We start from the raw sequence: 57,149 nt of genomic DNA, 5'->3' as shown, positions 1-57,149 counted from the left end.
CCGGGTCCGGGTCGTGGACGGGCCCGTCGACGGCCCCGAAGACGTCCATCCGGTCGTCCTCGGCGGCGACCAGCGCGTCCACCGCGACGTCCCGCTGGCGCAGCAGGGCGGCGGCCTGGACGAAGCGCAGCGGCAGGCCCTCGGACTCGAACCAGAGGTCCACCGCCCAGGCCTTCTCGTCGACGTCCAGCGGCCGCCCGGCCAGCCGGGCGGTGAGGGCGAGGCAGGCGGAGCGGGAGAGCCCGGCCACCAGGTGGTCCTGGAGCCGGGAGCCGGCCGGCAGCGGCGGGCCGTCCGGAGCGGCGGAGATCAGGAAGGCGCAGCCGGGGGCGGCGGCGAGCAGCTCCTCCAGCTCGGCGCCCGCGGGCTCGGCGGAGTCGATCACCACGATCGCGCCGACCTCGGCGAGGTGGGCGGCCAACTGCCCGGGGTCGGGGCGGTAGCCGGGGGCGTGGTGGGTGGCCGCGAAGAGGTCCTGGAGCAGGTCGGGAAGGGTCCGGCGGTGGCCGCAGAGCTGCACCACTCCACCGGGGGCGAGGTCGGCGGCGGCCTCGGCGACGGCCGACAGCAGCGCGCTGCGGCCCGAGCCGGCCTGGCCGACCAGGCGTATCGAGCGGCCCTCGGAGAGCAGGCCGAGCAGTTCGACGACGTCGACCTCGCGGTCCAGCATCGGCAGGTCGGCGGGCCCGGCGCCGAGCGCGAGCGGGCCGACCGCACGGCCGACGCCGCCGACCGGACCGCGGGCGGGCTCGCTGCGTCCGGTCCGGCGCGGACGCGGACGCCACTCCTCGGGACAGGTCCTGGCCTCGGAGCCGTCCGGTGCGCCGACGCCCACCAGCAGGCCGCCGGAGACCAGTTCACCGCCACGGGTGCGGACGGCCTCCTGCCGGAACTCACCGGATGGCTGTGACACGTTCTGCTCCGCATCGTGCTCGGCCGTCGGCGCCCCGCGCCACCCGGCTGACGTCCCGCTCGCGGCCGCGGCCGGGCTGGAGGCAGCCCCGGCGGCCGTCTTCTGACGGGCAGACTCTTGCACATCCGGCCCCGACCGTGCAGAGCGGTCCGTGGCCGACGACCGGTCGGCGGCGCTGACCAGGGGCGTTGCGCGGGCGGGGTCGGACGTACGCGGGCGTGCGGTCCGGCGCGCGGAGCGACCGTCTTTAGAGCGCGACCCCGTGCGCCTCGGCGACGCCCGCGGCGCCGTCGACGGCCAGGATGCGGTGCAGCTTGGTGGCCACCAGCAGCCGCTGGAGCTGGGCCGGGACGGAGCGCAGCACCAGGCGGCGGCCGATCCGGCCGGCCCGCCGGTGGGTGCCCATGATCACGCCGAGTCCGGTGGCGTCCCAGAACTCCAGCCGGGCGAGGTCGAGCACGAGGTCGCCGAGGCCGCCGTCCACGGCCTGGTGCAACCGGACCCGCGCGTCGGCGGCGGTGCGCACGTCGAGGCGGCCTTCGATGGCCAGCGCCGTGTGGTCGCCGGTGATGCGCATGCTCTCCTCCTTCGCCTGGACGGCCTGGTGCGGGGCGGGTCCGCCCCGGCCGTGCCGGGTACGGGAGCGGGGGGTTCGTCCGGGCGGGCCGCAGCCCCTCACCCGGCCCCGGGCGGAATGCCGGGTTCCCTCATCTGACGGTGAACCGGCTCCGCAGGTTGCTGGTTCCGGCCAGATCTGAAGCAACTTCACCCGTCCGAGGGAATATACGCAGGTCGGCCCCACACCTACGCTCGATTACCGCCCAAATCACCCGTCTGCGGCACGCTGCGTGAGGAAACTCACCCGGCCCGGCGGAGCGGGCCGTACGATGCTCCGATCGCACGGCCCGCCGGTCGTTCAGCCCCGCCGGCTCACTTGCCCTCGTACGGGTAGAAGCCGCGGCCGCTCTTGCGTCCCAGGTCACCGGCGGTGACCATGCGGGCCATGATCTCCGGCGCGGCGAACTTCTCGTCCTGGGTCTCGTCGTAGATGTTGCGGGCGGCGTGCAGCAGGATGTCCACGCCGGTCAGGTCGGCGGTCTGGAGCGGGCCCATCGCGTGGCCGAAACCGAGCCGGCAGGCGGTGTCGATGTCCTCGGCGGTGGCCACGCCCGACTCGTACAGGCTGGCGGCCTCGACGACCAGCGCGGTGATCAGGCGGGTGGTCACGAAGCCGGCCACGTCGCGGTTGACCACCACGACCTCCTTGCCGACGCCCTCGGCGTAGGCGCGGGCGGTGGCCAGCGTCTCGTCGCTGGTCTTGTAGCCGCGGACCAGCTCGACCAGCTTCATCATCGGGACCGGCGAGAAGAAGTGGACGCCGACGACCGACTCCGGGCGCTCCGTGGCGGCGGCGATCCGGGTGATCGGGATGGCGGAGGTGTTGGAGGCCAGCACGGCGCCGTCCTTGGCGAGCTTGTCGAGCTCGTGGAAGACGCCCTCCTTGACCTCCAGCTTCTCGAACACGGCCTCGACCACGATGTCGGCCTCGGCGACGGCGCCCAGGTCGGTGGTGGTGGTGATCCGGCCCAGCGCGGCCTCGGCGTCCTCGGCGCTCAGCCTGCCCTTGGCGACGAACTTCCCGTACGAGGCGCGGATGCCCGCCAGGCCCCGCTGGAGCGCCTCCTCGGTGACGTCCCGCAGCACCACCGGGTGGCCGGCCTGCGCGGACACCTGGGCGATGCCGGCGCCCATCAGGCCGGCACCGATCACGGCGATCTGCTTGCTGGACGCATTGCTCATGGCTGGGTCTCCCGATGCCGTCGCCGCCCTGCGGGCGGGCCCTGAAGGCGGCTCAGGACAGGGGTCACCCGCCGTAGGAGCCGCATCGCTCTGGCCGGACTCTAATGCCCAAATCCCCCGTGCAATAGCAATCGGGAGTGTGATCTGCAACCGACCTGGTCGGTCGCCCAAGAAGGCGACCGGAGGGCGACAAGAGGGTGATCAGATGGTCAGCCCGAGGTCCTGGGCCAGGATCGCCGCCTGCACCCGGCTGCGCAGCCGCAGCTTCGCCAGGATGCGGCTGACGTGCGTCTTGGTGGTCGCCTCCGCCATCTCCAGCCGGGCCGCGATCTCCCCGTTGGACATCCCGGAGCCGATGCAGGCCAGCACCTCCCGCTCGCGGCCGGTCAGCGCCCCCACCGCCGCCCGGGCCTCCGGTCCGACCGTCCGCTCGGGGCGGGCGAAGGCCCCGATCAGACGCTTGGTCACCGAGGGCGCCAGCATGCCGTCCCCGCGCGCCACCGTGCGGATGCCCTCGACCAGGGTGTCCGCCTCCAGGTCCTTGAGCAGGAAGCCGGACGCGCCGGCCCGCAGCGCGCCGTAGACGTACTCGTCCAGGTCGAAGGTGGTCAGCACGAGCACCTGCCCGGCCCCGGCGGCGACCACCTCGCGGGTCGCCGAGACGCCGTCCAGCCGGGGCATCTGCACGTCCATCAGCACCACGTCCGGCCGCAGCTCCAGCGCCAGCCGGACGGCCTCCTCGCCGTCGGCGGCCTGCCCGACCACCTCGAAGCCCGGCTCGGCGCGCAGGATCATCACCAGCGCCGCCCGCACCGCCGCCTGGTCCTCGGCCACCAGTACCCGGATCGTCATGCCCGCCCCTCGTTCCCCTGGGCGCGCGGCAGCACCGCGCGCACCCTCCAGTACCCGTCCCGCGGCCCGGCCTCGAAGCTGCCGCCGAGCAGCCCGGCCCGTTCCGCCATGCCCACCAGCCCCGCCCGGGCGCCGGGCAGCCCGCGGCCCGGCCCGCCCCGGTACGGGCTGTCGACGGCGATCCGCAGCTCCTCGGGCGCGAACTCCAGCCGCAGGCTGACCAGTCCGGGCCCGGCGTGCTTGAGCGCGTTGGTCAGCGACTCCTGGACGATCCGGTACGCGGCCAGCCCGACCGGCACCGGCAGGTCGCCGCGCTCGCCGGACTCGGACAGCTCGAAGTCCAGCCCGACGTCCTGGCCGGCCGCCCGGGCCTTGGCCAGCAGGGCGTCCACCGCGGCCAGGTCGGGCGCCGCGTAGGACTCGTCCACCTCTCCCCCGCCGCTGTCCCGGAGCAGCCCGATCATGCGTCGCATTTCGGCCAATCCCTGGACGCTGTTCTCCCGGATCACCGCCAGCACCTCCACCAGCGGATCGTCCTCGGGCAGGCTCCGGCGCCGGGCCACCGACTGGGCGCCGGTGGCGTGGATCGCGATCGCCGACAGGTGGTTGGCCACCACGTCGTGCAACTCCCGTGCCATCCGGGCCCGTTCGGCGCCGATCGCCTCGCGCCGGTCCATCTCCGAGAGCAGCGCGGTCTGTTCCGCCCGCAGCCGCTCGGTCTCCGCCTCCTCCCGGTGCTTGCGCACCACGTCCCCGGTCCACACCGGGGCCAGGAAGACCAGCGAACTGACCACCACCACCAGCAGCGCGCCGGACGTCCCGCCGTAGATCGCCGCGAGGGTGGAGAGCGCCAGCACGGTGGCCCCGCCACTCAGGTGCAGCACCCGGGACATCCGCGGGGTCCCGTAGATCACCGCCGCGTACAGCAGGTCGGTGTACATGATCAGCGTCGCCAGCAGGCTGCCCGCGAACAGGCTGCCCGCGAAGGCCAGCCCGCCCAGCGACACCGCGAGCACCGGCCTGGTCCGGCGCACCAGCTCCAGCCCCGCCAGCACCACCAGCGGCAGCACCACCGCCCACAGCGGCACCCGGTCGGCCCGGTCGTACACCTTGAAGACGATCAGCACCGAACCGCCGAGCAGCCCGCAGAGGGCGATCAGCTGGTCCTGCCGGCGCGGGGAGAGGGCGGGGAACGGGAGGGGCACGTTCCCATCTCACCACCCCCGGCGGCCGACCCGGCTCCGGTCCACGGAGGAGCCCGCTACATCGAAAGGTGCAGGCCGCTACGGCACCGCGCGACGACGACAGCGGCACGCCCGCGCACCAGGCTGGAAGCACCGCCGAAACACCCGGGAGCAGAACGTGATCGTCACCCTCATCGTCGCGGCCGAGATCTCCTTCTGGATCCTGCTCGGCCTCGGCCTCGCCACCCGCTACCTGCTCCGGTGGCGCCGCACCAGCACCGCGCTGCTGGTCGGTCTGCCACTGGTGGACCTCACCCTCTACGCCCTCACCGTCCTCGACCTGCGCGGCGGCTCCACCGCGAGCTGGACGCACGCCCTGGCCGCGAGCTACGCGGGCTTCTCGATCGGCTACGGCCCCTCGCTGGTCCGCTGGGCCGACCGGCACTTCCTGCACCGCTTCGCCGGCGGCCCCAAGCCGCTGCCCTCGCCCAAGTACGGGCCCGAGCGGACCAGGTACGAGTGGCAGATCGCCGGCCGGACCGTCGTGTCCGCCGCCGTCACGCTGAGCCTGATCACCCTGCTCGTCCCGCTCTCCGCGGGCTCCGCCCACTTCGGCACCTTCCTCCAGTGGTACCTCAAGCTGGGCATCGCCGCCGTGGTCAACGTGATCGTGGCCGGCTGCTACTCGCTCTGGCCCAAGCAGCCGCCGGCCGGCGTGCTGGTCGAGGACGGCCGGGTGGTCACCGGGAAGACCCTCGCCGGGACCACCCCCGGCGGCACGCCCGCCGACCGGCCCTGAACCGTCGAGGGCCCGTCCCCGGACCCCCACGGGGGAGGAGTCCGGGGACGGGCCCTCGTCGCGTTCTAGCGGTTCTCGCCCGGGACCCAGAGCACGTCGCCGCGCTCCTTGTTGGCCACCCGGGCCAGGATGAACAGCAGGTCGGACAGCCGGTTGAGGTACTTCGCGGTCAGCGGGTTGACGCTGTCGCCGTGCTCCGCGATCGCCGACCAGGTGGAGCGCTCGGCCCGCCGGACCACCGTGCAGGCCAGGTGCAGGTGGGCCGCCCCGGCCGTGCCGCCGGGCAGGATGAAGCTGCGCAGCTTCTCCACCCGCGCCAGGTAGTCGTCGCAGTCCGCCTCCAGCCGGTCGATGTAGGACTGCAGCACCCGCAGCGGCGGGTACTTCGGGTCCTCCACCACCGGGGTGGACAGGTCGGCGCCGACGTCGAACAGGTCGTTCTGGACCCGGACGAGCACCGCCGTCATGTCCTCGGGCAGCTCCCCGACGGCGAGGGCCACCCCGATCGCCGCGTTCGCCTCGTTGGCGTCCGCGTACGCGATCAGTCTCGGATCGGTCTTGCTGGTCCGGCTCATGTCGCCGAGCGCGGTGGTGCCGTCATCGCCGGTACGGGTGTAGATGCGCGTCAGATTGACCATGCGGCCAGCGTAGCCGCCGGGTTAGGCGGCGTTAACCCCGCCTGGAGAGGCCGCTACGCGACATTCACCCTCTGCCCGGGCGGGGCCGCCTCCAGCCAGGCCAGGAAGCCGGTCAGCGCGTCCTCGCTCATCGCCAGTTCCAGCGGCGCCCCGTTGTGCAGGCAGCGCAGCACCACCGAGCCGGACAGCAGCGCCAGTTCCTCCTGGCCCTCCGGGTAGCGCCGGCCGAGCACCTCGATCTCCCGGCGCGGAAGCATCTTGCGCGGGCGCGGGGCGTACGAGAAGACCCGGAACCACTCGATCGAGTCACCGCTGTAGCGGCCGATACCAAAAACCCACCCCTTGCCGTCGGTCGGGGGGACCGGGGCTGAGGTGGGTTTGCCGTTCTCGTCGAGGTCGGGCTGCGTCGAGGCGTCGGCGGGCATTTTGAGCCGGTAACTGCAGTCGAAGGTGCCGCCGACCCGCTGGATCAGGCGGCGTCGGACGGCGAAGGCCATCAGCCCGATCACTCCCAGGGCCACGACCGCCGCACACACCACAAGCGCGAGGACCATGCTCACCTACCTCCTCGCTACCCGCGTTCCCCGTAACGGTCGTATCAAGCGACCGCGCTGACCTACCAACTACGACGACAGTCCCGGGGTCACGCTCGCGCGTCCCCGGGACCGTCGGTCGACCCCGCTAAACCGGGGTCCGGCGCACTCAGGCGTGGGCCTTGAGGCCGCGCGCCGCAAACAGACGGACCTCGGCGCGCCGCTCGGCGTGCTCGTCCAGGCCCGACTTGGCCTTCTCCAGTGCGCGCTCGGCACGCGCGACGTCGATCTCGTCCGCCAGCTCGGCGATCTCCGCGAGCAGAGACAGCTTGTTGTCGGCGAAGGAGATGAAGCCGCCGTGCACCGCGGCGATCACGGTGCCGCCGTCCACCGTGCGGATGGTGACGGGACCGGTCTCCAGCACGCTCAGCACCGGGGTGTGGCCCGGCATGATGCCGGTGTCACCGGAGGCCGTACGGGCGACGACGATGGTGGCCGCACCGGACCACACCTTGCGGTCGGCTGCGACCAGCTCGACGTGCAGCTCAGCCAACGTGGGCTCCTAGGCTCATGCAACGCCCGATTACTCGGGAGTTTCGGTAAGAATAACGGCCCCGCGCCTCCGGCATGAAACCGGCGGCACGGATTTGACCGGAATCACAGCCGATGCGACGCGAGGGGTGGGTCCCAGGGCTGGGGCCCACCCCTCACGGTCACGCTCAGCTGCTACCGGCCGCGATTACTTCTTCGCCAGCTCGGCGGCGTTCTTCTCGAGGTCCTCGATGCCACCGCACATGAAGAAGGCCTGCTCCGGGACGGAGTCGTACTTGCCGTCCGCGATCGCGTTGAAGGCCTCGATGGTCTCCGACAGCGGCACGGTCGAACCCTCGACACCGGTGAACTGCTTCGCCACGTAGGTGTTCTGCGAGAGGAAGCGCTCGATGCGACGGGCACGGTGCACCGTGATCTTGTCCTCTTCGGACAGCTCGTCGATACCGAGGATCGCGATGATGTCCTGGAGGTCCTTGTACTTCTGCAGGATCCCCTTGATACGGATGGCCGTGTCGTAGTGGGTCTGCGCGATGTACCGCGGGTCGAGGATGCGGGACGTGGAGTCCAGCGGGTCGACGGCCGGGTAGATGCCCTTCTCCGAGATCGGGCGCGACAGAACGGTCGTCGCGTCCAGGTGGGCGAAGGTGGTGGCCGGCGCCGGGTCGGTCAGGTCGTCCGCGGGGACGTAGATCGCCTGCATCGAGGTGATCGAGTGACCGCGGGTCGAGGTGATGCGCTCCTGGAGGAGGCCCATCTCGTCGGCCAGGTTCGGCTGGTAGCCCACCGCGGAGGGCATGCGGCCGAGCAGGGTCGACACCTCGGAACCGGCCTGGGTGAACCGGAAGATGTTGTCGATGAAGAGGAGCACGTCCTGCTTCTCGACGTCACGGAAGTACTCCGCCATGGTCAGCGCGGACAGCGCGACCCGCAGACGGGTGCCCGGCGGCTCGTCCATCTGGCCGAAGACCAGCGCGGTCTTGTCCAGAACGCCCGAGTCGACCATCTCGTCGATGAGGTCGTTGCCCTCACGGGTGCGCTCGCCGACACCGGCGAACACCGACACACCACCGAAGTTCTCGGCGACGCGGTAGATCATCTCCTGGATCAGAACGGTCTTGCCGACACCGGCACCACCGAACAGACCGATCTTGCCACCCGTGACGTACGGGGTGAGCAGGTCGATGACCTTGATACCGGTCTCGAACATCTCGGTCTTGGACTCGAGGTCCTTGAACTCGGGAGCCTTGCGGTGGATCGGCCAGCGGACCTCGACCTGCTTGTCGAACTCCGCCTTGTCGACGTTCAGCACGTCACCGAGGGCGTTGAACACCTTGCCCTTGGTGATCTGGCCGACCGGGACGGAGATCGCCGCACCGGTGTCGGAGACCTGCGAACCGCGGACCAGGCCGTCGGTCGGCTGCATCGAGATGCCGCGGACCATGCCGTCGCCGAGGTGCTGGGCGACCTCGAGGGTCAGGATCTTCTTGCCCGTGCCGTCGGGGTTGTCCACCTCGACGTGCAGGGCGTTGTACATGTCCGGAATCGCGTCGACGGGGAACTCCACGTCGACGACCGGGCCGATGACCCGCGCGACGCGGCCCGTCGCCGTGGTCGGCTCAACAGTGGTGGTCATACTCATTCGCTCCCGCGGCTAGCGTCGGCGAGGGCGTTGGCGCCGCCGACGATCTCGCTGATTTCCTGGGTGATCTCGGCCTGACGGGCCGAGTTGGCAAGCCGCGTGAGCGACTTGATGAGCTCGCCGGCGTTGTCCGTCGCGCTCTTCATCGCGCGGCGGCGGGCGGCGTGCTCGGAAGCGGCCGACTGCAGCAGCGCGTTGTAGATCCGGCTCTCGACGTACCGCGGCAGGAGCGCGTCCAGGACGCCCTCCGCCGACGGCTCGAAGTCGTACAGCGGGAAGATCTCCGACTTGGCCGGCGACTGGTCGCTGAGCTGGACCTCGTCCAGCTTCAGCGGCAGCAGCCGCGCCTCGACCGCGTTCTGCGTCAGCATCGACACGAACTCGGTGGAGACCAGGTGCAGCTCGTCCACGCCGCCGGTCTCGGCCGTGAAGGCCTCGATCAGGTCGGCCGCCACGGTCTTCGCGTCACCGTAGGTCGGCTTGTCCGAGAACCCCGTCCACGAGTCCGCCACCGTCAGGCCGCGGAACGTGTAGTACGAGACGCCCTTGCGGCCGATGATGTACGTCACCACGTCCTTGCCCTCGGACCGCAGGCGCTCGCTGAGCACCTGGGCGGCCTTGATGGCGTTGGTCGAGTAGCCGCCCGCCAGGCCGCGGTCCGCCGTGATCAGCAGGACCGCGGCACGCTTGGCGGCCGGGTTCTCGGTGGTGAGCGGGTGCTTGGCGTTGGACCGGGTGGCCACCGCCGTCACCGCCCGGGTGAGCTCATCGGCGTACGGAGTGGAGGCGGCCACCGCGCGCTGCGCCTTGACGATGCGCGACGCGGAGATCATCTCCATCGCCTTGGTGATCTTCTTCGTCGCGGTGACAGAGCGGATCCGGCGCTTGTAGACCCGAAGCTGTGCTCCCATGGGTCGTTACGTCCTTTCCCTCGCTACCGGACTCAGGCCTGCTCGGAGAGCAGCTTGCCGTCAGCGGTCTGGTACCCCTGCTTGAAGGCCTCGACGGCGCTGGTCAGAGCGTCGACGGTGCCGTCGGCCAGCAGGCCGGTCTCCACGATGCCGGCCAGCAGGTCCTTGTGCTGGAGGCGGACGTGGTCCAGGAACTCGCGCTCGAAGCGGCGGATCTCGGCGACCGGGACGTCGTCCAGCTTGCCGGTGGTGCCGGCCCAGATGGAGACGACCTGCTCCTCGACCGGGAACGGCTGGTACTGGCCCTGCTTCAGCAGCTCGACCATGCGCGCACCGCGCTCCAGCTGGGCCTTGGAGGCCGCGTCCAGGTCGGAACCGAAGGCGGCGAAGGCCTCCAGCTCACGGTACTGGGCGAGGTCCAGACGCAGGCGGCCGGCGACCGAGCGCATGGCCTTGATCTGGGCGGAGCCACCGACGCGGGAGACCGAGATACCGACGTTCACGGCCGGGCGGATGCCGGCGTTGAACAGGTCGGACTCCAGGAAGCACTGGCCGTCGGTGATGGAGATGACGTTGGTCGGGATGTACGCCGAGACGTCGTTGGCCTTGGTCTCGATGATCGGCAGACCGGTCATCGAGCCGCCGCCCAGGGCGTCGTTCAGCTTCGCGCAGCGCTCCAGCAGGCGGGAGTGCAGGTAGAAGACGTCACCCGGGTAGGCCTCGCGGCCCGGCGGGCGGCGCAGCAGCAGGGAGACGGAACGGTAGGCCTCGGCCTGCTTCGACAGGTCGTCGAAGATGATCAGGACGTGCTTGCCGTCGTACATCCACTCCTGGCCGATGGCCGAACCGGTGTACGGGGCGAGGTACTTGAAGCCGGCCGGGTCGGAGGCGGGAGCGGCCACGATGGTGGTGTACTCCAGCGCGCCGGCCTCCTCCAGGGCGCCGCGGACGGACGCGATGGTGGAGCCCTTCTGGCCCACGGCGACGTAGATGCAGCGGACCTGCTTCTCCGGGTCGCCCGAGCGCCAGTTGTCACGCTGGTTGATGATCGTGTCGACGGCCACCGCGGTCTTGCCGGTCTGGCGGTCGCCGATGATCAGCTGGCGCTGGCCGCGGCCGATCGGGGTCATCGCGTCGATGGCCTTGATACCGGTCTGCAGCGGCTGCTTGACCGACTTGCGGGCCATGACGCCGGGGGCCTGCAGCTCCAGGGCACGGCGACCGGTGGCGGCGATGTCGCCCAGGCCGTCGATCGGGTTGCCCAGCGGGTCCACGACGCGGCCGAGGTAGCCGTCGCCGACCGGAACCGAGAGGACCTCGCCGGTGCGGCGCACGGTCTGGCCCTCTTCGATGCCGCCGAACTCACCGAGGACGACGACACCGATCTCGCGGGTGTCGAGGTTCAGCGCGAGGCCGAGCGTGCCGTCCTCGAACTTCAGCAGCTCGTTCGCCATGACCGAGGGCAGGCCCTCGACATGCGCGATGCCGTCCGCCGCGTCAGTGACCTTGCCGACCTCTTCCACAGAAGCGGCGTCCGGCTGGTACGACTGGACAAAGTCGGCCAGCGCGTCCCGGATCTCCTCCGGACGGATCGTAAGCTCCGCCATCAGGCTTCCCTGCTCTCCTAGTTTGCGATCCTCGGCCCGCCATTGAGGGCCGCAAGTATTCGACTCTCGGCCGGGTCTTCCGAACCGGCCGTACGATGTGCCGGCTCCTTGGGGAGCCGGTTTCCCGACCGAGGGTCGGATGTGCTGCTTGGGTGCTCAGCCTTCGAGCGACTGGCGAGCGCCCTCGAGGCGGCTCGACACGGTGCCGTTGATGATCTCGTCGCCGATCTGCACCCGGACGCCGCCGACGACCTCGGGGTCGACGTCGATGTTCAGGTGGACCTGGCGGCCGTACATCCGGGCCAGAGCACCGGACAGGCGCTCCTTCTGGGTGTCCGACAGCGGCACCGCGGTGGTGACCAGGGCCACCACGCGGCCGCGGCGCGCGGCGGCGAGCTTCGAGTAGGACTCCAGGCCCTGCTCCAGGCTACGGCCACGCGGCACGTTGACGAGGGCGGTGACCAGCCGGACGGTACCGGCGTTGGCGCGGCCGCCGAGCAGCTTGCCGATCAGCCCGGCCTTCGCGACGGCACCGGCCTTCGGCTCGGTCAGCGCGGCGCGCAGCTCGTGCGAGCCGCTCACCACCCGGCCGAAGCGGAAGAGCTCGTCCTCGACGTCGTCCAGGGCGCCGGCCTTGTCCGCGGCGATGATCTCCGCGTAGGCGGCGAGCTCCTCGGTCGCGTCCACCAGGTCGCGCGAGCCCGACCAGCGGGAGCGGACCAGGCCGGAGACCAGGTCGACGGCCTCGCCGGAGACCTGGCCGGTCAGCAGCGAGGTGACCAGCTGGGCCTTGTCCTGGCCCGACCGCGAGGGGTCGGTCAGGACGCGGCGCAGCGACACCTCGCGGTCCAGCACGGCCGTGACGGCGGTGAGCTCCTCGGCGAGCTTGGCCGCGTCCACCGAGGTGGAGTCGGTCAGGCTCTCCAGGTTCTGCCGGCCGGCGACGAGGGCCTCACGGCTGGCGCCGATCACTTGGCCGCACCCTGAGCAACGGCGGCCTTGGCCTCCAGCTCGTCCAGGAAGCGGTCGATGACGCCGCTCTGCCGGGTGTGGTCCTCGAGGGACTCACCCACGATGCGGGACGCCAGCTGGGTGGCCAGCGAGCCCACGTCCTGACGCAGGGCGGCAGTGGCCTGCTTCTTGTCCGCCTCGATCTGGGCGTGACCGGCGGCGACGATGGCCTCGCGCTGGCGCTGGCCCTCCTCGCGCATCTCGGCGAGCTGGGCGGCACCCTGCTCGCGAGCCTGCTCGACGATGCGGGCAGCCTCGTGGCGCGCCTCGGCGAGCTCGGCGCGGTACTGCTCAAGCAGGGCCTGGGCCTCCACCTGGGCGGCCTCGGCGCGCTCCATCCCGCCCTCGATCGCGTCCCGGCGCTCCGACAGCACCTTCTCGATGCTGGGGAGGAGCTTCTTGCCGAGCAGACCGAAGACGATGAAGAAGCAGAGCAGGCCGATGATGATCTCGGGCCACGCGGGGAGGAGAGGGTTCATCTTCTCCTCGGCCGCGAGCTGGACGATCGCCATGCTCATATCTGGACCTTCCTCAGAAAGGGTCTACGGCGGGATTACTTGTTGCCGAAGACGAACGGCATGACGATGCCGATGAGGGCGAGCGCCTCGGTCAGCGCGAAGCCGATGAACATGTTGGAACGGATGAGACCGGCAGCCTCGGGCTGGCGGGCCATGGCCTGGACACCGTTACCGAAGATCAGACCGACGCCGATGCCGGGGCCGATGGCGGCGAGGCCGTAGCCCAGGGAGGCGACGGAACCGTAGACAGTGCCCTCAGCGAGGATGCTCATTGACGTTGTCCTTTGCAGGGTGGTGAACCGGTGGTGATTGGCCACCGGGCGATCCGGGACGGGAAGTGGTTCTCGGCGGGGCCGGGGCCCCGGGGCTCAGTGCGCCTCTTCCAGGGCACCGGCGATGTAGCTGCTGGCCAGCATCACGAAGATGTAGGCCTGCAGGAACTGGACCAGCAGCTCGAAGGCGGTCAGGCCGACGGCCACGATGAACGAGGCCGAGCCGTACAGCGCGCCCAGGGACGGGCTGAGCAGGTACCAGGAGGCGATGGAGAACATCACGATCAGCAGGTGGCCGGCGAACATGTTCGCGAAGGCTCGGACCGCGAGCGTGAAGGGGCGCACGAAGATGTTCGAGAAGAACTCGATCGGCACCAGGATGAACATGACCCAGCCGGGGATGCCCGACGGCCAGCAGAGGTTCTTGAGACCGCCGACGAAGCCGTGCTTCTTGAAGGTCAGCGTCATGTAGGTGATCCACACGACCGCAGCGAGGCCGGCCGGGAACGCGATCGCCGCCGACACCGGGAACTGTGCGAACGGGATGATCGACATGATGTTCATCAACCAGATGAAGAAGAACATCGAGACCAGCATCGGGACGTACTTCTCGCCCTTCTTGCCGATCGTCTCCAGCACGATGGAGCGCTTGACGAAGTCGTAGCCGATCTCACCGACCAGCTGCAGCTTGCCGGGGACGAGGCGCGGCTTGGCGAAGGCGGCCCAGAAGAACACGACGACCAGGAGCGCGACGATGATCGACAGCAGCATCGGCTTGTTGAACTCGATGCTGCCGATCGAGAAGATCGGCTTGAACTGGAACTCGTTCAGACCCGGGGCCGGGAAGCCACAGCCAGCGTCCCCGAAGTGGCAACTGCCTGAGGCGAGGGACGTGAGTTCAGCACTCACCGCGGACTCCTTCGTCGTGACGCATGGTTACGGCAACCTCGGTGTGTCGGCGTGGCCTGCGACCACGGAGCGGCACTGGAACTTGATGGGTTTCTCGCCGACCCCGCGCGCCGGTGCACGGCACCACAGCGGGATCATCGAAGACTGCGCGGATCAGGGGGGCGATCCGTCCGCTCTCCGGACAGACCAGGCCTCTTCCCGTACTCCGTTGTTGCGACGGACGATAGCAGCCCGTCAGTGCGGCATAAACACCGCCCCCCTCGTTGGGGGGACAGTTGGGCCTCGTCACTGTTGACGCCCCTTGTCGGAGGGCTTGTCGCCCTTCTTTTCGGAGGCGTCGGGGTCGACGTAGAAGGTTTTGGCCTTGAGCGCACCGCGCACCTGGAAGCCCGTCCAGATCAGGGCGCAGCCGAGCAGGGTGAACGCGAAGGCCTGCCGGTTGAACAGCTCGGTGTCCTTGAAGACCGCGAGCACGATGCCGACCAGCAGGATCTGCGTGGTGTACACCAGCAGCGCGGCGGCCATCATGATCTGCGGGTTCGACCTGGTCAGCCGGTCGAGCGCGACCTGGCCGAAGCTGAAGAAGGCCATCACGAGGAGCGCGCCGAAGAGGGCGCCGAGCAGCCCCTTCCCACCGGCAACGGCAAAGGAGATCACCATGGCGATGATTCCGGCGACCGCAGTGGGAATCGCGGCGCCTCGGAGGATCCGGGCGTCGGTGGACGGCATGTCGGCAGCTCCGGCGGCATGTCGATGTGGCGGGGGACGGGCACTGCGGTGGCGGGTGACACCGGACCGAGGCATCGCCGCGGGCCGCCATGTGAGCGACGGGCCCGGTGAGGGAGACCGACAGGGACGGAAGTCATCCACCTGTCAGGTCTTTCGGCGTGTTCTCGATACTCGTGAACGGTATCACAAACTATTTGATGAGAGCTTTACCATGAATGTGTGGCACCTGTCACACCAACGGCGCAACGATTCCGCCGTTCGGGTGACGGCCACCTGTCGTGGCATCAACTCCCTTGTCAGTGGCGGCCGGTGGCCTTGGGGTGGGAGCCGACCGCGGTGGAGCCCACGCCGGACTCCCGCCCGGCTTCACCCAGGAGTTCCTTGTCCTTGGCCGACAGTTCAGCCATCGGACCGCTCTGCTGCCGGCGGTAGCGCGGGGGGACGAAGGACTGCACCGCCCGCGGGGCGCGCGGCCGGAACCGCGGGGTGAGCAGCACCACCAGGCCGACCAGGCAGAGCCCGGCGAGCGTCAGGACGACGGTGCGGCCGGTGTTGGTCACCGAGAAGGCGACCGAGCCGAAGGCGATCAGCGCGGCCCAGAAGTACATGATCATCACGGCGCGGCTGTGCGAGTGCCCCACCTGGAGCAGCCGGTGGTGCAGGTGGCGCTTGTCCGCGGCGAACGGGGACTGGCCCGCCCAGGTGCGGCGCACCACCGCGAGCAGCAGGTCGGCCAGCGGCAGCGCGATGACCGTCAGCGGCAGCAGCAGCGGGATGTAGATCGGCACCAGGGCGTGCACGGCGGCGGTCTGCGAGCCGGCCTCGTTGCTGATCAGGTCCGGGTCGACCCGGCCGGTGATGGAGATCGCGGCGACGGCCAGCATCAGGCCCAGCATCATCGAGCCGGAGTCGCCCATGAAGATCCGCGCGGGGTGCATGTTGTGCGCCAGGAAGCCCAGGCACATGCCGATCAGCAGCACGCTGAACAGCACGGCGGGGGCCGCGTCGGAGATCGTGTAGCCGTACCAGAGCCGGTAGCTGTACAGGAAGAAGGCCATCGCGGCGATGCACACCATGCCGCCGGCCAGGCCGTCCAGGCCGTCGATGAAGTTCACCGCGTTGACCATGACGACGACCAGGGTGACCGAGATGACCATGCCCTGGGTCGGGCTCACCGCGACCGGGCCGACACCGGGCACCGGGAGGGTGATCACCGTGACGCCCTGCCAGACCATCACGCCGGCGGCGATCATCTGGCCGCCGAGCTTCACCAGCGCGTCCACGCCCCACTTGTCGTCGAGCACCCCGAGCAGGAACATGATCCCGGCCCCGGACAGCAGCGCGCGGATGTCGGTGCCCTGCGAGAACACCTTGCTCAGGTTGTCCAGCTGCGAGGCGACCAGGATGCCCGCGCACAGTCCGCCGAACATCGCGATGCCGCCGAGCCGCGGCGTGGGTTCGCGGTGCACGTCGCGGGCGCGCACCGGCGGCATGGCGCCGGCCGCGATGGCGAACTTCCGGACCGGGCCCGTCAACAGGTAGGTGACGGCGGCGGTGCAGAACAGCACCAGCAGATACTCACGCACCACTGGCCTCCTGCATCACTGTCGAACGGGGAAGTACCGAAGGTACTCCCCTGCCTTCCCGGGGTTCGAGGTGCGTCGCCACGGCACACACCTTATTGAGTCGGACGCCCGGACCGTGCATCGCGGTTCGCCCTCCCGGGTAGGAGATCCGGATACCCGCGGAAGGCCGCCGTCAGGCCCGGTCGGCGAAGGCCGCCGCCAGCTCCCGGACCCGCGCCGCGGCCGGGACGACCGCGTCCCCGGCGAGCACCCGCGCGATCAGCCCGGCGATCTCCGCCAGCTCCGGCTCCCCCATCCCCTGGCTGGTGACCGTGCCCGTGCCCAGCCGGATGCCGGAGGTCTCGGCGGCCGGCGCCGGGTCGTACGGCAGCGCGCACTTGCCGAGCAGCAGCCCGGCCGCCGCGCAGCGCCGCTCGGCCTCCGCGCCGGTCACGCCGAGCGGGCTCACGTCGGCGGTCACCAGATGGGTGTCGGTACCGCCCGTCAGGGGGCGCATTCCGGCCTCTGCGAGCCCCGCGGCGAGCGCCCGCGCCCCGGACACCGTCCGCTCCGCGTACGCCCGGTACGCGGGCTTCGAGGCCTCCGCGAGGGCCACCGCCTTGCCGGCCACCTCGTTCATCGCCGCGCCGCCCTGGCTGAACGGGAACACCGCCCGGTCGATCCGCTCGGCCAGCTCCGCGGTGCACAGCAGCAGCCCGCCGCGCGGGCCGCGCAGCAGCTTGTGGGTGGCCGCCACCGTGACGTCCGCGTACGGCACCGGGGAGGGCGCCACCCCGGCCGCGATCAGCCCGGTGGTCTGCGCGGCGGAGGCGATCAGGTAGGCGTCCACCTCGTCGGCGATCTCGCGGAACGCCGCCCAGTCCGGGTGCCGGGGGTGCGAGATCGAGCCCGCCACGATGGCCTTGGGACGGTGCTGCCGGGCCAGGTCGCGGACCTGGTCGAGGTCGATCAGCCCGTCGGACTCGCGCACGCCGTAGCCGGTGAAGTCGAACCAGCGCCCGGAGAAGTTGGCGCGCGAGCCGCAGCTGAGGTGGCCGCCGTGCTCCAGCGACATCGCCAGCACCCCGTCGCCGGGCCGCAGCAGCGCCGCGTACGCCGCCAGCATCGCCGAAGTCGCCGACCGCGGCTGGACGTTGGCGTGCGGGGCGGCGAACAGCTCGCGGGCCCGGTCGATCGCCAGCAGCTCGGCGGCGTCCGCCAGCGCGCAGCCGGTGTGGTGCCGGCGGCCCGGGTAGCCCTCGGCGTACTTGTCGATCAGCGGGCCGGTGAGCGCCGCCAGGACGGCGGGGGTGGTCAGGTTCTCCCCCGCCAGCAGCTGGATCGTCTCGGCGCGCCGCTCGGCCTCCGCGGCCAGCAGGTCGGCCAGCTGCGGATCGGCCCGGTGCAGCGCCTCGGACGCCCAGGGGCGCCCGGTCGTGGCGGTCGGGCCGGACGCGGCATCGGTGACGGTCATGGCGGGGCTCCCGGGCGCTGCGGGGACTGTGTCACCCAGCGTAGGACCGCTCCCGCCACCCGGCCCGCCGGGCCGCGGCCGAACGGCCCCGTGCGGCGCCCTGCCCGGGCCCGGCCCGTCAGCGCGGCGCGGGGACGCCGGTCAGCGCGGTGACCACCGGGTCGACCGCGTGGAATATCTCCTCGCCGCAGTTGCGGAACATGCCGATCGGCGCCCCGTACGGGTCGTCCACCTCGTCCGACTCCGGCGTGGCGGCCAGCAGCCAGCCGCGCAGCGCGGCGGCGGCCCGGACCAGCGCGCGGGCCCGCTCGGTGACGTCGGCGCCGCGCCTCGGGTCCGGCAGGGTGCCCGGGTCTATCGTCCGCACCAGGCGGGTGAACTCCTTCAGCGTGAAGGTGCGCAGCCCCGCCTCGTGGCCCATCGAGATCACCTGGGCGCGGTGGTCCAGCGTCGCCGTGAGCACCAGGTCGGCCTCGACCACGTGCTCGTCCAGCAGCTCGCGGCCGGTGAAGCCGCCGCTGTCGGCGCCGTACTCGTCGAGCACGGTCGCGGCGTGGTCCTCCATCGGCGCGCCCTCGTGGCCCCAGGTGCCGGCGCTCTCCACCAGGATCCGGCCGGCCACCCGGGGGCTCAGCCGGGTGTCCAGCTCACGCCGGGTCAGCCGCTCGGCGATCGGCGAGCGGCAGATGTTCCCCGTGCAGACGAACAGGATCCGGAAGTGGTCCAGCGGCCTGGGGCCCACGCTCAGGTACGGCGCTATGCCCGGCCCGGCGTGCAGCGAGGCGGTGGGCGTCAACTGCCGGCCTCCAGGTCGGGGACGACCTCCCTCAGCTGCTCGACGCTGATCGCACCGGCCCGCAGCAGGACCGGGACCTTGCCGGTGACGTCCACGATCGACGAGGTGGCGGAGTCCTCGGCCGCCCCGCCGTCCAGGTAGACCGAGACCGCGTCGCCGAGCTGGGCCTGTGCCTCGTCACAGGTCAGCGGGGAGACCCCGCCGATCCGGTTGGCACTGGAGACGGCCAGCGGGCCGGTGCTGTTCAGCAGCTCGATGGCGACCGGGTGCAGCGGCATCCGGACCGCGACGGTGCCGCGGGTGTCGCCGAGGTCCCAGCGCAGTGAGGGCTGGTGCCGGGCGACCAGGGTGAGCCCGCCCGGCCAGAAGGCGTCGACCAGCTCCCAGGCCTGCTCGGAGAAGTCGGTGACCAGGCCGTGCAGGGTGGTCGGCGAGCCGACCAGCACCGGCGAGGGCGTGTTGCGGCCGCGGCCGCGGGCGGCCATCAGCTCGCCGACCGCCTCCGGGGAGAAGGCGTCCGCACCGACCCCGTACAGGGTGTCGGTGGGCAGCACGACGAGTTCGCCGCGGCGGATGGCCGAGGCGGCCTCGCGCAGACCGGTGGCGCGGTCCCCGGCATCGGCACAGTCGTAACGGCGGCTCATCGGTGCGGTCCCCTTCCGGAGTGGCTCATGGCGTTACAGCGCAGCCTTGCGCGCCGTCGTACGGTGCTCGGTGGTCACGACCCGACCCTCCGGGCGGTCGTCCTGTGCCCGACTGTTCACGACCCGACCCTCCGGGCGGTCGTCCTGTGCCCGACCGTTCACGACCCGACCCTCCGGGCGGTCGTCCTGTGCCCGACTGTTCACGACCCGACCCTCCGGGCGGTCGTGAAGCGGGGCCGGTTGTTCAGGTCGCGGTGGTCGGCGGTGTCCGTCCAGCCGTGTTCCTCGTTGAAGATCCACGGCACCTGGCCGCCCTGCTGGTCGGCGTGCTCGATCACCACCGCGCCGCCCGGGCGCAGCAGTCGGGCCGCGACCCGCTCGATGCCGCGGATGGTGTCCAGGCCGTCCTCGCCGGAGAACAGGGACATCTGCGGGTCGTGGTCGCGGGCCTCCGGCGCGACGTACTCCCACTCGGTGAGCGGGATGTACGGCGGGTTGGAGATGACCAGGTCGAAGCGGCCGTCCCAGGAGCGGTCGTCCTCGAAGGCCTTGGTGGCGTCACCGGCGTGCAGGGTGACCCGGGCGCGGTCCGGGCTGGCCTCGATGTTGCGCCGGGTGTACTCCAGCGCCCCCTCGTCCAGTTCGAAGGCGTGCACGGTGGAGCGCGGCAGTTCCTGGGCCAGGGCGAGGGCGATCGCGCCGGAGCCGGAGCACAGGTCCACCACCAGCGGCTCGGCCACGTCCATGTCGCGCACCGCGTCTATCGCCCACTCGACGACCGTCTCGGTCTCCGGCCGGGGCACGAACACCCCGGGGCCGACCTCCAGTTCGAGGTAGCGGAAGAACGCCCGCCCGGTGATGTGCTGGAGCGGCTCGCGCGCCTCGCGGCGGGAGACCGCCTCCCAGTAGCGGGCGTCGAAGTCGGCGTCCTTCACCGTGTGCAGCTGGCTGCGCTTGACGCGGTGGACGTAGGCGGCGAGCTCCTCCGCGTCGAAGCGCGGCGACGGCACGCCGGCCGCGGCCAACCGCTGGGTGGCCTGGGCCACCTCGGCGAGCAGCAGGTTCATCCGTACGACCTCTTGTTTCTGCGCTCCGGCTTCGGGCGAAGCGCGGGCTGGGGCGCGCCGGTCTCAGTTCTCTTGGGCCGCGGCGGCGAGCTTGGCCTCCGCGTCCTTGTCGACGCAGGACTGGATCACCGCGTTCAGTTCGCCGTCCAGGACCTGGTCCAGGTTGTACGCCTTGAATCCGGTGCGGTGGTCCGAGATGCGGTTCTCGGGGTAGTTGTACGTGCGGATCCGCTCCGAGCGGTCGACCGTACGGACCTGGCTGCGGCGCGCGTCCGAGGCCTCCCGCTCGGCCTCCTCCTGCGCGGCGGCCAGCAGCCGCGAACGCAGGATGCGCATCGCCTGCTCCTTGTTCTGGAGCTGGCTCTTCTCGTTCTGGCAGGACGCCACGATACCGGTCGGCAGGTGGGTGATCCGGACCGCGGAGTCGGTGGTGTTGACCGACTGGCCGCCGGGGCCGGAGGAGCGGTAGACGTCGATCCGCAGGTCGTTGGCGACGATCTCGACCTCGACCTCCTCCGCCTCGGGGGTGACCAGCACGCCCGCCGCGGAGGTGTGGATGCGGCCCTGGGACTCGGTGGCGGGGACGCGCTGCACGCGGTGCACGCCGCCCTCGTACTTCAGCCGGGCCCAGACGCCCTGGCCGGGCTCGGCGTTGCCCTTGGTCTTCACGGCCACCGAGACGTCCTTGTAGCCGCCGAGGTCGGACTCGTTGGAGTCGATGATCTCGGTCTTCCAGCCGATCCGCTCCGCGTAGCGCAGGTACATCCGGAGCAGGTCGCCGGCGAACAGCGCGGACTCCTCGCCGCCCTCGCCCGCCTTGATCTCCAGGATGACGTCCTTGTCGTCACTCGGGTCGCGCGGCACCAGCAGCAGCCGCAGCTCCTCGGTGAGCTCGTCCCTGCGGGCCTCGGAGGCCTTCGCCTCGGCGATGAACTCCGGGTCCTCCGCGGCGAGTTCGCGCGCGGCCTCGATGTCCTCGCCGGCCTGCCGCCACTGCCGGTAGACCCGGGTGATCGGGGTCAGCTCGGCGTACCGCTTGGCCAGCTTGCGGGCGTTGGCCTGGTCGGCGTGGACGGACGGGTCGGCCAGCCTCGTCTCGAGGTCGGCGTGCTCGACGAGGAGCTCTTCGACTGCCTCGAACATGGGGTGGCCTTCTTCCCGGTGACTCGGAAACGTGTGGGGGGTGGGGAATTCGCGGGGGGACGCGAACGGCGCCGGCCCCCAGCGCCCCCGACAACGAGTACGGGGGCACCGGGAACCGGCGCCGAGGGAGCGCTAGGCCTTCGCGCTGTGCTGCTTGCCGAAGCGGGCCTCGAAGCGGGCCACGCGGCCACCGGTGTCGAGGATCTTCTGCTTGCCGGTGTAGAACGGGTGGCACTGCGAGCAGACCTCGGCGCGGATCTCGCCACTGGTCTCGGTCGAGCGGGTGGTGAACTCGGCGCCGCAGGTGCAGGTCACGCGCGTGACCACGTACTCGGGGTGAACGTTGGGCTTCAAGGGGTTCTCCTAGGTTTCGGGAGGGTACCGGGTCGGCGGCTGGGGCGCCGCACGTGAACCGGGACCGACGGACCAGTCTGCCAGGACCGGCCGCATCTTCCCAAACCGGGTCGCGTTCCGGGATATTCCGGACCCCCCTCAGCGCGTGGCGGTGGCCTTCGCGGACGGCTTCCCCGCGGCCGGCGCGGGGGCCGTGGGGGCCGCCTGGGCGGGGTTCTCCGGCTGTTCGGAGACGATCGCGGAGGGGAACGGCTGGTCGGCCTTGAGCGCCGCCCAGACCTGCCCCGCCTGCGGCTGCAGCGGGACCACCCGGTTCGGGTCGCTGGGGGCCGTCTCCACCGGCAGGGTGACCATGCTCAGCTGGTCCGGGCCTATCCCCTTGAGCTCCTGGGCGAGCCCCACCAGCGAGTTCACCGAGCCGAGCGCGGAGTCGGTGGTGATGCTCCTGGTCACCGTGTCACCGACCGACCACAGCTTGACCGGGTTGGTGAGCATCCCGCTCCCCCCGACCTGCTGCAGCAGCGACTTCACCATCTGCTTCTGGAGCTCGATCCGGCCGAGGTCGCTGCCGTCGCCGACGCCGTGCCGGGTGCGCACGAAGGCCAGCGCCTGCTGTCCGTCCAGGTGGTGCTCGCCGGGCGGCAGGTCGAGCCCGCTGTCCTTGTCGTGGATGGCCACCGTGGTGGTCACGGTGGCCCCGCCTATCGCGTCCACGACCCGGGCGAAGCCGGCGAAGTCGACCTGCAGGTAGTGGTCCATCCGCAGCCCGGTGAGCTGCTCGGTGGTCTTGACCGCGCAGGCCGCGCCGCCGCTCTCGAAGGCGCTGTTGTACATCGCGCGCTTGGCGCCGGGCACCGGCTTGCCGTTCGCGTCGACGCAGTCGGGGCGGGCGACCAGGGTGTCGCGCGGGATCGAGACGATCTGGGCGCCGGAGTGGGCCTGGTTGACGTGCACCACCATCGCGGTGTCCGAGCGGGCGGTGCCGCCGGTGTCCCCGCCGGCGACCGAGCCGTTGTCGCCGGCCCGCGAATCGGAGCCGAGCACCAGGATGTTGAAGGAGCCGTCGGTGGCGGCCGGCGGCCGGGCGTCGCCGAGCCGGGCGTCGATGTCGACGCTGGTGATGTTCCCGTTGAGCCTGAAGTAGGCGAAGAGGCCCGCGCCGGCGCCGAGGACGACGAGCGCGGCGAACGCGCAGGCAGCCGTCCGCAGGATTCTGCGGCGGCGACTCAGGACCCTCTTGTGCTCGGCCATACGGTCCAGAGTAAATCGGACAACATGATCCAAACGCCCCCAAGGTGTCCCGACTCTGGAACAAAGCGGCCAGGACGCACGGAACCCCGGACCGCTCGCGCGATCCGGGGTTCCGTGCTTCGACAGCCGTCCGGCTACGGTCAGTCGCCGGAGCCGGGGGTGGTCTTGGCGATCTGCATCAGGAACTCGGCGTTGCTCTTGGTCTGCTTCATCTTGTCCAGGAGCAGCTCGATCGCCTGCTGCGAGTCGAGCGCGTGCAGCACCCGGCGGAGCTTCCAGACGATGGCCAACTCCTCGCTGCCGAGCAGGATCTCCTCCTTGCGGGTGCTGGAGGCGTCCACGTCGACGGCCGGGAAGATGCGCTTGTCCGAGAGCTTCCGGTCGAGCTTGAGCTCCATGTTGCCGGTGCCCTTGAACTCCTCGAAGATCACCTCGTCCATGCGCGAGCCGGTCTCGACCAGCGCGGTGGCCAGGATGGTCAGCGAGCCGCCGTTCTCGATGTTGCGCGCGGCGCCGAAGAACTTCTTCGGCGGGTACAGCGCGGTCGAGTCGACACCACCGGACAGGATGCGGCCGGAGGCCGGCGCCGCCAGGTTGTAGGCGCGGCCGAGGCGGGTGATCGAGTCCAGCAGGATGACCACGTCGTGGCCCAGCTCCACCAGGCGCTTGGCCCGCTCGATGGCCAGCTCGGCGACGGTGGTGTGGTCCTCGGCCGGGCGGTCGAAGGTCGAGGAGATGACCTCGCCCTTCACCGACCGCTGCATGTCGGTGACCTCTTCCGGACGCTCGTCGACCAGGACGACCATCAGGTGGCACTCGGGGTTGTTGTGGGTGATCGCGTTGGCGACCGCCTGGAGCACCATGGTCTTGCCGGTCTTCGGCGGCGCGACGATCAGACCGCGCTGGCCCTTGCCGATCGGCGACACCAGGTCGATGATCCGGGTGGTCAGCACGCCCGGGTCGGTCTCCAGGCGCAGCCGCTCCTGCGGGTAGAGCGGGGTGAGCTTGTTGAACTCGGGGCGGCCGCGGCCGCTCTCCGGGTCCATGCCGTTGACGGAGTCCAGGCGCACCATGGCGTTGAACTTCTCGCGGCGCTCGCCCTCGCGCGGCTGGCGCACCGCACCGGTGATGGCGTCACCCTTGCGCAGGCCGTTCTTGCGGACCTGGGCGAGCGAGACGTAGACGTCGTTCTGGCCCGGCAGGTAGCCGGAGGTGCGCACGAACGCGTAGTTGTCGAGGATGTCGAGGATGCCCGCGACCGGGATCAGGACGTCGTCCTCGCCGACCTGCGGCTCGGCCACGCCGGCGGCCTCGAAGCCGTCACGGCCACGACGGCCGCGGCGGTCGCGGTAGCGCCCGCGCCGGCCGCGGCGGCCCTCGCCGAACTCGTCGTCCTCGTAGCCGCCCTGCTGCTGGGCCTGCGGCTGCTGGGTCTGCTGGCCCTGACGGCCCTGCTGCTCGGCCTGGCCGCCCTGCTGCTGGCCGCCGCCCTGCTGGGGCTGGCGGTCGGCGCGCTCGCGGCGGTTGCGGCGGTCGCGGCGCGACTCGCGGCTGTCGCCGTCCTGGGCCTCGCCGCCCTCCTGGCGGTCGGTGCGCTCGGTGCGCTCGGTGCCCTCGCGGCGGTCACGGCGCTCGCGGCGGTCGCGACGCGACTCGCGGCCGTCCTCGCGGCCCTCGAAGCCGCGGGTCTCGGCCGGGCGGGCCTCGGCCTGCTTCGGCTCGGCGACCGCGACGGTGGCGGGCTCGGCGGCGGCCTCGGCGACCGGGGCGACGGGCGCGCCGGCGGCCGAGGTGGCCCGGCGGCGGGTGCGCTCGGTACGGGCGGGCGCGGCGGTCTCCGCGGCGGCCTGGACCGGGATCTCGATCTGGGCCTGCGGCTCGGCGGCGGCCGGGGCCTCGGCCTTGGCGGCGGCGGCCTTGGTACGGCGGGCCGGCTTCTCGGCCGGGGCCTCGGCGTCCGCCTTGGCGGCGGTGCGCTTGGCGGCCGGGGCGGTGCCGCCGGCGGCGAGCAGCGGGTCCCCGCCGCTCTTCTCCTTGATGGTCTCGATCAGCTGGCTCTTGCGCATGCGTCCGGTACCGGTGATGCCAAGGTCCGCGGCGAGCTTCTGGAGCTCGGCCAGGACCATGCCGTCCAGGCCCGCGGCGGCACTGCGGCGGCGCCGCGCCGGAGCAGCGGGGGCGGCGGCTGCGTCCGACGCCTCTGCGTCCGGGCGCGCGCCCATCAGATCGGTGGAGTCGCTCACTAAGGGTCCTTCCCTGGAGCGGACGTCGGCCTGTCTGGCTCGGCGACCGGTTGTGCTGTCCTGACCAACGCTCGACTGCGTCGGTCCGAGGCGGTGATCCCTCGAATGGCGGGAGCCTGTCGAGAGAGGGTTACGTGCGAGGTGCGGTGCGTGAAGCACGGTGGTGCTGAGTGGCGCGTGGGCCGGTCGTGTGTCGACCTCCCCTGAGGGCGTAACCCCCACGCTTCCTGCGAATCCCGGGCCCCCGTCGCGTGACGGTGGCCCGTGCTCCGCCCGTCCTGGCCTCAGGTGGGAGGCTGCGGGTGGGAGTCAGGTGCCGTCACGGCTTCGGGATGCGGCCGCATGTCGCGCAGGCAGGCTGCGTACGCGCTGCGGTGGGCTCCCGGAGAATCGTCGCCCCGTGCATCGCCGGGACTCCACTGCCGTGGAGCGCTGGGATCGGGACGCGGCGCACCTAGCCCCGGAGGGCACCTGGTGCAGCAATGAGGTTAACACTACCGACCCCCTCAGACATTCCCCAGCCTTGCGCTTGCCAATCGTGTCCGTCGGACCCGGCTCGGCAGGGTGCCGGTGCCGGGTCCCGAGCGGCCCGTTCGGGCTGCTCAGACGTCCAGCGGGAGCACGACGGCCCCGGTGCGGTCGACGTCCAGCCGGTGCGCGGCGAACGCCGGGTCGCCGCCGTGGCCGTGGTGTCCGGCGAAGGAGAGCACCTTGTCGGCGCCCGCCTCGTCGGTGAGGGCCAGGACGGTCGGGCCGGCGCCGGAGACGACCGCCGGGAAGCCCTCGGCGCGCAGGGCGCCGACCAGCGCGGCGCTGTCCGGCATGGCGGAGGCGCGGTAGTCCTGGTGCAGCCGGTCCTCGGTGGCGGCGAGGAGCAGTTCGGGGCGCCTGGTCAGCGCCTCCACCAGCAGTGCGGAACGGCCCGCGTTGACGGCCGCGTCGGCCAGCGGGACGGTCTTCGGCAGCAGTCCGCGCGCGGTCTCGGTGAGCACCTCGCCGGCCGGCACGAACACCACCGGGACGACCTGCTCGGACGGCTCCAGCACGACCGCCTTGGCCGACTCCTCGTCGGTCCAGGCGATGGTGAAGTTGCCGCGCAGGCAGGCCGCGACGTTGTCGGGGTGGCCCTCCAGCTCGGAGGCGAGGGCCAGCAGCGCGTCGTCGTCCAGCGCGGACCGGCCGCCGATGGTCACCGCGCGGGCGGCCACGATGCCGGCGCAGATGGCGGCCGAGGAGGAGCCGAGGCCGCGGCCGTGCGGTATCCGGTTGGCGCAGACCACTTCGAGGCCGCGGGGCTGGCCGCCGAGCCGGTCGAAGGCGGCGCGCATCGAGCGGACCAGCAGGTGGCGCTCGTCGCGCGGCAGCGTCTCGGCGCCCTCACCGGCGATGTCGACGGAGAGGCCGGAGTCGGCGACCCGGACGACCACGTCGTCGTACAGACCCAGCGCGAGCCCGAAGGCGTCGAAGCCCGGGCCGAGGTTGGCGCTGGTCGCGGGAACCCTGACCCGGACGGCGGCGGCACGGAACGCGGGACCGGCCATACGGTGGACTCTCCTGGGGTAAATCGGGCGGCGCGGAGCGCGTCGTCGGTGCGAGGGTGGGAACGGACCGCGGCCCCTCCGGGGGGCGGGCGGTCGCGGTGTCGGCGCGGCCCGGACCCGCCGGGCCCGGGGCATGTGCCACACGGCCGAAGCCAGAGTATCGAAGAGAGGTTCCCGAGCGGTACACCCCGTGGGCCTTCGATCTGGTGTGTTGCCGTTCTGGCCGGAAATGCTCACCCCTCCCCGTCGACGGGAGGGGTGGAAAAGGATCGCAATGCGGAACCCAATGGACACAAAAGTGTCAGGGGGGAACTCCGACGGGCCGACCCTCGAAAGGGTCGGCCCGTCGGGGCGTCAGGGCCCTTTACCGGTCGAGCAGTCCGAGGCTGCGGGCGGCCGCCTCCGGGTCGATCGGGACGATCTGCGGCTGCGGCGCGCCGGCCACCGCCCAGTCCGGGTCCTTCAGGCCGTTGCCGGTCACGGTGCAGACGATCCGCTGGCCCGGGTCGACCAGGCCGGCCTCCGCCTTGGCCAGCAGACCGGCCACCGAGGCGGCCGAGGCGGGCTCCACGAAGACGCCCTCCTGGGAGGCCAACAGCCGGTAGGCGGACAGGATCTGACGGTCCGTCACCTTGTCGATGAGGCCGCCGGACTCGTCCCGCGCGGCGAGCGCGAAGTCCCAGGAGGCCGGGTTGCCGATCCGGATCGCGGTGGCGATGGTCTGCGGCTTGAGCACCGGCGCGCCGTCCACGATCGGGGCCGAGCCGGAGGCCTGGAAGCCCCACATCCGCGGGGTGCGGGTGGCGAGGCCGTCGGCCGCGTACTCGCGGTAGCCCTTCCAGTACGCGGTGATGTTGCCCGCGTTGCCGACCGGCAGGACGTGGATGTCCGGGGCGTCGCCGAGCATGTCGACGATCTCGAAGGCCGCGGTCTTCTGGCCCTCGATCCGCACCGGGTTGACCGAGTTGACCAGCGCCACCGGGTACTTCTCGGACAGTTCACGCGCAAGGGTGAGGCAGTCGTCGAAGTTCCCGTCGACCTGGAGGATCCTGGCGCCGTGGACCAGCGCCTGGCCCATCTTGCCGAGGGCGATCTTGCCCTGCGGGACGAGCACCGCGGAGACCATCCCGGCCCGCACCGCGTACGCGGCGGCGGAGGCCGAGGTGTTGCCGGTGGAGGCGCAGATGACCGCCTGCGCGCCCTCCTCCTTGGCCTTGGAGATGGCCATCGTCATCCCGCGGTCCTTGAAGGAGCCGGTCGGGTTGGCGCCCTCGACCTTGAGGTAGACCTCGCAGCCCGTGCGCTCGGAGAGCACCTGGGCGGGGACCAGGGGCGTGCCGCCCTCCAACAGGGTGACCACCGGGGTGGCCGCGGTGACCGGCAGGCGGTCCCGGTACTCCTCGATCAGGCCGCGCCACTGGTGGGTGTGCGCGCCTCGGACGACGTTCTCGGCAACGGCGTTCATGGCTGGTTCCTTATTCCCCTTCGACCCGCATGATGCTGGCCACGTCCCGCACGCTGTCCAGCGCGCGGAGCTTGTCGACCGTCGCCGACAGCGCGGCGTCGGTGGCACGGTGGGTGACCACGACGAGCGAGGCGTCGCCGTCGCGGCCCTGCTGGCGCACGGTGTCGATGGAGACGCCGTGCTCGGCGAAGACGGATGCCACCTGGGCGAGCACGCCCGCGCGGTCGTCCACGTCCAGGCTGACGTGGTAGCGGGTGACCACCTCGTCCATCGGCTTGGCCGGCAGCCGCGTGTACACCGAGTCACCGGGGCCGGTGGCGCCGGCGAGCTTGTTGCGGCAGACCGCGACCAGGTCGCCGAGCACCGCGGAGGCGGTCGGCGAGCCGCCCGCGCCGGGGCCGTAGAACATCAGCCGGCCGGCCGCCTCGGCCTCGACGAACACCGCGTTGTACGCCTCGCGGACGGAGGCCAGCGGGTGCGACAGCGGGATCATCGCCGGGTGGACGCGCGCGGTGACGGACTCGCCGTCCGCGGCCCGCTCGCAGATCGCGAGCAGCTTGACCACGCAGCCCATCTCCTTGGCGGAGGCGATGTCGGCCGCCGTCACCTCGGTGATGCCCTCGCGGTAGACGTCCGCCGCGGTGACCTTGGTGTGGAAGGCGATGCCGGCCAGGATCGCGGCCTTGGCGGCGGCGTCGAAGCCCTCGACGTCGGCCGTCGGGTCGGCCTCGGCGTAGCCCAGCGCGGTGGCCTCCTCCAGCGCCTCCGAGTAGCCGGCGCCGGTGGTGTCCATCTTGTCGAGGATGAAGTTGGTGGTGCCGTTGACGATCCCCAGCACCCGGTTGACCTTGTCCCCCGCGAGGGACTCGCGCAGCGGGCGCAGCAGCGGGATCGCGCCCGCCACCGCGGCCTCGTAGTACAGGTCCACCCCGGCCTCGGCGGCCGCGGCGTGCAGCTCGGTGCCGTCCTTGGCGAGCAGCGCCTTGTTGGCGCTGACCACCGAGGCGCCCTGCCGGAAGGCGGACAGGATCAGCGATTTGGAGGGCTCGATGCCGCCCACCACCTCGACCACCACGTCGATGTCGCCCCGGTTGACCAGGGCCTCGGCGTCGGTGGTGATCAGGTGCTCGGGGACGCCCGGGCGGGTCCGCCCGGCCCGGCGGACCGCGATCCCGGCCAACTCGACCGGAGCGCCGATGCGAGCGGCGAGGTCGTCGGCCGTCGTCGTCATGATGCGCGCCACCTCGGAGCCCACCACACCACAACCCAGCAACGCCACCTTCAGCGGGCGCGTACGCATCATCCGACTCCGCTCTGCATTCTTCTGCTTCGGTAATTTCCGGCGGGTTTTCCTGGACCGCCGGGAACTTCGGTCTCTACCAGTCTCCGGGACTTTCCGTACGGATCTACGGTCGTTCCATGATCTGAGACGAGGATTTCGTCATCCGATATCCAGACGCAGGAGATCCTCCTCCGTCTCGCGCCGGACGATCACCCGCGCCGCACCGTCCCTGACGGCGAGCACGGGGGGCTTGAGGGCGTGGTTGTAATTGCTCGCCATCGACCGGCAGTAGGCGCCGGTGGCGGGCACCGCGATCAGGTCGCCCGGGGCCAGGTCGGCCGGCAGGAAGGCGTCCCGGACGACGATGTCGCCGGACTCGCAGTGCTTGCCGACCACCCGCACCAGCATCGGCTCCGCGTCGCTGGTGCGCGACACCAGGGCCACCGAGTACTCGGCGTCGTACAGCGCGGTGCGGATGTTGTCGGACATCCCGCCGTCCACGCTGACGTAGGTGCGCAGGCCCTCCAGTGGCTTGACGGTGCCGACCTCGTACAGCGTGAACGCCGTCGGGCCGACGATCGCCCGGCCCGGCTCCACGCTCAGCCGGGGGGCGTCCAGGTTCGCGGCGGCGCACTCGCGGCGGACGATGTCGGCCAGCGCGGCCGCGATCTCGGCCGGCTCGCGCGGGTCGTCCTCGCTGGTGTACGCGATGCCGAGGCCGCCGCCGAGGTCGATCTCGGGCAGCTGGACGCCGTGCTCGTCACGGATCCCGGCCAGCAGGCCGACCACCCGGCGGGCGGCCACCTCGAAGCCCGCCATGTCGAAGATCTGCGAGCCGATGTGCGAGTGGATGCCGCGCAGCTCCAGGCTGTCGTGGCCGAGCACCCGGCGCACCGCCTCGGCGGCCGCTCCCCCGGTGAGGGACAGCCCGAACTTCTGGTCCTCGTGCGCGGTGGCGATGAACTCGTGGGTGTGCGCCTCGACGCCGACGGTGATCCGGATCAGCACCTGCTGGCGCACGCCCTGGCGGGCGGCGATCGCCGCCAGGCGCCCGATCTCCTCGTAGGAGTCGACCACGATGTGCCCGACGCCGGTCTTCACCGCGTGCTCGAGCTCGTCCGCCGACTTGTTGTTGCCGTGCAGCGCGATCCGCTCCGGCGGCATCCCTGCGGCCAGGGCGACCGCCAGCTCGCCCGGGCTGCACACGTCGAGGTTGAGGCCCTCCTCGTGCAGCCAGCGCACGACGGCCTTGGAGAGGAACGCCTTCCCGGCGTAGTAGACGTCCGCGCCGGTGCCGAAGGCGTCCCGCCAGGCGCGCGCCCGGGACCGGAAGTCCTCCTCGTCCAGCACGTAGGCGGGGGTGCCGAACTCGGCGGCCAGCCGCCTGACGTCGATGCCGCCGACGGTCGCCACGCCCTCGGCGTTCCGGGCGACGGTGCGCGACCAGACCTTGGGGTCGAGCGCGTTCAGGTCGGCGGGCGGGGCCTGGTAGTGGCCCTCGGGCAGGACGTCGCCGTGACGGGGGCCTGCCGGGTGTGCGGAGCGACTCATCTTCGGAGATCCTTCGAGACCTATGGCGAGGGGCGGCGACGGTCCACGTTGACCGTCAGCCGCCCCCGCCGTGCGCTTGGGGGTGGTGCCTACATCCGCTCGGGCGCCGTCACGCCCAGGAGCGTGAGTCCGTTGGCGAGCACGGTGCGCGTCGCCTCGACCAGCCAGAGGCGGGCGCGGTGCGTGTCGGAGAGCTCCTCGTCGCCCTTGGGCAGGAACATGCAGTTCTCGTACAGGCGGTGGTACTTGCCCGCGAGGTCCTCCAGGTAGCGCGCGACCCGGTGCGGCTCGCGCAGCTCGCCGGCCGTGGCCAGCACCCGCGGGAACTCCGCGAGGTGGCCGAGCACGTCGGACTCCCACTCGGTGGCGAGCAGCTCGGGCTTGAACTGCTCGACCGTGCCCTTGTCCACGCCCAGCTCGGCGGCCTTGCGGGCCACGCCGCACATCCGGGTGTGCGCGTACTGGACGTAGAAGACCGGGTTCTCGTTGGTCTGGCTGGTCAGCAGGTTGATGTCCAGCGTGATCGTCGAGTCCGTGGAGGAGCGCGCCAGGGTGTAGCGGGCGGCGTCCACGCCGATCCACTCGATCACGTCGTCGATCGTGATGATGTTGCCGGCCCGCTTCGACATGCGGACCTCTTCGCCGTCGCGAAGCATCTTCACGAACTGGCCGATCTTCACCTCGATGTTGTGGTCCATGTCGTCGCCCGCGCAGGCCGCGATGGCCTTGAGGCGGTTGACGTAGCCGTGGTGGTCGGCGCCCAGCATGTAGAGCGCGACCTCGGCGCCGCGGTCCCGCTTGGACAGGTAGTACGCGGCGTCGGCGGCGAAGTAGGTCTTGTCGCCGTCGGCCTTGACCAGGACGCGGTCCTTGTCGTCGCCGAAGTCGGTGGTGCGCAGGAAGACCGCGTCGTCCTGCTCGAAGACGTGGCCCTGCTCGCGCAGCCGGTCGATGGCCTTCTCGACCGCGCCGGAGTCGTGCAGCGTCTTCTCCGAGAACCACACGTCGAAGTGGGTGCCGAACTCGTCCATCGAGCGCTTGATCTCGGCGACCATGAGCTTGAGGCCCTCGGTGCGGAAGACCTGGAGCTGCTCCTCCTCGGAGAGGTCGAGCACGCCGGGGATCGCGTCGGTGAGCGCCTTGGCGATGTCGACGATGTACTCGCCGACGTAGCCGTCCTCGGGCGCCGGGCGGCCGTTCGCGGCGGCCTGCAGCGAGGCGGCGAACTTGCCGATCTGCACGCCGGCGTCGTTGAGGTAGTACTCGGTGGTGACGTCGGCGCCGGAGGCCCGCAGCACGCGCGCCATCGAGTCGCCGACGGCGGCCCAGCGGACGCCGCCGATGTGGATCGGGCCGGTCGGGTTGGCGGAGACGAACTCCAGGTTGATCCTCAGGCCCTTGAGGGCCTCGTTGCGGCCGTAGGCCTCGCCCGCCTCGACGACGGTGCGCGCCAGCGCGCCGGCGGTGGCGGTGTCCAGGGTGATGTTCAGGAAGCCCGGACCGGCGATGTCGACCTTGGCGACGCCGGTGATCCCTCGCAGGCGGTCGGCCAGCAGCTCGGCAACGGCTCGCGGCGGCTTGCCGGCCGCCTTGGCGAGCTGGAGGGCCACGTTGGTCGCGTAGTCGCCGTGGTCCCTGTTCTTGGGCCGTTCGACCGTCACGTGCTCGGGCACGGCGACGGCCAGCTCGCCCGCCTCGACGGCGGAGCTCACTGCGGCCTGGATTGCCTGGGAAAGGTCTGCGGGGGTCACGACGCCAAGCGTAGGCGAGACGGGGTGCCCGCCCGCCACCCGGTTTACCGGTTGAGACGCCGGTGCGCCGTGGTTACCGGGTCTCAGCCGCGATCCGTCCGCTCTGTTCGCTCAGGGCGAACTGCGTCGGACGGGCCGGCACGGCGCCCGCCGGACGGCCCGGCGGACTGTTCCGCGAGCCCCATCAGGCGCCGGACCAGGGCCACCAGGTCGGCCGGGTCGAAGGGCTTGCCGAGGTAGCCGTCCACCCCGACCGTCTCCCCCAGGTCGAGGTCCGCCGGGGTGCAGGCGCTCACGATCGCGATCGGCAGCCGGCTGGTGTCCGGGGTCGCGCGCAGCCGGGCCGCCGTCCGCAGGCCGTCCAGCCTCGGCATCACCACGTCCAGCGTCACCACGTCGGGCCGCACCCGGCGGACGACCTCCAGGCACTCGGCGCCGTCGGCGGCGGTCACCACCTCGAAGCCCTCGAGCTCCAGGTTGACCCTGATCAGCTGGCGGATCACCTCGCTGTCGTCCACCACGAGGACCCGCCCGGACACTCCCGACACCTCACCGAGGGTATCGGCGGCCCCGCCGCCCCGTCCGGCCTTTGGGCACTTCCGCCCCCACCCGGCACACGGCCCGATCCGCGGGCCGATCCGCCGCCCGATTCGCGGCCCGATTCGCGGCCCGATCCGCGGGCCGATCCGCGGGCCGGACGATCTTCGGGGAAACCCGTGCACGGACCACCGCCGGAGCCTGGTACTGTTCTCACGTCGGAAGCGCGAGCGACCGACAGGCCAACAGGCCCCCGTAGCTCAGGGGATAGAGCACCGCCCTCCGGAGGCGGGTGCGTAGGTTCGAATCCTACCGGGGGCACTTCGCAGGAAGTGCAAGTCAGGCCCAGATCAGTGGAGTTGATCCACGGATCTGGGCCTTTGTCGTATGCGGACGCGCGACCGGGTCCGGGCCCGGGTGGAGCCGGGTCCGGGCCCGGTGTCTCAGGAGGCGGCCGCCTCGGCCTGGGTGTACAGGTCCGCGATGGTGTGGTCGAAGAGGGCGCTGTACGAGACGTCGTCGGTGTCGCCGCCCTGCTGGTAGCCGCCGATCGCGCCGATCACGTCGCCGGTGGCGGTGTTGATCCACGGGCCGCCGCTGGTGCCGCCCGGGTAGGACGGGCAGTGGACGACCCGCTGGTAGGCGCTCTGCTGCCCGGTGGTGTTGGTGCACAGGACGGGCGCCTCGGCGTCGGCGGGGTAGCCGTAGAGGCGGACGGTGGCGCCGAACGGCTCGTCGGTGCCCAGCCGGTTGCCGCCGACCACGTCCTCGACGTTGCGGCCGTTGCTGGGGGCGGTCTCCAGGATCGCGAAGTCCTCGTCCTCGTCGCCCTTCTGGGACCAGCCGGCGGTGGTGTGGATCGCGGTCACCCGCCAGGTGCCGTACGGGGCGGAGCCGTCGCGGTAGCCGGGGGCGAAGGTGACGCCGTCGGTGCTGCTGAGGCAGTGCGCGGCGGTCAGCAGCAGGTTGCCGGTGGCGCTGTGCAGCACGCTGGCGGTGCAGAAGTGGTCGCCGGCCGTCGGCGTGCCGCTGAACAGCGCGCCGACCGTCCCGGTCTCGCGGTCGCCGGCCGGCGCCGGGGCGGTGGTGCCGAACGCGACGTCGGCGGCGGCGGTGGTGGTCGGGGCGGCCGGCGCGGCGGCGGGGGTGGCCGTCGCGGTGGCCGTCGGGTCGGCGGTCGGGGCCGCGGAGGGCGTGGGGGCCGCGACCGGGTCGGTGGCCGGGACGGGCACGGAGGCACGGGTGCTGCGGGCCGCCTTCCCGGCGGCCGTCGTGTCGGACAGGTCCAGCCCGTGCGTCCCGGTCAGCACCGCGGCGACCGCCACCGCGGACAGCGCGGTGAACAGGGACGGGGCCAGGAGTCTGCGGCGGCGCGAACTCTCGCGGCGGTGCTTGCCCATGCCTGTCTCTCCTGCCGGGGCGGTCGGTGGCGTCGTTCGGTGAACGACTATGGCGCCTCAGCCTGGAAAGGGCGTGACCGGCTCCTTGGAGCTCGATGAGAAATACCGTCAGCGCGTCAGCACCGCGTCCAGTTCTGCGGCTCCGACGAAAGCGGTGTGCGTCCCGGCGGCGGTGCAGGCGAAGGCCCCGGCCACCGTACCGGCCCGGGCGCAGTCCAGCGGCGGGCGGCCCTGGAACCAGGCGTACAGGAAGCCGGACACGAAGGCGTCCCCGGCGCCGTTGGTGTCCACCACCGGACGGCCCGGGTCGACGGCCGGCAGCCGGCGCGGCGCCGGGTCGTCCCGGGTGAGCAGGTGGCAGCCCTCGGCGCCGGCGGTGGCGACGACCACCCGCGCGCGCCCCTCGGCGAGGATCGCGCGCATCACCTCCTCGTGCCGGCCGCGGCAGCCGGCCACCGAGAGGAAGACCAGGTCGGAGCCGAGCGCGTAGTCGCGGTGGTGCGGGTCGGCGCCGTCCCAGTCGTGCAGGTCGGTGGAGGTGGTGCGGCCGAGGCGGTGCAGGTCGCCGTACATGTCCCGGTTGACGCCGGTGATGGACAGGTGGACGTGCCGGCTGCGCTCGGCGTACGGCAGACAGAAGTCGCGCGGCAGCCGCAGGTCGGCGGGGTGGCGGCCGTCGAAGAAGGAGAACCGGCGGCCGGCCGGGTCCACCAGGTTGACCCCGCGCGGGGTGCCGTACGGGCTCACCAGGTGCGCGAAGTGCAGTCCGTGGCGCGCGTAGTGGGCGCGGACCAGGTCGCCCTGGGGGTCGTCGCCGAGGAAGTCGATGAACGCGGTGCGCAGGCCGAGGTGGTGGGCGCCGAGGGCGACGCCGTTGCCGGTGTGGCCGACGTAGTCCCGCACCGGCTCGACGAACCGCGAGTCGCCGGGCGGGAGTTCCAGCCGCTCGACCCGGACGATGGTGTCCACACCGCTGCCGCCGACGACGAGCAGGTCGAACTCGGGCGGCGCGGCCTCGGGCGAAACGGTCTCGGACGGCACGGCGGCGCCTCCTTGCTTCCTGGACAGTGGTGGCCAGGAGTCAAGCAGGCGCCGGAGGTTGACTGCAAGGGCTTGCTGCAAATTTCAATCGGCCGGTGGCCGCTCCGGACCCGCCTCGGCCCGGACCTCGGCCCCGGTCCCGACGTTCGCCCGGACGTCGGCCCGGGCCACGGCCCGCGGGCTCGGCCGCCCGTCCACCGCCCGTACGGCGGACGCCGATGCCGCCCCGCCCTCGACGGCGGTGGCCTCGACGGCGGTGGCCGCGACCGGGGTCGGCCGGTGGTCGATCATCAGCACCGCGACCAGCGCGGCCGCCAGCAGCACGCCCATCGCCACCCAGGTCGCGACCACGTAGCCGTGCACCGCACCCTGGGCGCGCACCGCCGGGTCGGCGGCGATCCGGGTGGCCAGGAAGCTCGCGGTGGCACTCGCGGCGACCGTGTTCAGCAACGCGGTGCCGACCGAACCGCCCACCTGCTGCGCCGAGTTGATGGTGGCCGAGGCCGCGCCGGCCTCGTTCGGGGCGACCCCGAGGGTGGCCAGGCTCATGGCCGGCATGAACACCAGGCCCATGCCGAAGCCGATCAGCAGTTCGGCGGGCAGCACCATGCCGGCCCACGGGCTGTCCACCCGCATCTGGGTCAGCCAGGCCATGCCGCCCGCGGCGAGCAGCAGGCCGGGGCCGATCAGGTTCCGGGACGGCACCCTGGTCATCATCCGGGCCGCGAAGCCCGTCGAACTCAGCACGATGGCGACCGTCATGGGCAGGAAGGACAGGCCGGACACGATCGGCGAGAAGTGCTTGATGGCCTGGAGGTAGTAGGTCAGGAACAGGAACAGGCCGAACATGCCGACCATCGCCAGGCCCACCGAGAGCGCGCCGCCGCCCCGGTTGCGGTCGGCGACGATGTGCAGCGGCAGCAGCGGGTGCGCGGTGCGCCGCTCCACCAGGACGAACGCCGCGAGCAGCGCCACGCCCAGGACCAGCGGGCCGATCACCAGGCCGTCGCCCCAGCCCCTGGTCACGGCCTCGGAGGTGCCGTAGACGATCGCCAGCAGGCCGCCGCAGCCGAGCAGCGCCCCGGGCAGGTCCAGCCGCAGCCGGCGGCCCTTCCCGACGTGGTCGCGCTTCAGCACGTTGAAGGCCGCGAAGGCGGTGACGGCGGCGATCGGCACGTTGACGAACAGGCACCAGCGCCAGTCCAGGTACTCGGTCAGCAGGCCGCCGGCGATGAAGCCGATCGCGGAGCCGCCGCCGGCGATCGCGCCGAAGATGCCGAAGGCCGTACTGCGCTCCCGCGGATCGGAGAAGGTGGTGGAGAGCAGCCCCAGCGCGGAGGGGGCGAGCAGGGCGCCGAACGCCCCCTGGAGGGCGCGGGCGCCGAAGAGCATGGCGGGGCCGACCGCCGCGCCGCCGAGGGCGGAGGCGAGGGCGAAGCCCAGCAGGCCGACGGTGAAGACGCGCTTGCGGCCGAAGAGGTCGCCCAGCCGGCCGCCGAGCAGCAGCAGGCCGCCGAAGGCCAGCGTGTAGGCGGTGATCACCCACTGCCGGTCGGCGTCCGAGATGCCCAGGTCCCGCTGGGCGGACGGCAGTGCGATGTTCACGATGGTGATGTCGAGCACGATCATGAGCTGGGCGGTGGCGATGACGGCCAGCGCCCACCAGCGGCGGCGGTCCGCGTCCTCATGACCGGCGACGGTTCTCGCAGTCACTGGTCGAGCCTTCCGGAGTGGGGCGGAGAGGTCACGCAGTCGCCTTCCAGCCAAACCCCGCTCCGGACGGATGGCAAGGAAAAACCTCACCAAATCAGACCTTCGGGACAAAAGAACCAGGCCCCCGGGACTGCGGACCGAGTCCCGGGGGCCTGGTTCCACGGCTCGCGCCGCGTGGTGGCTCAGAGCGCCGAGAGCTCCTCGACCAGGTCGTCCAGCCCCAGCGAGCCCTGCGAGAGCGCCGCCATGTGCCAGGCCTTGAGGTCGAACTCCTCGCCGCGCGCCTCGTGCGCCGCCTTCGCCGCCGCCCGGCCGCGCAGCCAGGCGCGCTCGCCCAGCTTGTAGCCGATCGCCTGGCCGGGCAGGCCCAGGTAGCGGACCAGTTCGCTGTCCAGGAAGTCGGCGGACAGGCCGCAGTACAGGCCGAAGAACTCCCGGGCGTGCTCCGGGGCGACCGGCTCGCCCGGCCGGTACGGGGAGTCCGCCGGGAAGTCCAGGCCCACGTGCATGCCGATGTCGACGATGACCCGCAGCGCGCGCATCATCTGCGCGTTGAGGTAGCCCAGGCGGTGGCCCGGGTCGGTGAGGTAGCCGAGCTCGTCCATCAGGCGCTCGGCGTACAGCGCCCAGCCCTCCAGGTTGGCGCTCACCCCGCCGAGGCTCACCTGGTAGGTGGAGAGCCGGTCGGCGACGTAGTTCCACTGCGCGAGCTGGAGGTGGTGGCCCGGGACGCCCTCGTGGTACCAGGTGGAGACCAGGTCCCAGACCGGGAAGCGGTCCCGGCCGACCAGCGGCAGCCAGGTCCGCCCGGGGCGGCTGAAGTCCAGCGAGGGCGCGGTGTAGTACGGCGCGGCGGCGCTGCCCGCCGGGGCGATCCTCGACTCGACCCGGGTGACCGGCTCGGCCAGGTCGAAGTGGGTGCCCTGGAGGTCCCGGACGGCCTGGTCCATCAGGCCCTGGAGGTACTCCCGGGCGGCCTCGGCACCCTCGATCGCCGGGCCGTCCGACTCCAGCCAGCGCATCGCCGCGAGCGGACCCGCGCCCGGCAGGACCTTCTCGGCCTCGGTCTCCATCTGCGCCAGCAGGTCGTGGAACTCGCTCCAGGCCCAGGCGTAGGCCTCGTCGAGGTCCAGGTCGGCACCGGTCCAGTAGCGCACCCAGCGGACGTAGCGCTCCCGGCCCGCGGTGTCCGGGGCGCCGGCCGCGGCCGGGCCGTACACGTCGCGCAGCCAGTCCCGCAGCTCCGCCAGCGCCTCGGCGGCGGCCACCGCGTGCTTCGACAGCTCGGGGTGCAGACCCTCCGGCGCGCCCTGGACGAAGGTGCCGAACCAGGCGCCGGGCACCCGCTCGGCGGCGGGCGCGTCCTCGCCCAGCCACTCGGCGAACTGCCCGAGCACCGTGGCCACCTGGCGCGGGCCGGACAGCAGGCCGCGCTCGACGCCCTCCGTCAACGTGCGCCGGTACTGCGCGAACGCCTCCGGGAGCCGCGCCATCCGGCGGCCGATCACCTGCCACTCGGCCTCGGTGTCGGTGCCCATCAGGGTGAAGGACTCCCGCACGTCGTGCACCGGGGAGCCCAGGTTGCGCAGCGAGCGGAAGTTCTCCCCCGCCTCGTGGACGGCGAGTTCGGCGGTCAGCCGCTCGCGCAGCAGCCGGGCGCAGCGGCGCTCCGCCTCGTCGTCGGCGGCACCGGCCCGCTCGGCCTCGTCGAGCTTCGCCAGGGTGCGGCGGGCGAGGTCGGCGACGGCCTCGGGACCGGCCGGGGAGAGGTCGGGAAGCCGGTCGTCGTCAAGGTTGAGACCGAGGTACACCGCGGTCAGCGGGTCGAGCTCGGCCAGTTCGCGGACGTGGTCGTCGGCGATGCGGCGAGGGGTGGCGCCGTCGGCGGTGATCAGTTCTTCACGCATTCGGACATCATTTCGTGGCGCGGCAGCTTTGCAACCCCTTTGCGAGCCGGGTTCGCCTGCGAAAATCCGTTCGGCGCGACCGGATCCGATCCGTCCGGCGCCCATTACGCTTGGCCGCCATGGAAGCCAGCCCCGCCCCGGCCGCACCCGAGCCGCGCCCGCGCCGCACCGGCTACCGGCGGCTGCCGGTCCAGCAGCGGCGCGAGCAGCTGATCGCGGTCGCCCTGGAGCTGTTCGCCTCCCGGCCGCCCGAGGAGGTGGGCCTGGACGACGTCGCCGAGGCCGCCGGGGCCTCCCGCCCGCTGGTGTACCGCTACTTCGCGGGCGGCAAGCAGCAGTTGTACGAGGCCGCGCTGCGCACCGCGGCGGACGAGCTGAGCAGCCGCTTCGCGCTGCGGCTGAGCGGGACGCCGTCCGAGCAGCTGTCGGCGGTGCTGGACGGCTACTTCGCCTTCGTGGCCGAGCACGACGCGGGCTACTCGGCGCTGCTGCGCGGCGGTTCGGTGGTGGAGACGGCCCGCACCTCGGCGATCGTGGACGACGTCCGGCGGGAGGCGCTGCGCCGGACGCTGCGCCACCTGGGCGTGCGGGAGGCCGGGCCGCGGTTGACGCTGCTGGTGCGCTCCTGGATCGCGGTGGTCGAGGGCGCGTCGCTGAGCTGGCTGGACGAGGGGCGCGCGCTGCCGGTGGCGGAACTGCGCGACTGGCTGGTGGACCAGTTCACGGCGATGGCGGCGGCGACGGCGCTGCACGACCCGCAGACGGCCGAGGTGCTGGCGGGGGTGCTGGCGCTGGAGGGGCCGCGGCCGGAGCGGGCGGAGCGGCTGCGGGCGGTGCTGGGCGGCGGCTCCTAGCCGGCGCGGCCGCACCCGAGCGGTCCCGGCGCCCCTCCCGACCCCCGTGCCAAGGGTCGGGCGGCCCGCGCCGTTACGCCTTGCCGAGCACCTGGCGCTGGCGGCCGAGCCCGTCGACCTCGATCTCGACCACGTCGCCCGGGGCGAGGTACGGCGTGCCGGGGCGGCCCAGGGTGACCCCCGCCGGGGTGCCGGTGATGACCACGTCGCCGGGCTCCAGCACCATGAACCGGCTCGCGTAGCGGACCAGTTCGAGCACCGGGAAGACCATCTCCGCGGTGCTGCCGTGCTGCCGCCGCTCGCCGTTGACCCACAGCCGCAGGGTCAGCGCCTGCGGGTCGGCCACCTCGTCGGGGGTGACCAGCCAGGGCCCGAGCGGGGTGAAGGTCTCCGCCGACTTGCCCTTGTCCCACTGGCCGCCGCGCTCGAACTGGAAGGCCCGCTCGGTGACGTCGTTGGCGATCGTGTACCCGGCGATCACCCCGGCCGCCTCGGCGTGCGAGTCCAGGTAGCGGGCGGTGCGGCCGATCACGACGGCCAGCTCGGCCTCGTAGTCGGTCTTCTCGCCGCCGCGCGGCACCAGCACCTCGTCGTACGGGCCGACCACGGTGGAGCCCGGCTTGAGGAAGATGACCGGCTCGGCCGGGATCGCGGCCCCGGCCTCGGCCGCGTGGTCGCGGTAGTTGAGCCCGATGCCGACCACCTTGCCCGGCCGGGGCACCGGTGCGCCCACCCGCAGGCCGTCGAGGTCCAGCACCGGCAGGACGCCGGCGGCCGCGTCCCGGGCCAGTGCGGCCGGGTCCAGCCCGGCCAGGAAGGCCCCGTCGAGGTCGCGGGTCCGCCCCGAGAGGTCGTACGCGGTGCCGTCCTCGCCCAGGACGACCGGGCGCTCGGCGCCCGCGGGTCCGACGCGCAGGAGCTTCATCGATCCGTCACCAGCCTTTCGTCGCAGCTCACCGGGGCGGCCCGGAGGCCGCTCCCGAGTCCGGCAACGAGGTATACCAACGCGCCGGGGCGGCGGGCCAGACCGTCCCGATGGGCGAAATCCTCCCGGTTGGCGCTCCGGCCGCCGCCCCGGCTCGGCGGCCCGCACGGTTGACACCCGCCGGGCCGGCCGCGCGGCGGCGGCTCAGCCGTCCTGCGCGCCGCCGCCGAGCAGCGCCGCCAGGGCGACGGCCCGCGGCCGGCCCGGGCCGAGCCGGGCGGCCTCCCGCTGCCAGTGCGCGAGGTCGCGCCGGGCGTCCGCCCGGGCCTCCGGGGTGGCGCCGGGCACCTGGGCCAGTTCGTCCAGCAGGGCGGCGGCCGCGCCCGGGCTGCCGTCCCGGGCCAGCCAGAGGGCCAGGTCGTGGCAGGTGCGCAGGGTGCGCGGGTCCTCCGGGCCGCAGATCCGGGCGAAGTCGGGGACGAGTGCGGTGAGGATCTCCACCGCCTCCGCGGCCTCGCCGGCCTCCCCGTGCCGCCAGGCCCGGTCGGCCCGCCGGCGCAGCTGCTCCGGGCTGGGGTCGTCCGGGCGCAGCATCCCGGGCCGGATGGCGCGCAGCCGCTCCAGCACCTCGGCGGCGCCGGCCGGCCGTTGTCCGGGCCGCTTGGCGAGCAGTTCGGCGACCAGCCCGGCCAGGGCCGGGTCCTTGCCGCGCACCCGGGGCGGGACCTCCTCCAGGTGCTTGTACATGTACTCGGCGGCCGAGGCGGCGCGGAACGGGCGGGTGCCGGTGCAGACCTCGTACAGCATGATGCCGAGCGCGTAGAGGTCGGCCCGGCCGTCCACCGGGCCGCCGGACCAGCACTCGGGCGCCAGGTACGGGACGGTGCCGACCACGTTGCCGGTGGAGGTGAGCCGGACGGTCTGGGTGACCAGTCGGGCGATGCCGAAGTCCAGGACCTTGGCCCGCTCCCCGTCCTCCACGATCATCACGTTCTCGGGCTTGATGTCCCGGTGGACGATCCCCGAGCGGTGCGCGGCGTCCAGCGCCTTGCACACGTGCCGCATCCAGCGCAGCCCCTGCTTGTGGTCCGGCCGGCCGTCCTTGAGCACCTCGGACAGCGCCCGGCCGCGGACCAGCTCCATCACCAGGTACGGGATCTTCCCGGAGCCGGACTCCGTCCACCCGTAGTCGTACACGGTGACGATGTGCGGGTTGTTGAGGCCGCCGGCCGTCCGGGCCTCGCGGACGAACCGGCTGACCGCCTCCCGGTCGGTGGCGTGCTCGGCGAGCAGCACCTTGACCGCGACCGGCCGGTCGATGGTCGTGTCGGTCGCCCGCCAGACCACGCCGAAGCCGCCCCGGCCCAGCTCCTGCTCCAGCCGGAAGCGGCCGCCGAGCACCTCGCCCTTCTCCATTCCCTCCCCCAACCCGACCGCGCCCGCTCGGCGTTCGCCGCCGGAGGGGTCGGAGGGGTCACCATAGCGGCGGGCGGGGACGAACGGGTGAACGAGCCGGGCCCACTTCCCATGGCTACGGCTTGGGCAGCCCGGGCGGGTTGATCTCGGAGCTCTTCACGGCCTCGTTGTCCAGGCCCCAGCGCTTGAGCACCTGCCCGTACGTGCCGTTCCTGATCACCTCGTCGATCGCCCCGTTCAACGCCTTGACCAGGCCGTTGTCCTTCCGGGTGGTCGCCGCGATCTTGCCGAGGACGTCCGCGCCGCCGCCCGAGTAGGTGCCGACGACCTCGGTCTCGCCGGTCTGCACGGCGTGGAAGGCCAGACTGGGGTTGGGGCCGGTGTAGACCTCGATCCGGCCGGAGGAGAGCGCCAGGTAGTACTCGGTGCCCTGGAAGTACTTGATGTCGATCGGCTTGAGGCCGTTCCTGATGTTCTCCTCGCTCCAGGAGACCAGCAGCTTCTCCTGGTTGGTGCCGGTGGCGACGCCGACCGCCTTGCCCGCGAGGTCCCTGGGGCCGGTGACCTTGAGGCCGCCGCCCTTCTTCGCCTCGAAGCCCAGGACGTCCAGCCGGTAGGTGGCGAAGTCGTACTTCTCCTTGCGCGCCTCGGTGACGGTGATGTTGGACAGGCCGACGTCGTACTTGCCGCTGTCCAGGCCGACGAAGATGTTCTCCCAGGAGACCGGGTTGAACTCGACCCTGAGGCCGAGCACGTTGCCGATCAGGAGGGCGAGGTCCGGTTCGACGCCGATGATCGTCTTGTCGTCGTTGGCGTAGAAGTCCAGCGGCGGGGTGGAGCCGATGGAGTCGACGACGCTCAGCGTCCCCTTCCGTCTGATCTCCTCCGGGACCAGCGCGGCGATCGCGTCGACCTTGGGCGTGGTGACCCGTTCCTGGTTCGGCGACAGGTTCACCACCGTGCCGTCCGGCGCGGTGCTGCCCTTGGCCGGGGCGAGCTCCCCCGCCGCGCCCGTGGCGCCGCTGCCGCAGCCGGCCAGAACGAGGGCTGCGGTGAGCGCGGCGGCGGTCACGAGGGCGCGACGGGGTAGGGACATGGCGGAACTCCTGCTCGGTGAAGGGGGGTTGGGGAAAGGGGAAGGTCAGAGGACCTTGGCCAGGAAGGCCCGGGTGCGCTCGTGCCGCGGCCGGTCCAGGACCTCGGCGGGCGGGCCCTGCTCGACCACCACGCCGCCGTCCATGAAGACCACGGTGTCGGCGACCTCGCGGGCGAAGCCGATCTCGTGGGTGACCACGATCATCGTGGTGCCGCTGCGGGCCAGGTCCTTGATGACGTCCAGCACCTCGCCGACCAGCTCCGGGTCGAGCGCCGAGGTCGGCTCGTCGAACAGCAGCACCTTCGGCTCCAGCGCCAGCGCCCGGGCGATCGCCACCCGCTGCTGCTGCCCCCCGGACAGCTGCCGGGGGTAGGCGGCGGCCTTGTCGGCCAGCCCGACCCGCTCCAGCAGCGCCAGCGCCGTCGCCCTGGCCTCGGCCCGGGGGCGGCGCAGCGCGGAGACCGGCGCCTCGACCAGGTTCTCCAGCACGGTGAGGTGCGGGAACAGGTTGAAGTTCTGGAACACGAAGCCGATGCCGGTGCGCTGGCGCAGCACCTCGCGCTCCTTGAGCTCGTACAGCCGGTCGCCGGAGCGGCGGTAGCCGATCAGCTCGCCGTCGATGGCGACGTGGCCGCGGTCCTGCTTCTCCAGGTGGTTGATCGCGCGCAGCAGGGTGGACTTGCCGGAGCCGGACGGGCCGAGCACCACGGTCACCGAGCCGGCCAGGACGTCCAGGTCGACCCCGCGCAGCACCTCCAGCCGGCCGAAGCTCTTGTGCAGGCCGCGGACCTGCACCATCGGGGCGGCCGGGCTCGGGGCGGCCGGGCTCGGCTCGGGCTTCGTCAGGGTGGTCACGACTGTCCTCCGGGGGTACGGGCGGCGGCGGGCCGGGTGCGGTCCGGCAGGCTCCGGGCGAGGGCCCGGACGCGCTGCCACGGGGTGGGCGGCGGGGTGCGCTGGGCGCCGCGGGCGAAGTGGCGCTCGACGTAGTACTGGCCGACCGAGAGCACGGTGGTCAGCAGCACGTACCAGACGGTGGCGACCATCAGCAGCGGCACCACCCGGCCCGTACGGCCGTAGACCACCTGGGCCTGGTAGAAGAGCTCGCCGATGGCCATCACGTAGACCACCGAGGTGCCCTTGAGCAGCGAGATCACCTCGTTGGCGGCGGCCGGCAGGATGCCGCGCATGGCCTGCGGCAGCACGATCCGCCGGCCCTGCCGCCAGCGCGGGATGCCGAGCGCGGCGGCGGCCTCGCGCTGGCCGGCGTCCACCGCGATGATGCCGCCGCGGATGATCTCGGCGGCGAACGCGGCCTGGTGCAGCCCGAGGCCGAGCACCGCCGCGCCGAGCGCGCTGAGCACCCCGACCGTCTCGACCTCGCCGAAGGTCGGGCCGAACGGGATGCCGATCCCGAACCGCTTGTACAGGTAGGAGAGGTTGAACCAGAACACCAGCTGGACGATCAGCGGGATCGAGCGGAACACCCACACGTAGGCCCAGGCGATGGAGCGCAGGATCGCGCTGCGGGACAGCCGCATCGCGGCCACCACGGTGCCCAGCAGGAAGCCCAGCACCGTGCCGTAGGCGGTGAGTTCGAGGGTCCGTCCGATCGCCCGGAGGATGGTGTCGGCGGTGAAGTAGAGCCGGAAGGTGGCCCAGTCCCAGCCGGGGTTGGTGGCCAGGCCGTGGGCGAACTGGGCGAGCACGACCAGCGCGGCGATCCCGGCGGCCCAGCGCCAGGGGTGCCGGGCGGGGACGGTGCGCAGGCCGGCCAGCCGGTCGAGGTCGAGGGCGGCGGCCGGGGCCGGCCGGCTGGGCGGGGCCGCGCTGGTCCCGGTGGTGGTGGCGGTGGTGGCGGTGGTCATCGGGGGTCTCCTTCGCTCGGGCCGGCGCTCAGGCGTGCTCGGGCGGGCTGATCTGCGACTCCTTGATCGCCGACTCGGCGACCCCCCACTTGCGCAGGATCCGCTCGTACGTCCCGTCCTTGATCAGCTGGTTGACCGCCGCCTGGAGGGCAGGGGCGAGCTTCGAGCCCTTCTTCAGGGCGAAGCCGACGTCGAGGCGGTGGAACTCGTTGAGGAAGCGGGTCCCGGAGGCCTCCTGCGCGACCTGGTGGCGCAGGCCGTTGATGGTGGACATCTCGATGTCCACCCGGCCCTGCTGGAGGCTGGTCAGCAGGGCGCCGCTCTCGCTGAACGCCTTGACCTCGTACGGCTTCTTCCCGGCGTCGGTGCAGACGCTCTTCCGGCTGTTGAGGGTGGTCTCGAAGGTGGTGCCGGCGCCGGTGCCGATGGTCAGTCCGCACAGCTGGACCAGGTCGGTGACCGGCTGGATCGCGGTGTTGTCCTTCTTCACCGCGAAGCCCTGGCCGTCGTCGATGTAGGTGACGAAGTCGATGGTCTTCAGCCGGGCCGCGGTGACCCCGAAGTTGCCGGTGCCGACGTCGTACTTCCCGCTGTCCAGGGCGGGCAGGATGGTCTCGAAGGCGGCCTGCTCGCGCTGCACGGTCAGGCCGAGCAGCTTGGCCACCGCGTCGGTGAAGTCCACGTCGATCCCGGCGGGCCTCCGGTCGGCCTGGTCGGTGTAGAAGGCGCTGGGCGGCGTGCCGAAGGACGAGCCGAACCTGATCGTGCCGGCGGCGCGGACGTCCTCGGGCAGCAGCGCGGCGGCGGCCTGCGAGGTCCTGAGGCCGGAGACGAGGTCCTCGGTGGCGGCGGCGGACGGACCGCCCGCCGCCGCGCCCGCGATCTTCGGGTCCGAGCCGCAGGCGGCCAGGGCCAGGACCGGCAGCAGGGCGGCGGTCGCGAGCAGGCGGCGGCGGACGGTGCTGGTTCTCACGGGGGGCCTTTCAGGGAGTGTGGGCCAGAACGGGCGACTGCGGTCCGAGGACCGGCAGCCGCTTCTCGAAGGGGAGCGGGCCGATGGTCAGCGGATCGGCCGAGACGTCGAACAGCGGGGTGTAGCCGGCCGCCAGGTAGAGGTTCCTGGCCTCGGGCTGGCGCGGCCCGGTGGTGAGGTAGAACCGGCTGTAGCCGGCCGCGACGGCCGTCCGCTCCAGCTCGGCCAGCACCCGGCGGGCCAGGCCCCGGCGGCGGTGCGCGGAGTGCGTCCACATCCGCTTCACCTCGGCGGTGCGCTCGTCGTAGCGCTTGTACGCGCCGCCGGCCACCGGTTCGCCGTCCTCCAGCAGGAGCAGCAGCACGCCGTGCGGCTCGGCGAAGGCCTCGCCCGGGTAGCGGGTCATCTCCTGGTGCGCCTCGGGGCCGTACCGGGTGACGTACTCGTGGGTGAGCTCGCGCAGCAGCGGTTCGACCAGGGGGTCGTCGACGGACGCCTTGCGGAACTCCCACCCGCCGGCCGCGCTCACGCCTGCGCCGCGATCAGCTGGTGGCGGTCGCGCTCGGCCCGCTCGGCCCGGGCGGCCCCGGCCTTGGCGGCGTCCCGCTTGGCGACCTCCTCGCGGACGATCGGGATGACGTACCGGCCGAAGTCGATCGCGTCGTCCAGCAGGTGGTAGCCGCGCGCGGAGAGGATGTCCACGCCGAGGTCGTAGTAGTCGAGCAGCGCCTGGGCGACCGTCTCCGGGGTGCCGACCAACGCGTTGGAGTTGCCCGCCCCGCCGGTCGCCGCGGCGGTCGGGGTCCACAGCGCGCGGTCGTAGCGCTCGCCGGCCTCGGCGATCTCGATCAGCCGCCGGGAGCCGGTGTTCTCGGGTGTCACGGCCTCGGGGACGCCCTCCGGCCGGTCGGCGCCCCGGCGGGCCCGGATCGCGGCCACCGTCCGGTGTGCCTTCTCCCAGGCCAGCGCCTCGGTCGGCGCGATGATCGGCCGGAACGCCACCTGGATCCGCGGCACGTCGGTGCGCCCGGCGGCCCGGGCCGCCTCCCGCACCCGCTCGATCTGCTCGGCGGTGCGGGCCAGCGGCTCGCCCCACAGGCAGTAGACGTCCGCCTCGGCGCCGCCGGCCGCGTAGGCCGCGTCCGAGGAGCCGCCGAAGGAGACCCCGGGGCGCGGCTGCTGCACGGGGAAGACGTCCGAGACGAAGTCGTTGAAGCGGTAGTGCGGGCCCTCGTGGTCGAAGGGCTCCCGGCTGGTCCAGGCCTTCTTGACGATGCCGATGTACTCGCGGGTGCGCTCGTAGCGCTGGTCCTTGGTCAGGAAGTCGCCCTCGCGCTGCTGCTCGTGGTCGTTGCCGCCGGTGATGAAGTGGACGGTCAGCCGGCCGTCGCTGATCCGGTCGAGCGTCGCGAAGGTCTTGGCCGCGAAGGTCGGGTAGGAGACGTTCGGCCGGTGCGCCAGCAGGATCTGGAGGCGGTCCAGGTGCGAGGCGAGGAAGGCCGCCGCGGCCGCCGGCTCGGGGGCCCCGGCCCCGTACGCGAAGAGCACCCGGTCCCAGCCGTGGTCCTCGTGCACCCGGGCCAGCCGCAGGGTGTAGTCGCGGTCGAAGGCTGCGGTGGTGCGGGCGGTGGTCTCCGAACCGTCGCCGGTGGCGGCGATGCCGAGGAATTCGACGGGCATGGCGGAACCTTTCGGGGTGGGTGGAGGTCCGGTGGACCGCGGGTGGGCGGCACCGGAGGCGGCCGCGGCGGGGCGGCCGTCGAGCGGGTGACGGTGGGAGGGGTGCGGGAGCGGAGGTGCCGGACGACGGGAGGGCCGGAGCGCGGGAGGGCCGGAGCGCAGTGCGGGGTCATCGGCGGCAGCGGGGGCCTGACGCGTCGCCGGTCGTCGACGACGGATCCGGCCGCGACGGGGCGGTCCGAGGGAGGGCTCTCCCCGCCGGGGGATCAGGCCGGACGGGCGGCCCGCTGCCGGGTCAGCCGCGACACGCCGCGGACCACACCCGACCGAAGTCGATGTGGTCGCGGGTGACCAGGGGCTGCTCGGCGTACATGGCCCCAAGTTGAACAGTCGGCCGATCGGTACGTCAACCATCCATCATTGCCGCACTGTTGCGATCTCCTGTCGGTTTTTCGACGCGCTTCGACGAAGCCGTCCGGCACCCCCGACCACCCTTGACAGCCGTCGATCGCGCGTGCGTACGATCGACGCGGAGTGCAGTGCCACGCGCCGGCCGTGTTGAGGGACACGGGCCGCCGCCCCCGTACGTGACCACCGCCGTACCTCTCCCCGCCCGCACTCCGCCCAGGAGCCGCCGCCATGGCCACCCCGCAGGACGTCCTGCCCGCCCCCGCCCTCCTCGACCGCCCCGACGCGCCGCCCGCCCCCGAGGCCCGGATCGTCGCCCGCCGCAAGCCCGGCCAGTGGGCCGCGGCCGCCGTCGCCCTGCTGCTGGCCGCGATGGCGGTCAACTCGGTGGTCCGCAACAAGGCCTTCCAGTGGAGCGTGGTCGCCGACTGGTTCACCGCCCGCTCCGTGCTCGACGGCCTCGCCCTGACCCTCTGGCTGACCGCCGCCACCCTCGCCCTCGGCTTCGTGCTCGGCACCGTCCTCGCCACCATGCGGCTGTCCGACAACCCCGTGCTGCGCACGCTCAGTTGGGGCTACATCTGGGTGTTCCGCTCCACCCCGCCACTGGTGCAGCTGCTGTTCTTCTTCAACATCGGCGCGCTCTACCCGACCCTCGGCCTGGGCATCCCGTTCGGCCCCGAGTTCGTCACGGTCAAGACCGTCAACCTGATGGGCCCCACCCTCACCGCCGTCATCGGCCTCACCCTGCTGGAGACCGCGTACGCCGCCGAGGTGATCCGCGGCGGCATCCTCTCCGTCGACCGCGGCCAGCTGGAGGCGGCGGCCGCGCTCGGGCTCGGCCGGTGGCGGGTGCTGCGCCGGATCGTGGTGCCGCAGGCGATGCGGGCGATCGTGCCGACCGCCGGGAACATGCTGATCGGCGCGCTCAAGGGCACCAGCATCGTCAGCGTGCTGGCCGTCTCCGACCTGCTCTACTCGGTGCAGCTGGTCTACCTCCAGTCGTACCAGGTCATCCCGATGCTGATGGTCGCCACCATCTGGTACCTGGTGGTCACCACCCTGCTGTCCATCGGGCAGTACTACGTGGAGCGCCGCTTCGCCCGGGGCGCCACCCGCGACGGCCTGCCGCCCACCCCGCTGCAGCGGGCCCGCGCGGCCCTCGTCAAGGTGGTGCGGGCATGACGGAGCTCGTCATCGTCGGCGCCGGCCCGCGCGGCACCGGGCTGCTGGAGCGGATCGCCGCCAACGCCGCCGAACTCCTGCCCGCCGAGCGGCCGTTGGCGATCCACCTGGTCGACCCGTACCCGCCGGGCGCGGGCCGGATCTGGCGCCACGACCAGTCCCCGCTGCTGCGGATGAACTCGATGGCCGAGGACGTCACCATGTTCACCGACGAGCGCTCCACCCTCGAAGGACCGGTCCGCCCCGGCCCCTCGCTCGCCGAATGGGCGCCCCGGCAGGAGGAGTTCGCGCCCTACCGGGAGGTCGCCGACCCGGCCGTCCGGGCCGAGCTGCGCACCCTCGCCCCCACCGACTTCCCCACCCGCCGGGCCCAGAGCGCCTACCTGGACTGGGTGTTCCGCCGCGCCGTCGCCGAACTGCCGGCGCACGTCACGGTCACCGTCCACCGCGACACCGTCCGCCGGATCGAGGGCCCGGCCGACGGCCCGCAGACCGTCCGCCTCGGCGACCGGACCCTCGCCGCCGACCACGTCGTGCTCACCCTCGGCCACCTCGACTCCGTCCCGCACCCGCGCTACGCCGCCGACGCCCGGTTCGCCGCCCGGCACGGCCGCTTCCACCTCCCGCCCGCCTACTCCGCCGACGCGGCCGACAACCTGGCCGCCCTCGCCCCCGGCGAACACGTGCTGCTGCGCGGCCTCGGCCTCGCCTCGGTGGACCTGGTCGCCCTGCTCACCGAGGGCCGCGGCGGCCGCTTCGAGCCCACCGGGGACGGGCCCGCGCTGCGCTACCTCCCCTCCGGCCGCGAGCCGGTGCTCCACCTCGGCTCCCGGCGCGGCGTCCCGTACCACTCCAAGACCGGCTACCGGCTCCAGGGGCCGCCCGCCCCGCTCCCCCGGTACTTCGACGAGGCCGCCGTGGACGCCGTGCTCGCCACCGGCGGACAGCTAGAACTGCGGCGCGACTTCTGGCCGTTGATGGCCAAGGAGATCGCCTTCGGGCACTACCACGAGCTGTTCCACGCCCACCCCGGGCGTACCGCCCTGCCCTGGCCGGAGTTCCTCGCCCGCTACGACCGGCACGCCTGGTACTCCCCCGAACTCGCCGCCCTGGTCGCCGAAGCCGTCCCCGACCCGGCCGACCGGATCGACTTCGAACGGCTCGACCACCCCCTGGCCGGGCTCGAACTCGGCACCGACGAGGAGCTCCAGGCACACCTGCGCGGGTACGTCACCGCCGACGCCGACCGCCGCGCCGACCCCGCGCACAGCGCCGACCTCGGCGCCTTCCTCGCCCTGCTCTCGCTGTTCGGCCGGCTCCCCCGGGTCGTCGCCAGCGGCCGGCTCACCGCCCGCTCCCTCGCCGAGGAGGTGGACGAGTGGTTCTTCGGCTACTTCAGCTTCCTCGCCTCCGGCCCGCCCGGGTTCCGGCTGCGCCAGCTGCTCGCCCTCTCCGAGGCCGGGGTGGTGCGCTTCCTCGGCGCGGACGTCCGGATCGAACGGGACGAGGCGAGCGGCACCTGGCGGGCCTCCGGCACCACCGTGCCCGGCCACCACGTCACCGCGACGGCCCTGGTCGAGGCGTACCTGCCCAAGCACGCGCTGGCCCGCACCCTGGACCCGGTGCTCGGCGAACTGCACCGCACCGGACGGATCGTCGAGGAGGTGGTCACCGACCCGGACTACACCCACCGCTCCGGCCTGGTCACCATCGCCGCCGCCGACAGCCGGCTGCTGGACCCGGCCCTCGGCGGCGCCCCGCACCCGCGCCGCACCGCCCTCGGCCCGCACACCAGCCTGCGCGCGGCCGCCGCCTTCGCCCGCCCCCGCACCGACGCCCCCGGCTTCCGGCAGAACGACGCCGCCGCCCGCGCCCTGCTCCGGGCCCTGGCCGCGCTCCCGGCGGCCGCCCCGGCGCTGGCGGCGTGCGCACCGTGACGGCGGTATCGGCCTGAGCACCGCGGCGACGGCACCGGCGTGGCCTGGGCGCCGTGGCGGCGGCGCTCAGGCCCCGAAGATCTCCTCCACCAGGTCCTCGTCCGAGACGTGGTCCGGCGCGTCGAACACCACGTCCGCGACGCCCTTCAGGCCGATCCCCCGGTCCAGCGCGTCCATGCAGGCCCGGGCCTGCTCGTCGGTGGCGAAGTCCCACACCCGCAGCCGCCGCACCAGCACCAGCGCCTCCATCGGGCTCATCCGCGGCGTCCGGCGGCGCGGCCCCGGCCCCTTGCGGCCGGCCTCGGCCAGCTGCCGCTGGTACCCGGCCAGGTCCTGCCAGGCCTGCACGGTGCTCGGGTGCTGCTCGCCCAGCACCCGGACGAGGTCCGGCAGCAGCCCGTGCAGCTGGATCACCGCGCCCTGCGGGTCGCCCCGGTTGGCCTGGTGCAGCGCGAGGTCGTGCCGGGCCTTCAGGACCCGGGGGTCGTACGGGCCCCAGGCGGCGTGCAGGTCGGGCAGCAGCTCGTGCATCAGCCGGATCGTGGTGATCGGCGCACCGCTCTCGCCGACGCACCAGACCAGGTGGTAGCGGGCGCCGAGGGTGTCCGGGTCGAGCGGGCCGAGCGCCGAGCGCATGTCGCCCACCAGGGCGGTCAGCAGCCGGATCGCGCCGTTCAGGTCCCCGGTCCGGCTGAGGTACCAGGCGAAGTCCCGCCAGGTGCACAGGGTGTCCCGGTCGCTCGCGCCGAGCACGGTCACGCACTCCTGGGCGACGGTCTGCAGGAGCATCGCCGACTCGCCGGCCGTCGCCGCCCGGTACGCGGCCGACCGGCGCTCGCGCAGCCCGGCCCGTACGGCCTCGGAGGGCGGCGCGGCCGTCACCGGCGGCGTGGTCAGCGGTGGCAGCACCGACGGGACGGCGGGCGGCGCGGCGGGAGCGGGAACGGCGGGAGCGGGAACGGCGGGCGGGGGAACAGCAGGAGCGGGAACGGCGGGCGGCACGGCGGGCGCGGGGACGACCGGCGGGGCGCTCGGCGGAGGCGGCACCACCGGCGCCGGCCGCTCCACCACCGTCGGCACCGGCGCCGGCGCACCCGCCCGGCCGCCCGCCCACCCGGCCAGCTCGGCGAGCCGCCGCTCGACCGTACGGGCGTCGGCCGGCCGGTCCGCCGGGTCCTTCGCCAGCAGCTCCGCGACCAGCCCGGCCACCTGCGGCGGCAGCCCGAACTGCGCCGGGTCCAGCGGCGCGGGCACCTCGTTGAGGTGCTGGTACATCAGCACCGGCGTCGAGTCCCCGCCGAACGGCCGTGCCCCGGTGAAGAGTTCGACCAGGACGCAGCCCAGCGCGTACAGGTCGGCCCGCCCGTCCACCCGGCCGCCGGTCCACCGCTCGGGCGCCATGTACGCCGGGCTGCCGACGATCGTCCCGGTGGTGGTCAGCCCGCCCGCGCCGGTGTCCAGCTGGGCGATGCCGAAGTCCAGCACCTTCAGGTGCCCGGCGTCGGTGATCATCACGTTGTCCGGCTTGATGTCCCGGTGCACCATGCCCGCGTCGTGCGCGGCGGCCAGCGCGCCGCTGATCTGCCGCCCCCAGCGCAGGCTGAGCCCGGGCTCGGGCACCCCCGCCTCCAGCACCTCGGTGAGGGTGCGGCCGGTGAGCAGCTCCATCACCAGGTAGGTGACCTCCTCGCCGCCGAGCTCGCACTGCCCGAGGTCGTGCACCGTGACGATGTGCGGGTGCGAGAGGTTGCCGGCCGCGCCGGCCTCCCGGACGAACCGCAGCGCGGCCTTCGCCCGGTCGCCGCCGTGGTGCCCGATGACCTTGACCGCCACCGGCCGCCCCATCCGGGTGTCCTCGGCCCGCCACACCACCCCGAACCCGCCCTGCCCGAGCTTCTCCACCAGCTCGTACCGGCCGTCCAGGACGTCCCCGACTCGCACGCGCGCTCCCCTCCCGCCATGACGCCCAGACTCTACCGACGCCGGCCGCCGCCCTTCGCCCCGCCGTCGCCTCTCCCCGCCCGCCCCCTCCCCCGGCCCCCGGCCAGGTGGAAGGATGGAATCGAACCCCCGCACGAAGGCGGCGGTACGCACCAGCAGAGCCCGAGGAGAGCGGCCATGGCCAAGCAGGCCCCGCAGAGCGACCCGGCGCAGGACGCCCCCGAGGTGTCCGCGCCCCAGCACGCCGCCGCCGGGCTGCCCGCCGTCGGCCACAGCCTGCGGATGGCCGCCGAGCAGATGGGCGCCCGCCGCACCCTGGCCACCCTGCTCAAGGTCAACCAGCAGGACGGCTTCGACTGCCCCGGCTGCGCCTGGCCGGAGCCGGACAAGCCGCACACCGCCGAGTTCTGCGAGAACGGCGCCAAGGCCGTCGCCGAGGAGGCCACCGAGCGCCGCGTCCGCGCCGAGTTCTTCGCCGCCCACCCGGTCGCCGACCTGGCCGAGCGCTCCGGCTACTGGCTGGGCCAGCAGGGCCGGCTCACCCAGCCGATGCTGCTGGACGAGGGCGCCACCCACTACACGCCGGTCTCCTGGGACGACGCCTTCGCGCTGGTCGCCGAGGAGCTGAAGGCCCTGGACACCCCGGACGGCGCCGCCTTCTACACCTCCGGCCGGACCAGCAACGAGGCCGCCTTCGCGTACCAGCTGTTCGCCCGCCGGCTCGGCACCAACAACCTGCCGGACTGCTCCAACATGTGCCACGAGTCCTCCGGCTCGGCGCTCACCGAGACGCTCGGCGTCGGCAAGGGCAGCGTCAGCCTGAAGGACCTCTACCAGGCCGACCTGATCATCGTGGCCGGCCAGAACCCGGGCACCAACCACCCCCGGATGCTCTCCGCGCTGGAGCGCGCCAAGCGGGCGGGCGCCACGATCGTCAGCGTCAACCCGCTGCCGGAGGCCGGCCTGGAGCGGTTCAAGAACCCGCAGCACGCGCGCGGCCTGGTCGGCCACGGCACCAAGCTGACCGACCTCTTCCTGCAGATCCGCCTCGGCGGGGACCTCGCGCTGTTCCGCGCGCTGAACCGGATCGTCCTGGAGCAGGACGGCGTCGACCGCGACTTCGTCGCCGAACACTGCTACGGCTTCGAGGAGTTCGAGGCCCAGGCGCGGCGGACCGACCGCGCCGAGGTGCTCGCCGCGACCGGCCTGCCCTGGGAGCAGATCGAGGAGCTCGGCCGGCTGGTGCTGAAGTCCGAGAAGATCATCGTCTGCTGGGCGATGGGCCTCACCCAGCACAAGCACGCCGTGCCGACCATCCGCGAGGTGGTCAACTTCCTGCTGCTGCGCGGCAACGTCGGCCGCCCCGGCGCCGGGGTCTGCCCGGTGCGCGGGCACAGCAACGTCCAGGGCGACCGGACGATGGGCATCTTCGAGCGCCCCGGCGACGCCTTCCTGGACGCCCTGGGCCGGGAGTTCGGCTTCGAGCCGCCGCGCGAGCACGGCCTCGACTCGGTGGACACCATCCGCGCCATGCGCGACGGCCGGATCGGGGTCTTCTTCGCGATGGGCGGCAACTTCGTCGCGGCCACCCCGGACACCGAGGTCACCGAGGCCGCGATGCGCAACTGCCGGCTGACCGTCCACGTCTCCACCAAGCTCAACCGCTCGCACGTGGTCACCGGCGCCCGCGCCCTGATCCTGCCCACCCTCGGCCGCACCGACCGGGACGTCAGCGCACGCGGCGCCCAGTTCGTCAGCGTCGAGGACTCGATGGGCCAGGTGCACGCCTCGCGCGGCGGCCTGCGCCCGCCGGCCCCCGGCCTGCTCTCCGAGACCGCGATCGTCTGCCGGCTGGCCCGCACCGTGCTCGGGCCGCGGGACACCGTGCCGTGGGAGGACTTCGCCACCGACTACGACACCCTGCGGGACCGGATCGCCCGCGTCGTCCCGGGCTTCGAGGACTTCAACGAGAAGGTCCGCCGCCCCGGCGGCTTCACCCTGCCGCACGGCCCCCGGGACACCCGCACCTTCCCGACCGCGACCGGGAAGGCCAACTTCTCCGTCAACCCGCTGACCGCCCCCGAGGTCCCGCCGGGCCGGCTGCTGCTCCAGACCCTGCGCTCGCACGACCAGTACAACACCACGATCTACGGCCTCGACGACCGCTACCGCGGCATCAAGGGCGGCCGCCGGGTGGTCCTGGTCAACCCCGCGGACGCCGAGGAGCTGGGGCTGACCGACGGCGGGTACGTCGACCTGGTCGGCGAGTGGAGCGACGGGGTGGAGCGCCGCGCCCCGCACTTCCGGGTCGTCCACTACCCCGTCGCCCGCGGCGGCGCGGCGGCCTACTACCCCGAGACCAACGTGCTGGTGCCGCTGGACTCCACCGCCGACATCAGCAACACCCCGACCTCCAAGGCGGTCGTGATCCGCTTCGCCCCCGACAGCGGCGCGTAACCCCGAGCACCGCGAAGGCCGCCCCACGTCCGGTGACGTGGGGCGGCCTCCTCGTTGCCTGTCCGGCGCGTCAGTGCGTCGGGGTACCCAGCGGCAGCGTCGCCGTCGCACTGCCCGCGGCCGTGGCGGTCGCCGAACCGGTGCCGCTCGGGCTCCCCGTCGGGGTGCCCGTCCCGGTCGGGGTGGGCGTGCCGGTCCCACTCGGGGTGCCCGGCCCGGTCGGCGTCCCGGTCGGGGTCGTGGTCGGGGTCGTGGTCGGCGTGCCGCCGGTCGGCGTCCCCGGGTCGGTCGGCGTACCGGTCCCGCCCGGCGTGCTCGGCGTGCCCGGGTCGGTCGGCGTGCCCGGCACGGCCGGCGGCGTCACCGTGCCGCCCGTGGCCGGCGGGGCCGGCACCTGGTTGGCCGGGCTCGGCGCGATCGGCGTCACGGAGTCCCAGTTCGCCGGGAGGTCGGGCACCTTCCAGGCGCCGCCGGCCTCGTCCGCCGCACCGGTCGGGTCCGGCCGGACGGCGCCGAGGATCGGCATCGAGCCGATCGGCGAGATCTTGATGAACGCCCCGGGCCGCGGCGCCTGCACGATCAGCCCGCCACCGATGTACATCCCGATGTGCGAGGCGTCCTGGAAGTACACCACCAGGTCGCCGGGCCGCAGCTGGTTGAGCGCCACGTGCGGCAGCTGCGCCCACTGCTCCTGGCTGGTGCGCGGGATCGGTCGGCCGGCGTGCAGCCAGGCCTGCGAGGTGAGGCCCGAGCAGTCGTAGGCGTCCGGGCCGGTGCCGCCCCACAGGTACGGCTTGCCCACCTGCGCCAGCGCGAA

The 57,149-nt window shown here is 72.7% G+C and carries 50 protein-coding genes and 1 tRNA gene (2 of these 51 only partly in view); 6 read left to right on the top strand and 45 right to left on the bottom strand.

Features of this window, described 5'->3' with window-relative positions; all coding sequences use genetic code 11:
- The 5 genes from ACWDD9_RS23880 to ACWDD9_RS23860 form a co-directional block, all read right to left on the bottom strand.
- Positions 1-913: the 5' portion of an ATP-binding protein gene (locus ACWDD9_RS23880; protein WP_449812604.1), read on the bottom strand. The gene continues 1,364 nt to the left of window position 1, outside the view; 913 of the gene's 2,277 nt are visible here — the first part of the coding sequence; it begins with the start codon at positions 911-913; its stop codon lies beyond the left edge, outside the window.
- Between the two features lie 247 nt (positions 914-1,160).
- Positions 1,161-1,490, bottom strand: coding sequence for an STAS domain-containing protein (locus tag ACWDD9_RS23875; RefSeq protein ID WP_049651796.1), 330 nt, complete (start codon positions 1,488-1,490; stop codon positions 1,161-1,163).
- Positions 1,491-1,843: 353 nt separating this feature from the next.
- Positions 1,844-2,713 (bottom strand): 3-hydroxyacyl-CoA dehydrogenase family protein, encoded by an 870-nt coding sequence (locus tag ACWDD9_RS23870; protein ID WP_449812603.1) that lies wholly within the window; start codon positions 2,711-2,713, stop codon positions 1,844-1,846.
- A 201-nt stretch (positions 2,714-2,914) separates the two neighbouring features.
- A complete protein-coding gene (locus ACWDD9_RS23865) occupies positions 2,915-3,565 on the bottom strand; it encodes a response regulator (RefSeq protein ID WP_074001453.1) in 651 nt (216 codons plus the stop codon).
- Positions 3,562-4,770, bottom strand: coding sequence for a sensor histidine kinase (locus ACWDD9_RS23860; RefSeq protein ID WP_049651799.1), 1,209 nt, complete (start codon positions 4,768-4,770; stop codon positions 3,562-3,564). The genes ACWDD9_RS23865 and ACWDD9_RS23860 overlap by 4 nt, the downstream gene beginning before the upstream one ends.
- A 157-nt stretch (positions 4,771-4,927) precedes the next feature.
- Here ACWDD9_RS23860 and ACWDD9_RS23855 point away from each other — a divergent pair, with 157 nt between their 5' ends.
- Positions 4,928-5,548 (top strand): hypothetical protein, encoded by a 621-nt coding sequence (locus ACWDD9_RS23855; RefSeq protein ID WP_063780161.1) that lies wholly within the window; start codon positions 4,928-4,930, stop codon positions 5,546-5,548.
- A gap of 65 nt (positions 5,549-5,613) precedes the next feature.
- On the opposite strand, the gene ACWDD9_RS23850 is transcribed toward ACWDD9_RS23855, so the two are convergent.
- From ACWDD9_RS23850 to ACWDD9_RS23725, 26 genes are all read right to left on the bottom strand, one after another.
- Positions 5,614-6,186 (bottom strand): cob(I)yrinic acid a,c-diamide adenosyltransferase, encoded by a 573-nt coding sequence (locus tag ACWDD9_RS23850; RefSeq protein ID WP_049651800.1) that lies wholly within the window; start codon positions 6,184-6,186, stop codon positions 5,614-5,616.
- 53 nt (positions 6,187-6,239) lie between these two features.
- Positions 6,240-6,740 carry a DUF2550 domain-containing protein gene (locus ACWDD9_RS23845; protein WP_049651801.1) on the bottom strand — a complete coding sequence of 167 codons (501 nt, stop codon included), beginning with the start codon at positions 6,738-6,740 and terminating at the stop codon, positions 6,240-6,242.
- A gap of 148 nt (positions 6,741-6,888) precedes the next feature.
- A complete protein-coding gene (locus tag ACWDD9_RS23840; RefSeq protein WP_030235805.1) occupies positions 6,889-7,272 on the bottom strand; it encodes a F0F1 ATP synthase subunit epsilon in 384 nt (127 codons plus the stop codon).
- A gap of 186 nt (positions 7,273-7,458) precedes the next feature.
- Positions 7,459-8,904 (bottom strand): F0F1 ATP synthase subunit beta, encoded by a 1,446-nt coding sequence (atpD, locus tag ACWDD9_RS23835; protein WP_049651802.1) that lies wholly within the window; start codon positions 8,902-8,904, stop codon positions 7,459-7,461.
- A gap of 2 nt (positions 8,905-8,906) precedes the next feature.
- Entirely contained in the window at positions 8,907-9,821 is a 915-nt protein-coding gene (locus ACWDD9_RS23830) for a F0F1 ATP synthase subunit gamma (RefSeq protein WP_049651803.1), read from the bottom strand.
- Between the two features lie 32 nt (positions 9,822-9,853).
- The gene (gene atpA, locus ACWDD9_RS23825; protein WP_049651804.1) at positions 9,854-11,428 is read right to left on the bottom strand and encodes a F0F1 ATP synthase subunit alpha; all 1,575 of its coding nucleotides are present in this window, start codon (positions 11,426-11,428) and stop codon (positions 9,854-9,856) included.
- A gap of 156 nt (positions 11,429-11,584) precedes the next feature.
- On the bottom strand, positions 11,585-12,400 hold the full coding sequence (locus ACWDD9_RS23820) for a F0F1 ATP synthase subunit delta (protein ID WP_049651805.1): 816 nt from the start codon (positions 12,398-12,400) through the stop codon (positions 11,585-11,587).
- Positions 12,397-12,957 carry a F0F1 ATP synthase subunit B gene (locus ACWDD9_RS23815; protein ID WP_107086439.1) on the bottom strand — a complete coding sequence of 187 codons (561 nt, stop codon included), beginning with the start codon at positions 12,955-12,957 and terminating at the stop codon, positions 12,397-12,399. The genes ACWDD9_RS23820 and ACWDD9_RS23815 overlap by 4 nt, the downstream gene beginning before the upstream one ends.
- Before the next feature lie 35 nt (positions 12,958-12,992).
- The gene (atpE, locus tag ACWDD9_RS23810; RefSeq protein ID WP_031074289.1) at positions 12,993-13,229 is read right to left on the bottom strand and encodes an ATP synthase F0 subunit C; all 237 of its coding nucleotides are present in this window, start codon (positions 13,227-13,229) and stop codon (positions 12,993-12,995) included.
- Positions 13,230-13,325: 96 nt separating this feature from the next.
- Positions 13,326-14,138 carry a F0F1 ATP synthase subunit A gene (atpB, locus tag ACWDD9_RS23805; protein WP_049651806.1) on the bottom strand — a complete coding sequence of 271 codons (813 nt, stop codon included), beginning with the start codon at positions 14,136-14,138 and terminating at the stop codon, positions 13,326-13,328.
- Between the two features lie 285 nt (positions 14,139-14,423).
- Positions 14,424-14,867: a hypothetical protein gene (locus ACWDD9_RS23800; RefSeq protein ID WP_049651807.1), complete on the bottom strand. Its 444-nt coding sequence runs from the start codon at positions 14,865-14,867 to the stop codon at positions 14,424-14,426.
- Between the two features lie 296 nt (positions 14,868-15,163).
- Positions 15,164-16,453, bottom strand: a complete 1,290-nt coding sequence (locus ACWDD9_RS23795; RefSeq protein WP_049651812.1) for an MraY family glycosyltransferase — start codon at positions 16,451-16,453, stop codon at positions 15,164-15,166.
- A gap of 172 nt (positions 16,454-16,625) precedes the next feature.
- A complete protein-coding gene (locus ACWDD9_RS23790) occupies positions 16,626-17,906 on the bottom strand; it encodes a serine hydroxymethyltransferase (protein WP_049651808.1) in 1,281 nt (426 codons plus the stop codon).
- Between the two features lie 118 nt (positions 17,907-18,024).
- On the bottom strand, positions 18,025-18,684 hold the full coding sequence (locus ACWDD9_RS23785; protein WP_369808349.1) for an arsenate reductase/protein-tyrosine-phosphatase family protein: 660 nt from the start codon (positions 18,682-18,684) through the stop codon (positions 18,025-18,027).
- Between the two features lie 14 nt (positions 18,685-18,698).
- Positions 18,699-19,346 (bottom strand): L-threonylcarbamoyladenylate synthase, encoded by a 648-nt coding sequence (locus ACWDD9_RS23780; RefSeq protein WP_049658072.1) that lies wholly within the window; start codon positions 19,344-19,346, stop codon positions 18,699-18,701.
- A gap of 200 nt (positions 19,347-19,546) precedes the next feature.
- Positions 19,547-20,413 (bottom strand): peptide chain release factor N(5)-glutamine methyltransferase, encoded by an 867-nt coding sequence (gene prmC / locus ACWDD9_RS23775; RefSeq protein ID WP_049658073.1) that lies wholly within the window; start codon positions 20,411-20,413, stop codon positions 19,547-19,549.
- 63 nt (positions 20,414-20,476) lie between these two features.
- Entirely contained in the window at positions 20,477-21,556 is a 1,080-nt protein-coding gene (gene prfA, locus ACWDD9_RS23770) for a peptide chain release factor 1 (RefSeq protein WP_049658075.1), read from the bottom strand.
- A gap of 132 nt (positions 21,557-21,688) precedes the next feature.
- Positions 21,689-21,910: a 50S ribosomal protein L31 gene (rpmE, locus tag ACWDD9_RS23765; RefSeq protein WP_030057539.1), complete on the bottom strand. Its 222-nt coding sequence runs from the start codon at positions 21,908-21,910 to the stop codon at positions 21,689-21,691.
- Between the two features lie 138 nt (positions 21,911-22,048).
- Positions 22,049-23,161 (bottom strand): LCP family protein, encoded by a 1,113-nt coding sequence (locus ACWDD9_RS23760; RefSeq protein WP_388044593.1) that lies wholly within the window; start codon positions 23,159-23,161, stop codon positions 22,049-22,051.
- Positions 23,162-23,301: 140 nt separating this feature from the next.
- Positions 23,302-25,404, bottom strand: coding sequence for a transcription termination factor Rho (gene rho, locus ACWDD9_RS23755; RefSeq protein ID WP_181970680.1), 2,103 nt, complete (start codon positions 25,402-25,404; stop codon positions 23,302-23,304).
- A 602-nt stretch (positions 25,405-26,006) separates the two neighbouring features.
- Positions 26,007-26,945 (bottom strand): homoserine kinase, encoded by a 939-nt coding sequence (gene thrB, locus ACWDD9_RS23750; RefSeq protein WP_049655887.1) that lies wholly within the window; start codon positions 26,943-26,945, stop codon positions 26,007-26,009.
- A 364-nt stretch (positions 26,946-27,309) separates the two neighbouring features.
- Complete coding sequence (thrC, locus tag ACWDD9_RS23745; RefSeq protein WP_049655889.1) at positions 27,310-28,410, bottom strand: threonine synthase; 1,101 nt, start codon at positions 28,408-28,410, stop codon at positions 27,310-27,312.
- A gap of 10 nt (positions 28,411-28,420) precedes the next feature.
- Positions 28,421-29,713 carry a homoserine dehydrogenase gene (locus ACWDD9_RS23740; protein ID WP_049655891.1) on the bottom strand — a complete coding sequence of 431 codons (1,293 nt, stop codon included), beginning with the start codon at positions 29,711-29,713 and terminating at the stop codon, positions 28,421-28,423.
- 138 nt (positions 29,714-29,851) lie between these two features.
- Positions 29,852-31,243: a diaminopimelate decarboxylase gene (gene lysA, locus ACWDD9_RS23735; protein ID WP_117489540.1), complete on the bottom strand. Its 1,392-nt coding sequence runs from the start codon at positions 31,241-31,243 to the stop codon at positions 29,852-29,854.
- A gap of 89 nt (positions 31,244-31,332) precedes the next feature.
- Positions 31,333-32,994, bottom strand: coding sequence for an arginine--tRNA ligase (gene argS / locus ACWDD9_RS23730; protein WP_049655895.1), 1,662 nt, complete (start codon positions 32,992-32,994; stop codon positions 31,333-31,335).
- Between the two features lie 83 nt (positions 32,995-33,077).
- Positions 33,078-33,533, bottom strand: a complete 456-nt coding sequence (locus ACWDD9_RS23725; RefSeq protein WP_049655897.1) for a response regulator — start codon at positions 33,531-33,533, stop codon at positions 33,078-33,080.
- Positions 33,534-33,780: 247 nt separating this feature from the next.
- Between ACWDD9_RS23725 and ACWDD9_RS23720 the strand changes: the two genes are divergently transcribed.
- Positions 33,781-33,852: transfer RNA gene (locus ACWDD9_RS23720), tRNA-Arg, on the top strand.
- A 122-nt stretch (positions 33,853-33,974) separates the two neighbouring features.
- On the opposite strand, the gene ACWDD9_RS23715 is transcribed toward ACWDD9_RS23720, so the two are convergent.
- The 4 genes from ACWDD9_RS23715 to ACWDD9_RS23700 form a co-directional block, all read right to left on the bottom strand.
- A complete protein-coding gene (locus ACWDD9_RS23715) occupies positions 33,975-34,931 on the bottom strand; it encodes a trypsin-like serine peptidase (RefSeq protein WP_449812602.1) in 957 nt (318 codons plus the stop codon).
- A 108-nt stretch (positions 34,932-35,039) separates the two neighbouring features.
- On the bottom strand, positions 35,040-35,972 hold the full coding sequence (locus ACWDD9_RS23710) for a carbohydrate kinase family protein (RefSeq protein WP_049657742.1): 933 nt from the start codon (positions 35,970-35,972) through the stop codon (positions 35,040-35,042).
- An 84-nt stretch (positions 35,973-36,056) separates the two neighbouring features.
- Complete coding sequence (locus ACWDD9_RS23705) at positions 36,057-37,601, bottom strand: MFS transporter (protein WP_449812625.1); 1,545 nt, start codon at positions 37,599-37,601, stop codon at positions 36,057-36,059.
- Between the two features lie 266 nt (positions 37,602-37,867).
- A complete protein-coding gene (locus tag ACWDD9_RS23700; RefSeq protein ID WP_049657741.1) occupies positions 37,868-39,592 on the bottom strand; it encodes a DUF885 domain-containing protein in 1,725 nt (574 codons plus the stop codon).
- Between the two features lie 119 nt (positions 39,593-39,711).
- Here ACWDD9_RS23700 and ACWDD9_RS23695 point away from each other — a divergent pair, with 119 nt between their 5' ends.
- The gene (locus ACWDD9_RS23695; protein WP_074001443.1) at positions 39,712-40,446 is read left to right on the top strand and encodes a TetR/AcrR family transcriptional regulator; all 735 of its coding nucleotides are present in this window, start codon (positions 39,712-39,714) and stop codon (positions 40,444-40,446) included.
- Positions 40,447-40,519: 73 nt separating this feature from the next.
- On the opposite strand, the gene ACWDD9_RS23690 is transcribed toward ACWDD9_RS23695, so the two are convergent.
- The 8 genes from ACWDD9_RS23690 to ACWDD9_RS23655 form a co-directional block, all read right to left on the bottom strand.
- A complete protein-coding gene (locus tag ACWDD9_RS23690) occupies positions 40,520-41,371 on the bottom strand; it encodes a fumarylacetoacetate hydrolase family protein (RefSeq protein WP_375876482.1) in 852 nt (283 codons plus the stop codon).
- Positions 41,372-41,575: 204 nt separating this feature from the next.
- Positions 41,576-42,787 carry a serine/threonine-protein kinase gene (locus tag ACWDD9_RS23685; protein ID WP_074001441.1) on the bottom strand — a complete coding sequence of 404 codons (1,212 nt, stop codon included), beginning with the start codon at positions 42,785-42,787 and terminating at the stop codon, positions 41,576-41,578.
- A gap of 115 nt (positions 42,788-42,902) precedes the next feature.
- Positions 42,903-43,883, bottom strand: coding sequence for an ABC transporter substrate-binding protein (locus ACWDD9_RS23680; RefSeq protein WP_449812601.1), 981 nt, complete (start codon positions 43,881-43,883; stop codon positions 42,903-42,905).
- A gap of 45 nt (positions 43,884-43,928) precedes the next feature.
- Entirely contained in the window at positions 43,929-44,681 is a 753-nt protein-coding gene (locus ACWDD9_RS23675) for an amino acid ABC transporter ATP-binding protein (RefSeq protein ID WP_449812624.1), read from the bottom strand.
- A gap of 53 nt (positions 44,682-44,734) precedes the next feature.
- The gene (locus ACWDD9_RS23670; protein WP_449812600.1) at positions 44,735-45,751 is read right to left on the bottom strand and encodes an amino acid ABC transporter permease; all 1,017 of its coding nucleotides are present in this window, start codon (positions 45,749-45,751) and stop codon (positions 44,735-44,737) included.
- A gap of 28 nt (positions 45,752-45,779) precedes the next feature.
- On the bottom strand, positions 45,780-46,724 hold the full coding sequence (locus ACWDD9_RS23665; protein ID WP_387968262.1) for an ABC transporter substrate-binding protein: 945 nt from the start codon (positions 46,722-46,724) through the stop codon (positions 45,780-45,782).
- Between the two features lie 10 nt (positions 46,725-46,734).
- Complete coding sequence (locus ACWDD9_RS23660) at positions 46,735-47,253, bottom strand: GNAT family N-acetyltransferase (protein WP_049655459.1); 519 nt, start codon at positions 47,251-47,253, stop codon at positions 46,735-46,737.
- On the bottom strand, positions 47,250-48,404 hold the full coding sequence (locus ACWDD9_RS23655; protein WP_449812599.1) for an LLM class flavin-dependent oxidoreductase: 1,155 nt from the start codon (positions 48,402-48,404) through the stop codon (positions 47,250-47,252). The genes ACWDD9_RS23660 and ACWDD9_RS23655 overlap by 4 nt, the downstream gene beginning before the upstream one ends.
- A 639-nt stretch (positions 48,405-49,043) precedes the next feature.
- On the opposite strand from ACWDD9_RS23655, the gene ACWDD9_RS23650 reads away from it, so the two are divergent.
- Together ACWDD9_RS23650 and ACWDD9_RS23645 are read left to right on the top strand one after the other, a co-directional pair.
- Complete coding sequence (locus ACWDD9_RS23650) at positions 49,044-49,997, top strand: amino acid ABC transporter permease (protein WP_049655456.1); 954 nt, start codon at positions 49,044-49,046, stop codon at positions 49,995-49,997.
- Positions 49,994-51,934, top strand: a complete 1,941-nt coding sequence (locus ACWDD9_RS23645) for an FAD/NAD(P)-binding protein (protein ID WP_449812598.1) — start codon at positions 49,994-49,996, stop codon at positions 51,932-51,934. Before ACWDD9_RS23650 ends, ACWDD9_RS23645 begins: the two co-directional genes overlap by 4 nt.
- Positions 51,935-52,000: 66 nt before the next feature.
- On the opposite strand, the gene ACWDD9_RS23640 is transcribed toward ACWDD9_RS23645, so the two are convergent.
- The gene (locus ACWDD9_RS23640) at positions 52,001-53,875 is read right to left on the bottom strand and encodes a protein kinase domain-containing protein (RefSeq protein WP_449812597.1); all 1,875 of its coding nucleotides are present in this window, start codon (positions 53,873-53,875) and stop codon (positions 52,001-52,003) included.
- 177 nt (positions 53,876-54,052) lie between these two features.
- Between ACWDD9_RS23640 and ACWDD9_RS23635 the strand changes: the two genes are divergently transcribed.
- The gene (locus ACWDD9_RS23635) at positions 54,053-56,332 is read left to right on the top strand and encodes an FdhF/YdeP family oxidoreductase (protein WP_074001433.1); all 2,280 of its coding nucleotides are present in this window, start codon (positions 54,053-54,055) and stop codon (positions 56,330-56,332) included.
- 70 nt (positions 56,333-56,402) lie between these two features.
- Here the strand turns inward: ACWDD9_RS23635 and ACWDD9_RS23630 are convergent, their stop codons facing one another.
- Positions 56,403-57,149, bottom strand: partial view of a C40 family peptidase gene (locus ACWDD9_RS23630; RefSeq protein ID WP_074001432.1) — the end only. It continues 795 nt past the right edge of the window; 747 of the gene's 1,542 nt are visible here — the last part of the coding sequence; its start codon lies off the right edge, out of view; it ends in the stop codon at positions 56,403-56,405.

This window comes from Kitasatospora sp. NPDC001119, from assembly GCF_053598475.1.
The sequence above is the reverse complement of the archived record's forward strand: the minus strand, read 5'-3'. Positions and strand labels throughout refer to the sequence as shown.

Excerpts from the sequence above, each read along its gene's own strand:
- ACWDD9_RS23635 (WP_074001433.1), top strand. The coding sequence starts at position 54,053 with ATGGCCAAGCAGGCCCCGCAGAGCGACCCGGCGCAGGACGCCCCCGAG.
- ACWDD9_RS23870 (WP_449812603.1), bottom strand. The coding sequence starts at position 2,713 with ATGAGCAATGCGTCCAGCAAGCAGATCGCCGTGATCGGTGCCGGCCTG.
- ACWDD9_RS23865 (WP_074001453.1), bottom strand. The coding sequence starts at position 3,565 with ATGACGATCCGGGTACTGGTGGCCGAGGACCAGGCGGCGGTGCGGGCG.
- atpD (WP_049651802.1), bottom strand. The coding sequence starts at position 8,904 with ATGACCACCACTGTTGAGCCGACCACGGCGACGGGCCGCGTCGCGCGG.
- ACWDD9_RS23850 (WP_049651800.1), bottom strand. The coding sequence starts at position 6,186 with ATGGTCAATCTGACGCGCATCTACACCCGTACCGGCGATGACGGCACC.
- ACWDD9_RS23740 (WP_049655891.1), bottom strand. The coding sequence starts at position 29,713 with ATGATGCGTACGCGCCCGCTGAAGGTGGCGTTGCTGGGTTGTGGTGTG.
- ACWDD9_RS23670 (WP_449812600.1), bottom strand. The coding sequence starts at position 45,751 with ATGACCACCGCCACCACCGCCACCACCACCGGGACCAGCGCGGCCCCG.
- ACWDD9_RS23790 (WP_049651808.1), bottom strand. The coding sequence starts at position 17,906 with ATGACCGTCACCGATGCCGCGTCCGGCCCGACCGCCACGACCGGGCGC.
- ACWDD9_RS23685 (WP_074001441.1), bottom strand. The coding sequence starts at position 42,787 with ATGGAGAAGGGCGAGGTGCTCGGCGGCCGCTTCCGGCTGGAGCAGGAG.
- ACWDD9_RS23695 (WP_074001443.1), top strand. The coding sequence starts at position 39,712 with ATGGAAGCCAGCCCCGCCCCGGCCGCACCCGAGCCGCGCCCGCGCCGC.
- thrB (WP_049655887.1), bottom strand. The coding sequence starts at position 26,945 with ATGGCCGGTCCCGCGTTCCGTGCCGCCGCCGTCCGGGTCAGGGTTCCC.
- ACWDD9_RS23675 (WP_449812624.1), bottom strand. The coding sequence starts at position 44,681 with ATGGTGCAGGTCCGCGGCCTGCACAAGAGCTTCGGCCGGCTGGAGGTG.
- prmC (WP_049658073.1), bottom strand. The coding sequence starts at position 20,413 with ATGAACCTGCTGCTCGCCGAGGTGGCCCAGGCCACCCAGCGGTTGGCC.
- thrC (WP_049655889.1), bottom strand. The coding sequence starts at position 28,410 with ATGAACGCCGTTGCCGAGAACGTCGTCCGAGGCGCGCACACCCACCAG.
- ACWDD9_RS23680 (WP_449812601.1), bottom strand. The coding sequence starts at position 43,883 with ATGTCCCTACCCCGTCGCGCCCTCGTGACCGCCGCCGCGCTCACCGCA.
- ACWDD9_RS23700 (WP_049657741.1), bottom strand. The coding sequence starts at position 39,592 with ATGCGTGAAGAACTGATCACCGCCGACGGCGCCACCCCTCGCCGCATC.
- ACWDD9_RS23830 (WP_049651803.1), bottom strand. The coding sequence starts at position 9,821 with ATGGGAGCACAGCTTCGGGTCTACAAGCGCCGGATCCGCTCTGTCACC.
- ACWDD9_RS23705 (WP_449812625.1), bottom strand. The coding sequence starts at position 37,601 with ATGATCGTGCTCGACATCACCATCGTGAACATCGCACTGCCGTCCGCC.
- ACWDD9_RS23800 (WP_049651807.1), bottom strand. The coding sequence starts at position 14,867 with ATGCCGTCCACCGACGCCCGGATCCTCCGAGGCGCCGCGATTCCCACT.
- ACWDD9_RS23780 (WP_049658072.1), bottom strand. The coding sequence starts at position 19,346 with ATGAGCCGCCGTTACGACTGTGCCGATGCCGGGGACCGCGCCACCGGT.
- atpE (WP_031074289.1), bottom strand. The coding sequence starts at position 13,229 with ATGAGCATCCTCGCTGAGGGCACTGTCTACGGTTCCGTCGCCTCCCTG.
- ACWDD9_RS23845 (WP_049651801.1), bottom strand. The coding sequence starts at position 6,740 with ATGGTCCTCGCGCTTGTGGTGTGTGCGGCGGTCGTGGCCCTGGGAGTG.
- atpA (WP_049651804.1), bottom strand. The coding sequence starts at position 11,428 with ATGGCGGAGCTTACGATCCGTCCGGAGGAGATCCGGGACGCGCTGGCC.
- ACWDD9_RS23715 (WP_449812602.1), bottom strand. The coding sequence starts at position 34,931 with ATGGGCAAGCACCGCCGCGAGAGTTCGCGCCGCCGCAGACTCCTGGCC.
- ACWDD9_RS23760 (WP_388044593.1), bottom strand. The coding sequence starts at position 23,161 with ATGGCCGAGCACAAGAGGGTCCTGAGTCGCCGCCGCAGAATCCTGCGG.
- ACWDD9_RS23650 (WP_049655456.1), top strand. The coding sequence starts at position 49,044 with ATGGCCACCCCGCAGGACGTCCTGCCCGCCCCCGCCCTCCTCGACCGC.
- ACWDD9_RS23815 (WP_107086439.1), bottom strand. The coding sequence starts at position 12,957 with ATGAGCATGGCGATCGTCCAGCTCGCGGCCGAGGAGAAGATGAACCCT.
- lysA (WP_117489540.1), bottom strand. The coding sequence starts at position 31,243 with ATGAGTCGCTCCGCACACCCGGCAGGCCCCCGTCACGGCGACGTCCTG.
- prfA (WP_049658075.1), bottom strand. The coding sequence starts at position 21,556 with ATGTTCGAGGCAGTCGAAGAGCTCCTCGTCGAGCACGCCGACCTCGAG.
- ACWDD9_RS23875 (WP_049651796.1), bottom strand. The coding sequence starts at position 1,490 with ATGCGCATCACCGGCGACCACACGGCGCTGGCCATCGAAGGCCGCCTC.
- ACWDD9_RS23655 (WP_449812599.1), bottom strand. The coding sequence starts at position 48,404 with ATGCCCGTCGAATTCCTCGGCATCGCCGCCACCGGCGACGGTTCGGAG.
- ACWDD9_RS23645 (WP_449812598.1), top strand. The coding sequence starts at position 49,994 with ATGACGGAGCTCGTCATCGTCGGCGCCGGCCCGCGCGGCACCGGGCTG.
- ACWDD9_RS23690 (WP_375876482.1), bottom strand. The coding sequence starts at position 41,371 with ATGAAGCTCCTGCGCGTCGGACCCGCGGGCGCCGAGCGCCCGGTCGTC.